Annotated in this window: 52 protein-coding genes and 1 rRNA gene; 3 read left to right on the top strand and 50 right to left on the bottom strand. The window is 35.9% G+C overall.

What is annotated here, in order from left to right; translation table 11 throughout:
• A partial coding sequence (locus JOD29_RS16785; RefSeq protein ID WP_205101719.1) for a hypothetical protein occupies positions 1-348 on the top strand: 348 nt, incomplete at its 5' end.
• 275 nt (positions 349-623) lie between these two features.
• Here the strand turns inward: JOD29_RS16785 and lysS are convergent.
• On the bottom strand, positions 624-2,123 hold the full coding sequence (lysS, locus tag JOD29_RS16780; RefSeq protein ID WP_192894260.1) for a lysine--tRNA ligase: 1,500 nt from the start codon (positions 2,121-2,123) through the stop codon (positions 624-626).
• 472 nt (positions 2,124-2,595) lie between these two features.
• Between lysS and JOD29_RS16775 the strand changes: the two genes are divergently transcribed.
• A complete protein-coding gene (locus JOD29_RS16775; RefSeq protein WP_124766624.1) occupies positions 2,596-3,075 on the top strand; it encodes a DinB family protein in 480 nt (159 codons plus the stop codon).
• Positions 3,076-3,116: 41 nt separating this feature from the next.
• Here the strand turns inward: JOD29_RS16775 and dusB are convergent, their stop codons facing one another.
• The 38 genes from dusB to metG form a co-directional block, all read right to left on the bottom strand.
• A complete protein-coding gene (gene dusB / locus JOD29_RS16770; protein WP_192894261.1) occupies positions 3,117-4,127 on the bottom strand; it encodes a tRNA dihydrouridine synthase DusB in 1,011 nt (336 codons plus the stop codon).
• A 147-nt stretch (positions 4,128-4,274) separates the two neighbouring features.
• Complete coding sequence (gene folK / locus JOD29_RS16765) at positions 4,275-4,793, bottom strand: 2-amino-4-hydroxy-6-hydroxymethyldihydropteridine diphosphokinase (RefSeq protein WP_124766626.1); 519 nt, start codon at positions 4,791-4,793, stop codon at positions 4,275-4,277.
• On the bottom strand, positions 4,786-5,157 hold the full coding sequence (gene folB / locus JOD29_RS16760) for a dihydroneopterin aldolase (RefSeq protein ID WP_124766627.1): 372 nt from the start codon (positions 5,155-5,157) through the stop codon (positions 4,786-4,788). Before folB ends, folK begins: the two co-directional genes overlap by 8 nt.
• Positions 5,158-5,182: 25 nt before the next feature.
• Entirely contained in the window at positions 5,183-6,046 is an 864-nt protein-coding gene (gene folP, locus JOD29_RS16755) for a dihydropteroate synthase (protein WP_124766628.1), read from the bottom strand.
• The gene (locus JOD29_RS16750) at positions 6,047-6,901 is read right to left on the bottom strand and encodes an aminotransferase class IV (RefSeq protein WP_124766629.1); all 855 of its coding nucleotides are present in this window, start codon (positions 6,899-6,901) and stop codon (positions 6,047-6,049) included. It abuts the gene before it with no gap.
• A 158-nt stretch (positions 6,902-7,059) separates the two neighbouring features.
• Positions 7,060-7,989: a cysteine synthase A gene (gene cysK, locus JOD29_RS16745; protein ID WP_124766630.1), complete on the bottom strand. Its 930-nt coding sequence runs from the start codon at positions 7,987-7,989 to the stop codon at positions 7,060-7,062.
• Between the two features lie 178 nt (positions 7,990-8,167).
• The gene (locus JOD29_RS16740; protein WP_124766631.1) at positions 8,168-9,130 is read right to left on the bottom strand and encodes a peptidyl-prolyl cis-trans isomerase; all 963 of its coding nucleotides are present in this window, start codon (positions 9,128-9,130) and stop codon (positions 8,168-8,170) included.
• The gene (gene hslO, locus JOD29_RS16735; RefSeq protein ID WP_124766632.1) at positions 9,102-9,995 is read right to left on the bottom strand and encodes an Hsp33 family molecular chaperone HslO; all 894 of its coding nucleotides are present in this window, start codon (positions 9,993-9,995) and stop codon (positions 9,102-9,104) included. The genes JOD29_RS16740 and hslO overlap by 29 nt, the downstream gene beginning before the upstream one ends.
• Before the next feature lie 18 nt (positions 9,996-10,013).
• Entirely contained in the window at positions 10,014-10,784 is a 771-nt protein-coding gene (locus JOD29_RS16730) for a type III pantothenate kinase (RefSeq protein WP_124766633.1), read from the bottom strand.
• Between the two features lie 187 nt (positions 10,785-10,971).
• Positions 10,972-13,011 carry an ATP-dependent zinc metalloprotease FtsH gene (ftsH, locus tag JOD29_RS16725; RefSeq protein ID WP_124766634.1) on the bottom strand — a complete coding sequence of 680 codons (2,040 nt, stop codon included), beginning with the start codon at positions 13,009-13,011 and terminating at the stop codon, positions 10,972-10,974.
• 130 nt (positions 13,012-13,141) lie between these two features.
• Positions 13,142-13,684, bottom strand: a complete 543-nt coding sequence (gene hpt, locus JOD29_RS16720; RefSeq protein ID WP_124766635.1) for a hypoxanthine phosphoribosyltransferase — start codon at positions 13,682-13,684, stop codon at positions 13,142-13,144.
• A gap of 180 nt (positions 13,685-13,864) precedes the next feature.
• Positions 13,865-15,262, bottom strand: a complete 1,398-nt coding sequence (gene tilS, locus JOD29_RS16715) for a tRNA lysidine(34) synthetase TilS (protein WP_124766636.1) — start codon at positions 15,260-15,262, stop codon at positions 13,865-13,867.
• Between the two features lie 113 nt (positions 15,263-15,375).
• Positions 15,376-17,775 carry a SpoIIE family protein phosphatase gene (locus JOD29_RS16710; protein WP_124766637.1) on the bottom strand — a complete coding sequence of 800 codons (2,400 nt, stop codon included), beginning with the start codon at positions 17,773-17,775 and terminating at the stop codon, positions 15,376-15,378.
• 745 nt (positions 17,776-18,520) lie between these two features.
• Positions 18,521-18,958 carry a S1 domain-containing RNA-binding protein gene (locus tag JOD29_RS16705; protein ID WP_124766638.1) on the bottom strand — a complete coding sequence of 146 codons (438 nt, stop codon included), beginning with the start codon at positions 18,956-18,958 and terminating at the stop codon, positions 18,521-18,523.
• 291 nt (positions 18,959-19,249) lie between these two features.
• Positions 19,250-19,675: an FtsB family cell division protein gene (locus JOD29_RS16700; RefSeq protein ID WP_124766639.1), complete on the bottom strand. Its 426-nt coding sequence runs from the start codon at positions 19,673-19,675 to the stop codon at positions 19,250-19,252.
• Between the two features lie 45 nt (positions 19,676-19,720).
• The gene (gene yabQ / locus JOD29_RS16695; protein ID WP_124766640.1) at positions 19,721-20,206 is read right to left on the bottom strand and encodes a spore cortex biosynthesis protein YabQ; all 486 of its coding nucleotides are present in this window, start codon (positions 20,204-20,206) and stop codon (positions 19,721-19,723) included.
• On the bottom strand, positions 20,203-20,502 hold the full coding sequence (yabP, locus tag JOD29_RS16690; RefSeq protein ID WP_124766641.1) for a sporulation protein YabP: 300 nt from the start codon (positions 20,500-20,502) through the stop codon (positions 20,203-20,205). The genes yabQ and yabP overlap by 4 nt, the downstream gene beginning before the upstream one ends.
• Positions 20,503-20,641: 139 nt before the next feature.
• Positions 20,642-20,932 carry an RNA-binding S4 domain-containing protein gene (locus JOD29_RS16685; RefSeq protein ID WP_124766642.1) on the bottom strand — a complete coding sequence of 97 codons (291 nt, stop codon included), beginning with the start codon at positions 20,930-20,932 and terminating at the stop codon, positions 20,642-20,644.
• Between the two features lie 4 nt (positions 20,933-20,936).
• Positions 20,937-22,400: a bifunctional methyltransferase/pyrophosphohydrolase YabN gene (gene yabN, locus JOD29_RS16680; protein ID WP_124766643.1), complete on the bottom strand. Its 1,464-nt coding sequence runs from the start codon at positions 22,398-22,400 to the stop codon at positions 20,937-20,939.
• A gap of 8 nt (positions 22,401-22,408) precedes the next feature.
• Entirely contained in the window at positions 22,409-24,022 is a 1,614-nt protein-coding gene (locus tag JOD29_RS16675) for a putative polysaccharide biosynthesis protein (protein ID WP_124766644.1), read from the bottom strand.
• Between the two features lie 399 nt (positions 24,023-24,421).
• Positions 24,422-24,958 (bottom strand): stage V sporulation protein T, encoded by a 537-nt coding sequence (gene spoVT, locus JOD29_RS16670; protein ID WP_124766645.1) that lies wholly within the window; start codon positions 24,956-24,958, stop codon positions 24,422-24,424.
• Positions 24,959-25,197: 239 nt separating this feature from the next.
• Positions 25,198-28,728, bottom strand: a complete 3,531-nt coding sequence (mfd, locus tag JOD29_RS16665) for a transcription-repair coupling factor (RefSeq protein ID WP_124766646.1) — start codon at positions 28,726-28,728, stop codon at positions 25,198-25,200.
• Positions 28,729-28,943: 215 nt separating this feature from the next.
• Positions 28,944-29,171 carry an anti-sigma-F factor Fin gene (locus JOD29_RS16660; RefSeq protein WP_124766647.1) on the bottom strand — a complete coding sequence of 76 codons (228 nt, stop codon included), beginning with the start codon at positions 29,169-29,171 and terminating at the stop codon, positions 28,944-28,946.
• Positions 29,172-29,368: 197 nt separating this feature from the next.
• The gene (pth, locus tag JOD29_RS16655; RefSeq protein ID WP_124766648.1) at positions 29,369-29,935 is read right to left on the bottom strand and encodes an aminoacyl-tRNA hydrolase; all 567 of its coding nucleotides are present in this window, start codon (positions 29,933-29,935) and stop codon (positions 29,369-29,371) included.
• A gap of 460 nt (positions 29,936-30,395) precedes the next feature.
• Positions 30,396-31,025, bottom strand: coding sequence for a 50S ribosomal protein L25/general stress protein Ctc (locus JOD29_RS16650; protein WP_124766649.1), 630 nt, complete (start codon positions 31,023-31,025; stop codon positions 30,396-30,398).
• Positions 31,026-31,270: 245 nt separating this feature from the next.
• Positions 31,271-32,230, bottom strand: coding sequence for a ribose-phosphate diphosphokinase (locus JOD29_RS16645; protein ID WP_124766650.1), 960 nt, complete (start codon positions 32,228-32,230; stop codon positions 31,271-31,273).
• A 28-nt stretch (positions 32,231-32,258) separates the two neighbouring features.
• A complete protein-coding gene (gene glmU / locus JOD29_RS16640; RefSeq protein ID WP_124766651.1) occupies positions 32,259-33,629 on the bottom strand; it encodes a bifunctional UDP-N-acetylglucosamine diphosphorylase/glucosamine-1-phosphate N-acetyltransferase GlmU in 1,371 nt (456 codons plus the stop codon).
• 377 nt (positions 33,630-34,006) lie between these two features.
• Positions 34,007-34,297, bottom strand: coding sequence for a septation regulator SpoVG (spoVG, locus tag JOD29_RS16635; RefSeq protein WP_124766652.1), 291 nt, complete (start codon positions 34,295-34,297; stop codon positions 34,007-34,009).
• A gap of 181 nt (positions 34,298-34,478) precedes the next feature.
• Positions 34,479-34,853 carry a RidA family protein gene (locus JOD29_RS16630; protein ID WP_124766653.1) on the bottom strand — a complete coding sequence of 125 codons (375 nt, stop codon included), beginning with the start codon at positions 34,851-34,853 and terminating at the stop codon, positions 34,479-34,481.
• Positions 34,854-35,681, bottom strand: a complete 828-nt coding sequence (gene purR, locus JOD29_RS16625) for a pur operon repressor (RefSeq protein ID WP_124766654.1) — start codon at positions 35,679-35,681, stop codon at positions 34,854-34,856. It abuts the gene before it with no gap.
• 365 nt (positions 35,682-36,046) lie between these two features.
• Positions 36,047-36,913, bottom strand: coding sequence for a 4-(cytidine 5'-diphospho)-2-C-methyl-D-erythritol kinase (gene ispE / locus JOD29_RS16620; RefSeq protein ID WP_124766655.1), 867 nt, complete (start codon positions 36,911-36,913; stop codon positions 36,047-36,049).
• 228 nt (positions 36,914-37,141) lie between these two features.
• Positions 37,142-37,342 (bottom strand): small, acid-soluble spore protein, alpha/beta type, encoded by a 201-nt coding sequence (locus JOD29_RS16615; protein ID WP_124766656.1) that lies wholly within the window; start codon positions 37,340-37,342, stop codon positions 37,142-37,144.
• Positions 37,343-37,453: 111 nt separating this feature from the next.
• Entirely contained in the window at positions 37,454-37,714 is a 261-nt protein-coding gene (gene veg, locus JOD29_RS16610; protein ID WP_124766657.1) for a biofilm formation stimulator Veg, read from the bottom strand.
• A 151-nt stretch (positions 37,715-37,865) separates the two neighbouring features.
• Complete coding sequence (gene rsmA, locus JOD29_RS16605; protein ID WP_124766658.1) at positions 37,866-38,753, bottom strand: 16S rRNA (adenine(1518)-N(6)/adenine(1519)-N(6))-dimethyltransferase RsmA; 888 nt, start codon at positions 38,751-38,753, stop codon at positions 37,866-37,868.
• Complete coding sequence (gene rnmV / locus JOD29_RS16600; RefSeq protein WP_124766659.1) at positions 38,746-39,312, bottom strand: ribonuclease M5; 567 nt, start codon at positions 39,310-39,312, stop codon at positions 38,746-38,748. The genes rsmA and rnmV overlap by 8 nt, the downstream gene beginning before the upstream one ends.
• A 230-nt stretch (positions 39,313-39,542) precedes the next feature.
• Complete coding sequence (locus JOD29_RS16595) at positions 39,543-40,745, bottom strand: G5 and 3D domain-containing protein (RefSeq protein ID WP_124766660.1); 1,203 nt, start codon at positions 40,743-40,745, stop codon at positions 39,543-39,545.
• Positions 40,746-40,878: 133 nt separating this feature from the next.
• Positions 40,879-41,649 (bottom strand): TatD family hydrolase, encoded by a 771-nt coding sequence (locus tag JOD29_RS16590; protein ID WP_124766661.1) that lies wholly within the window; start codon positions 41,647-41,649, stop codon positions 40,879-40,881.
• A 233-nt stretch (positions 41,650-41,882) separates the two neighbouring features.
• The gene (gene metG / locus JOD29_RS16585) at positions 41,883-43,847 is read right to left on the bottom strand and encodes a methionine--tRNA ligase (protein ID WP_124766662.1); all 1,965 of its coding nucleotides are present in this window, start codon (positions 43,845-43,847) and stop codon (positions 41,883-41,885) included.
• A 348-nt stretch (positions 43,848-44,195) separates the two neighbouring features.
• Between metG and JOD29_RS16580 the strand changes: the two genes are divergently transcribed.
• Positions 44,196-44,474 carry an AbrB/MazE/SpoVT family DNA-binding domain-containing protein gene (locus tag JOD29_RS16580; protein WP_124766663.1) on the top strand — a complete coding sequence of 93 codons (279 nt, stop codon included), beginning with the start codon at positions 44,196-44,198 and terminating at the stop codon, positions 44,472-44,474.
• Positions 44,475-44,546: 72 nt separating this feature from the next.
• On the opposite strand, the gene rsmI is transcribed toward JOD29_RS16580, so the two are convergent.
• The 11 genes from rsmI to rrf all read right to left on the bottom strand — a co-directional run.
• Positions 44,547-45,416: a 16S rRNA (cytidine(1402)-2'-O)-methyltransferase gene (rsmI, locus tag JOD29_RS16575; protein WP_124766664.1), complete on the bottom strand. Its 870-nt coding sequence runs from the start codon at positions 45,414-45,416 to the stop codon at positions 44,547-44,549.
• On the bottom strand, positions 45,413-45,676 hold the full coding sequence (locus JOD29_RS16570) for a GIY-YIG nuclease family protein (protein WP_124766665.1): 264 nt from the start codon (positions 45,674-45,676) through the stop codon (positions 45,413-45,415). Before JOD29_RS16570 ends, rsmI begins: the two co-directional genes overlap by 4 nt.
• Entirely contained in the window at positions 45,660-46,409 is a 750-nt protein-coding gene (locus JOD29_RS16565; protein ID WP_124766666.1) for a tRNA1(Val) (adenine(37)-N6)-methyltransferase, read from the bottom strand. Before JOD29_RS16565 ends, JOD29_RS16570 begins: the two co-directional genes overlap by 17 nt.
• A gap of 335 nt (positions 46,410-46,744) precedes the next feature.
• Positions 46,745-47,104, bottom strand: coding sequence for a DNA replication initiation control protein YabA (yabA, locus tag JOD29_RS16560; RefSeq protein ID WP_124766667.1), 360 nt, complete (start codon positions 47,102-47,104; stop codon positions 46,745-46,747).
• A gap of 23 nt (positions 47,105-47,127) precedes the next feature.
• Entirely contained in the window at positions 47,128-47,943 is an 816-nt protein-coding gene (locus JOD29_RS16555) for a PSP1 domain-containing protein (protein WP_124766668.1), read from the bottom strand.
• Positions 47,936-48,940, bottom strand: a complete 1,005-nt coding sequence (holB, locus tag JOD29_RS16550; protein WP_124766669.1) for a DNA polymerase III subunit delta' — start codon at positions 48,938-48,940, stop codon at positions 47,936-47,938. Before holB ends, JOD29_RS16555 begins: the two co-directional genes overlap by 8 nt.
• A gap of 100 nt (positions 48,941-49,040) precedes the next feature.
• Positions 49,041-49,481 carry a YaaR family protein gene (locus tag JOD29_RS16545; protein ID WP_124766670.1) on the bottom strand — a complete coding sequence of 147 codons (441 nt, stop codon included), beginning with the start codon at positions 49,479-49,481 and terminating at the stop codon, positions 49,041-49,043.
• Positions 49,482-49,605: 124 nt separating this feature from the next.
• Positions 49,606-49,935 carry a cyclic-di-AMP receptor gene (locus JOD29_RS16540; protein WP_124766671.1) on the bottom strand — a complete coding sequence of 110 codons (330 nt, stop codon included), beginning with the start codon at positions 49,933-49,935 and terminating at the stop codon, positions 49,606-49,608.
• Between the two features lie 187 nt (positions 49,936-50,122).
• On the bottom strand, positions 50,123-50,761 hold the full coding sequence (gene tmk / locus JOD29_RS16535; protein WP_124766672.1) for a dTMP kinase: 639 nt from the start codon (positions 50,759-50,761) through the stop codon (positions 50,123-50,125).
• A gap of 20 nt (positions 50,762-50,781) precedes the next feature.
• Entirely contained in the window at positions 50,782-52,203 is a 1,422-nt protein-coding gene (locus JOD29_RS16530) for an aminotransferase class I/II-fold pyridoxal phosphate-dependent enzyme (protein WP_124766673.1), read from the bottom strand.
• A gap of 338 nt (positions 52,204-52,541) precedes the next feature.
• Positions 52,542-52,634 (bottom strand): 5S ribosomal RNA (rrf, locus tag JOD29_RS16525); the annotation flags it as partial.

The following is a 52,634-nucleotide window of genomic DNA, read 5'->3' as shown; positions in this document are numbered from 1 at the left end:
GTCCTGAGCCAGGATCAAACTCTCCATAAAAGAAAATTTGATAAAGCTCAAATTTTAGCTGGCATCAATTTTGATGTCCAAAATTTTGTTTCTTATATTATAAGAAACTTTTATTTCATTAACGTTTTGTTGTTCAGTTTTCAAGGTTCATTTCATTACTTCTCTCAAGAAGCAACTTTATTATTATATCCATTGTCATTCTTACTGTCAACAACTTTTCCCAAAATTATTAACCGTTCAACCGACAACTTTTATATTTTATCAACATATCTTTCAAAAGTCAACACTTTTTCATTTCGATTGTTGATTTTATTTGTCGTTGTGACGACGTTTATTAATTTATCATAACAAAAATGATATTGCAAGTAATTTATTGCGAAATATTATTTAGTATGACCTTTAACACTTCAACGATAGAATTCAAAGTCTTTACTCTATATTTAACAAGATAGACTATCCTCTACAGATTCTATACACCAGTAATAATTTAATGAATGATAACTATTTCTTTGATATCATTCCTACTCTCTATCTGTAAATTCCCTAGCCTAGTGTACAGACTCTATTAGCGAAAAAACACGAAGAAGGTGTTTAAACCCTCTCCGTGTTTCACTTCTCTTATATTAATCACGATGACGCATAGTTGGGAATAGCAATACATCACGGATCGATTGAGCGTTTGTTAATAACATAATTAAACGGTCAATTCCAATACCTAAACCACCAGTTGGGGCCATACCATATTCTAACGCTTCAATAAAATCATTATCCATATCATGAGCTTCATCGTTACCAGCTTCTTTTTCAGCTAGTTGCGCTTCAAAACGTTCTCTTTGGTCAATTGGATCATTTAACTCTGTAAATGCGTTTGCATGCTCACGACGTACGATAAATAACTCAAAGCGGTCAGTAAAGCGCTCATCATCTGGGTTTTTCTTAGCAAGTGGTGAGATTTCTACTGGGTGACCATAAATGAATGTAGGCTGTACTAATGTTTCTTCTACTTTTTGTTCAAAGAATTCATTAATAATGTGACCTACTTCATGTACATCTTTAATTTCTACATTGTGTTCCTTTGCAAGAGCTTGTGCTTCTTCCTTCGACATTTGCTTCCAGAAGTCTACACCCGTTGCTTCTTTTACTGCATCTACCATGTGTAGTCGTTTCCAACCTGGCGCAAGGTTAATAACATCATCGCCATATTGAACTTGAGTAGAACCTAATACTTCTTGTGCAACATGAGAAATAAGGTTTTCAGTAAGTTCCATAATATCTTTATAATCTGCATATGCTTCATAAAGTTCTAATAATGTAAACTCAGGGTTATGGCGAGTAGATACTCCTTCATTACGGAATACACGGCCAATTTCATATACTTTTTCAAGTCCACCCACGATTAAACGTTTTAAATGTAATTCAATCGCAATACGTAAATATAAATCCATATCTAACGCATTATGATGTGTAATAAACGGACGGGCTGCAGCTCCACCAGCAATCGTGTGTAATAATGGTGTTTCTACTTCAAGGAACCCTTGTCCATCTAAAAACGTACGGATGGCACGAATGATTTTTGAACGAGTAATGAACGTTTCTTTACTTTCATTATTCGTCATTAGATCTAAGTAGCGCTGACGGTAACGTTGTTCAACATCCTGTAAGCCATGGAATTTCTCTGGCATTGGTCGTAACGATTTCGTTAAGAATGTGAACTCTTCTGCTTTTACAGATAACTCACCTACTTGAGTACGAAATACATTACCGCGGATACCAACGATGTCACCTAAGTCTGCTTGGTTAAATAAATCGTATTGTTCATCACCAACATGATCTTTACGAACATAAATTTGAATTTGTCCACCTAAGTCTTGAATGTGGGCAAATCCCGCTTTCCCTTTTCCGCGCTTTGTCATAATTCGTCCAGCGATTACAACTTCTTTAGGAGACTCTTCTAATTCTTCTTTAGTAAAATCATTAAATTGTTCACTAACTTCTGAAGATAAGTGAGTGCGTTCAAAGCGGTTACCAAATGGATCTAAACCACTTTCTCGAATATTCGTCATCTTTTGGCGTCTCACCAAAAGTTGGTCGTTTAATTCTTCAATGTTTGACACGTGTTTCACTCCTTGTTTTTGCTTTACGTTCACGGTTACAATTACGCCGAGGCGTAATTACGTCCGGATTTTGAATTATGCTTAGGCCAACAAAATCCTTTTTGCGACGAGTTATCGCAGGAGCAGGTAGTTGGTCGTTAGCCGTGTCGTACAAAATGCATTCTAGGGCTAACATATTAAAAACTCCTCACAAAATCACATGACCCACCGGTGGCTTTATCTTCATTCATCTAAAAAGGCGAAAGTCATACATCCACCACTTCCCTTTTAACGAAAAAGTTAATAAATGAAGATAAAATAAAGCCCATAATGAACCTATTGTACACAATTTTGGACATGTAATCATCTCTTTCGAATGAAAATGAAGTAGTTTTATAAATGTTTTACTTTTCAGATATTTAATTTCCATATCTATTTATTACCTATAATTGCAAATTTAATGCTACTATTTTGTTGATAAACTTGAAAGGTAGGGAAAATAATGTATCGCAAATTAGAGGATTTTATTCTAGAATGGGAAAAAAATTGTGCAGGCACTTTTTCTATTATCGAATCAATTACAGAGGAGAAGAAAAATGTTTCGATTGTTGAGGGACATAGCTCACTCGAATGGCTTAGTTGGCACTTAACAACTGCTCCTGCATATTTCTGTGGTTTAGCCGGACTAAACTTAGAATTGAATTTAAACCCAGCAAATACTCCAGCAACAATTGACGAAATTAAAGAAGCTTATAAAGCTGTGAGTCAAAAGGTTGTAGAAGTTGCCAAAAATAATCTATCAGATGAAAAACTTCTTACAAATGTGGATATGCATGGACATGCTACTCCAATTGGTGCCATTCTACGGTTATTTGTTGATCATCAAACGCATCACCGCGCTCAAATGCAAGTACTACTTCGCCAAGCCGGCTTAAATGTACCGGGTGTAATGGGTCCTACAAAAGAAATGAGAAGTAAATAGAAAATCAAAAGGCATCCTTACAGAGGATGCCCTTTTCTATATTAAATCGCTTCTATTTCCAATTCTTGGCCTTCATACTGTGATGCAACACTCTTTAGTACTGCGCGTAATTCTTCCGCCGTTTCCATTTGATTAATTGCAGTACGGATTTTACCGTTACCACGTATACCTTTTAAGTACCAAGATGCATGTTTGCGCATCTCACGAACTGCAACCTTTTCCCCTTTTAATTGCATTAATCGTTCAAAGTGAAGTAAACATACATCCATTTTTTCACGTACTGATGGTTCAGGTTTTAATTCACCAGTTTCTAAATATTGAACAGTGCGATAAATCATCCAAGGGTCCCCAAGTGCCGCGCGTCCAATCATAACTGCATCAACACCAGTTTCATCTAACATACGTTTAGCATCTTGCGGGGTTTCTACATCACCATTTCCGATGAATGGGATCGTAATATGTTTCTTAACCTCTTTTAAAACATCCCAATTTGCTTTACCTTCATACATTTGCACACGTGTACGACCGTGCATAGCAATCGCAGCTGCTCCTGCACGTTCAGCAGCTTGTGCATTTTCTACTGCAAAAATATGTTCATCGTCCCAACCAATACGCATCTTTACACTTACCGGTTTATCTACAGCATCTACTACTGCAGAAACCATCTCGTAGATTTTGTTTGGGTCTAATAACCATTTTGCTCCTGCTTCACATTTGATTATTTTATTTACAGGGCATCCCATATTGATATCTATAATATCTGCATTAGTATTTTTATCAACATACTGTGCAGCTTCTACTAATGTTTCTTTATCTCCACCGAAGATTTGTAGAGAAAGTGGATTTTCACGTTCATCAATATAAAGCATATCTAACGTTTTTTGATTACGTTGAACTAACCCTTTATCACTGATCATTTCCGCATATACTAAACCAGCCCCGAATTCTTTTACTGTAAGACGGAAAGCTGAGTTACAAACACCTGCCATTGGTGCTAATACAACACGGTTATCCATAACTATATTGCCAATTTGGAATGGCCTATTTTGCATATCCAAAATCTCGCTCCTTCCTTAGGAAAGTAGTTCTTCCCACAAAAGTATATATTCACTTATCTTAATAGATTTAATGTTGGAATAGGATTCATTCTATCACTTAGATCTACCTAAAAAAAAAATAATAAAGATTATTAGATTGTCTTATTCTTTTATGAATTCGCCCACACTGTAAGTAGTTTTCCAATTAGTAATGCCTTCTTTTATAAGATCCATATTGTCTAAGGTTGCTTTAGCTAGTAAAAGCTGTTCATTCAAAGGCTCTTTAGCAATTTCTAATAATGGAACTAATACAAATGCACGTTCAAACATTCTAGGGTGAGGAACAATTAAATTCTCAACTTCAATATTGTCGTTATTAAACAATAAAATGTCAAGGTCTATAATTCTAGGGCCCCATCTGATTTCTCTTACACGGCCTAATTCATTTTCGATTCCTTGGGAAATATTTAACATTTCAAGTGCAGATAAAGGTGTTTGAATATGAACTGCAATATTTAAAAATGAAGGTTGATCTACGTATCCTACAGGAGCTGTTTCGTAAATTGATGAAACAGACAATACCTCTACATTTTGAGTGTCTTGAAGCATCTTTACAGCCAATCTTAGGTTATTTTCGCGTTCACCGATATTTGTGCCAAGAGATAAATATACATTATTCATAAAAACGACCTCTTACTATTTCTACCGCTACTTCTTTATAATGTCCCGGTATCGGGGGATCTGGTTTAATAATTTCCACTTTACACCCGAATACTTGTCCTTCATAAGAAGATAAAATGTTAGAAGCAATTGTTTCAGCCACTGCTTCAATAAGCTTATAAGGTTTACCTTCAATCACTTCTTTACATATATCGTAAATCCCAACGTAACTAACGGTGTTACTCAATTCATCCGTTTGACCAGCTTTTTGTATATCTACTGCAATTGATACTGTTGCTCGAAATCGTTGGCCAAGTACATTTTCTTCCGGTAATACACCATGATAGCCGAAAAATTGCATATCTCGTAAATGTATGTAATCCATAGTTTTCTCCTTTATAGTGGGCTTCTTAATGTCTAGAAGGTAGCTCTTCATTTACTTTATATTTGCCTAAAAGGGCATCAATCATTTTTACTGTACGAGCCACTTCTTTTACATCATGTACTCGGACAATATGACATCCTTTTTGAACGCCAAATGCACATGTCGCAGCCGTTCCTTCTACCCGTTCCTCTACTGGCAGATTTAAAATCGTACCAATCATTCGTTTTCGAGATGTTGCCAACAGGACTGGGTAACCTAGTGCAACTAGTTCATCCAAGCGTTGCATCGTTTCAATACTTTGCTGTAAATTTTTTACGAATCCAATACCTGGATCCAAAATAATATGTTGGTCTTGTACGCCTGCATTCTTTGCGATATTTATGCTTTCATTCAAATCCTCCATATACTCCTCAAAGTAATTTGAATATGTCTGTTCTTCTCTATTATGCATTAGAATAATAGGAACATTAAACTCAGCAGCAACCTTTGCAATTTCCGGATCTGCCTTTGCTCCCCAAATATCGTTAATCATATGTGCTCCAGCCTCAATTGCCGCGCGTGCTACAGCTGATTTATACGTATCAACCGAAATAATCACTGGTACTTCTTCTTTCAACCTTTTAATGACTGGTACGATACGCTCAATTTCTTCCTCATCTGAAATACGAGTATATCCAGGACGTGTAGATTCACCACCGATATCAATTATTTTGGCCCCATCAGCAACCATCTTCTTTGCTTGTTCAATAGCTGCATTGGTAGAATTAAATTTCCCCCCATCAGAAAATGAGTCAGGTGTTATATTTAGAATGCCCATGATAAATGTCTCTTTTGTATAATCTAGTTCAATGTTATTTAAAATTAATGGCTTTGAATATTTGGATAACATCTAGAAGGTTCTCCTTTTAATTGTTTTTATGATTTCTTCTATATATGCTTGTTGTAATAACTGAAAAAGAGGTCCATCCTTACCTAAAAAGTTATGATTACCTATTGCAGCAATGGGAACAATCCCCTCAATAGAATTTGTTACAAAACATTCATATGCTTCTTCCAGTTCACTTTTAATAAACATATCTTCTACAACAATAATTCCTCGCTCTTTTGCGGTCATTATTAACCAATCTCTAGTTACTCCGGGAATGATTCCTGTAGCTAAGGACGGTGTATAAAGTATATCATCTTTTACCCAAAAGATATTTGATTGGATACCTTCCGCCACAATCCCTCTTCGTGTAACAAAAAACCCTTCACATTCTTCTAAATTATTAATTTCAAATCTTGCTAAGGCTATATTCCCAAAATGATGGGATTTATATCGCACTTCTTGTTCCGGTAGGTTTCTTGGAGTTTGAAGCCAGCTTGCCACTTTTTCCAATCCCCGTTTTCTTTGGTTTAACGGCCTCCTAAAGATGATGACATTAGGATTGTTGTAGCCTGTTTGGAGTTCTAATCCATAGTTCCCTGCAGAAACATTGATTCTAAAAACACCATCTTCACCTCCAGATCGATTTGTTAATTCACTTATTACCTCTTGTATTTCACTAATGGTATATGGCACTTTAATACGATACCGAGCAAGTGCCATACATAAGCGATTATAATGCTCTTGAAACAAAACAACTTTTCCTTGATATGTACGAAGGGTTTCAAAAAATCCTAAACCATATAAAAATCCATGATCGAATGGGGAAATCGTTAATTGTTGTTCTTCTATGTAATTTCCATTCATCCAACAGAGCATCTGTATTTCTCCTCCTCATAGAATCTCTCATTATATATTTTGAAGATAGCATACAAATTTTTCAAAAAACAAGGTTTCACCCCTTTACTTTCAGATATAAAAAATCGACATACCCAATTGAATGGATATGTCGATTCAGAGTCGTATATATATTTTAATTAGTCTTCAAAGTCATATAAAGGAGTAGATAAGTAACGTTCACCATTAGAAGGTACAATTGCTAATACATTCGAACCTTTACCAAGGCGTTTAGCTGTCTCAATCGCCGCATGGATTGCCGCACCTGAAGAAATACCGCATAAGATACCCTCTTCACGCCCCACTTTACGAGCAACTTCAAAAGCTGTTTCATTTTCTACTGGGAAGATTGAAGTGTATACTTCAGTATTTAGTACTCCTGGAACAAATCCTGCACCAATACCTTGGATTTTATGTGAACCTGGATTACCTCCAGAAAGCACTGGTGAATCTTTTGGCTCAACAGCAATGATTTCAATATTTGGATACTTTTCTTTTAAAACCTCTCCAGCACCAGTAATTGTTCCGCCAGTACCAACACCTGCTACAAATGCATCTAAATTAAGTCCATCAAATGCTTCTACAATTTCAGGACCTGTTGTTAAACGGTGAATCTCTGAATTTGCAGCATTCTCAAATTGTTGTGGTAAGAAGTAGCCATTTTCTTTAGCTAAACTTTCAGCTTTAGCAATAGCACCCTTCATTCCTTCTGGACCAGGAGTTAGAACAAGTTCAGCGCCATAAGCACGTAGTAATTTACGACGTTCAATACTCATTGTTTCAGGCATTACTAAAATAGAACGATATCCTTTTGCAGAAGCAATCATCGCTAACCCAATCCCTGTGTTACCAGAAGTAGGCTCAATAATTGTACCACCTGGTTTTAAAGTTCCCTCTTTTTCAGCAGCCTCAATCATTGCTAATGCAATTCGGTCTTTTACAGAACTGCCTGGGTTAAAGTATTCTAATTTTACATAGACATTACCTTCGTTTTCCGAAGTAGCATGGTTTAGCTTTACAATCGGTGTATGGCCTACTAATTCAGTAACTGAATTCACTAATTTACTCATATTTCTCCCCCTCAACTAATCCCTACTATGTTTATAGGTTTTACTTACTTAGTATCTTATCAAGATTTACTATATCTTGTCAACGAAATTGATGTACATATTTGGATATTTAATCATGTTCACGCTTAACTATTGGAATCCCTTGTTTTGTTGAGTAGAATTTAAAATACTTAGAGATCTAAAGATCTCCGTAAAACCAAGTAACATTAAATTCATTCCAGAATGCTTCTGGAGAAACCGAAGTTGGTAGTTGTTCAATCGCTAACTCTCTTTTTATATGCCCTTTTACGTCGTCAAATGTAAAAGACCCACCTTCTTTAATTTCTTCAAGGTAGACAATTCCATAACGACCATCACTCATTACAAATGGATCACTAATTTCTTTCTCATCTAATGATTTAACAGCATCCGCAATAGTTGAATCAATGTTGGTTTGATCGGCATTTACATAACCAATATCTCCACCTAAACTGGCCGATGAACTATCTAGTGAACGTTCACGAGCAAGTACAGAAAAGTTAGAGCCATCCTTTAGCTCCTTTCGTACACTTTCAGCATCCTCTTTTGATTGGACTACAATAATACTTGTACGATATGTAGTTGGAATATTATACAAAGATCGATTTTCTTCGTAATATTTTTCTATATCTTTTTCTTTTAAGACGACATCCTTTGTTAAGACTTTTTCTAATATTAATTGCGCCCGTACTTTTTGTCTTAATTGTTCCTCATCTAATTGCTGAAAGCTTGTATCTGTACTATCCTGTGCGGTACGCATAAGCGCAATGTCCAAATTAATTTCTTCTTCAGTAACTTCAATATCATACTCTTCTGCTGCCTTTTCCATGACAGCTTTATTCACTAATGTTTGCAATGTTTCTTTACCATAAAGACTTTCCATTGCTGCCAACCACTGTTGGCGGGTAATTTCCTCACCATCGACGGTAGCGACTAGTTCATCGCCACCATCACTTTTTGGAGTTCTTTCACCATCTGGAATTAGCCAGAGAATGAACCAAAAGAGATTACCTAAAAATAAAACGATTAATAAAGTTAAGGTTGGTTTAGTTTTTAAACGTCGTTTTGTAAGAGGCGTTTTTTCACTCATTTGATTAATTGCCTTTTTGGGATTCGATCTCATTAATGTATCCTTCAAGCTCAGCTTGATTATAATGGTACTTTGCTAAACAGAAATGGCATTCCGCTTCTGCCCCACCATCTTCATCAATCATTTCCTTAAGCTCCTGAACACCTAAACTCATAATCGCAGACCCAAAACGCTCTTTTGAACATTGACATTTAAATTCAATTGGAAGAGTATCAAGTATTTGTACGTTGCCTTTACCTAATACGGCTTCTAATATTTGCTCTGGTGTTAGCCCTTTTTCAATCATTTTAGAAACAGGTTCAATTGTTTTTAAGTGAGCTTCAATTTCAGAAATAGTTTCTTCATCACACCCAGGTAGTAACTGAATAATAAATCCTCCAGAAGCTAATACCGTATTATCTGGGTTAACTAATACACCTAGTCCAACAGAAGATGGTACTTGCTCTGATACAGCAAAGTAATAAGTAAAATCTTCAGCAATTTCCCCAGACACAATAGGAGTCTGCCCTGTGAACATATCACGTAATCCTAAATCTTTTACAATTGAGATAAAACCATCCGTTCCAACTGCACGTCGGACATCCAATTTACCAACATTATTTAATTCAAAATGTACCTGTGGATTTGTTACAAAACCACGAACTTCACCACTTGCATTTGCGTCCACGACAATTGAGCCGATTGGTCCCTTACCTTCAATTTTTACCGTTAATTTATTATCACCTTTTAACATAGCGCCCATCATTGCCCCTGCAGTCATAGAACGCCCAAGTGCTGCAGTTGCAGTAGGCCAAGTATTATGTCTTCTTTGTGCTTCACCTACAGTATCTGTTGTTCGTGTTGCAAATGCACGTACATTTCCATTAAATCCAAGTGCCCTTACTAAGTAGTCTCCCATTTGTATTTTCCTCATTTCTTATTGATTTCTTTTATAAATAATATTTAATCCCTTTAGCGTTAAAAATGAATCAACAACATCGATCATCTGTGTTTCATTACCAAAGAAATTAGCAAGACCACCTGTTGCAATAACAAGCGGTTCTTCTATGGATTGTGCTTTCATTCGATTAACAATGCCTTCAACTTGTCCTAAAAAGCCATAAAAAATACCTGACTGCATCGCAGCAATTGTATTTTTCCCAACAACACTTGATGGTTTTGATATTTCAATACGAGGCAATTTCGAAGCTCTTATATTTAACGCTTCAGTCGAAATATTTGTCCCCGGTGCTATAGCCCCACCTAAATAATGTCCTTTTTCATTAATGTAACAATAAGTAATTGCCGTACCAAAATTCACAATAATTAGAGGTTGTTCACCACCATATTCCTCAATCGCTGCAACGGCATTTACAATTCGATCTGTCCCAACTTCACGTGGATTTTCACATTTTATATTTAAACCCGTTTTAACACCAGGGCCAACAATAAGGGGATTTATATGAAAATATCTTCGGCACATCTCTTCCAAAGCATACATAATTGGTGGAACCACAGAAGAAATAATAATACCGGTTACATGTTCAAATGAGATTCCAACATGACTAAAAAAGGCCTTTATTTGTATAGCATACTCATCCTCAGTTTTATGAAGATTCGTTTCCATTCTCCAATAGAACTTTAAATGATCATGTTTATAAATCCCTAATACAATATTAGAATTCCCAGCATCTAAAACCAGAATCATTTACTACCACATCCATAATTTCCGTTTACAAAATCATACCATAAGAAGTGTCCAAATTACATTTCGGACACTTCACATACGACGAAGCCAAAAACAACAGTTTTCCACCAAACAAATATCATTGCTTTATATTTTACACAACAAAAAACTGACTGCCACGCATTATGCATTGGCAGTCAGTTCATAATTATAAGTCTTTATTATTGCCTTCTTGGATACCTTTAGGATCCTCAGGGTTTAAACGGTTGTCTTTCGGTAAGTCTTCTACCGTTGGACTTTTTTGTTGACCAATAACTTCTTGATTTACGGATGCAGAACCAGATGTTTCAATGCTTACATCGTTTGATTCATTTCCTAATCTTTGCTTTTCTTCAACTTTAGGTTTTTCATTTGTTTCTTCGGGAAGTTTACCATAATCACGTAAATGTTCGATTTGCTCTGCATTTAATGTTTCATGAACCATTAAAGTGTTCGCAATTAAGTCTAACAAGTCACGTTTTTCTGTAAGAATTCTCTTTGTGCGCTCATATTGTGCATCCACAATATTTTTCATTTCCTTATCAATTTCATAAGCGATTGCTTCTGAATAGTTTTGCTCGGAATTGAAGTCACGTCCTAAGAACACGTTCCCACCTGATGACGAACCAAATTGTAATTGACCAAGCTTACTCATACCGAATTCAGTTACCATTCTACGTGCAATACCTGTTACCTTTTGGAAGTCATTATGGGCTCCCGTTGATACTTCACCTAAAACAATTTCTTCAGAGGCACGGCCACCAAGTAGACCGGCAATGCGATCTAATAAATCATCTGTTGTAGAGAAGAATCGTTCCTCTTTCGGAAGCATGATCGCATATCCACCAGCTTGACCACGGGGTACAATTGTTACTTTGTGTACTTTTTCAGCAGAGTCTAGTGCTAAGCCAATCACTACGTGACCTGCTTCATGGTATGCTACAAGACGTTTTTCTTTATCTGTATATTTGCGGGATGTTTTCGCAGGACCTGCAATTACGCGGTCACTTGCTTCATCAATATCAACCATCTCAATGGTCTTCTTACCTTTACGTGCTGCTACAAGTGCTGCTTCGTTTAGTAAGTTTTCTAAATCTGCACCAGAGAAACCTGGTGTACGTTGTGCAACTGCTTCTAAATCTACTTCACTTGATAAAGGCTTGTTACGACCATGCACTTTTAAAATTTGAGTACGACCCTTTACATCTGGATGGCCAACCGTAATTTGACGGTCAAAACGACCAGGACGTAATAACGCTTTATCTAGAATATCTGGACGGTTTGTTGCGGCAATAATAATGATTCCTTCATTAACACCGAATCCATCCATCTCAACTAATAATTGGTTTAATGTTTGTTCGCGTTCATCATGACCACCGCCGAGACCTGCACCACGTTGACGACCAACTGCATCAATTTCATCGATAAAGATAATACAAGGTGCATTTTTCTTTGCGTTTTCAAATAAGTCACGAACTCGGCTTGCACCGACACCGACAAACATTTCAACGAAGTCAGAACCTGAAATCGAGAAGAACGGTACTCCTGCTTCACCAGCAACTGCTCTTGCTAATAATGTTTTACCTGTACCAGGAGGCCCAACTAGTAAAATACCTTTCGGAATACGAGCTCCCATTTCAGTAAATTTACGATGATCTTTTAAGAACTCTACTACTTCGACTAGCTCTGCTTTTTCTTCATCAGCACCAGCTACATCTGTAAAACGAACTTTTTTCTTTTCTTGGTCATAAAGCTTAGCTTTACTTTTCCCGAAGTTCATCATTTTATTTCCGCCACCTTGAGATTGACTCAATAGGAAGAAGAATAGAATGATAATAATAATAAACGGAATAATCCCCGTAAAGAATTGAACCCATCCACTTGTTTCAGGTGCTTTAACAAAGTTTATATCAGGGTCATTCTCTATTGCTTGAGTTAACTTTGCCATTAGCGCCTGGTTGTCTTGAGGAAGATTTACTGTAAACGTTTTGCCTTCTTCATAATTTGTTAAGGCACCTTCTACTACAAGCACACCAGCGTCTGGTTGAATGTTTGCATATTCAACTTTACCAGTGTCCAACGCATCTAAGAACTCGTGATAGCTTAATTCTTCAGATGGTGTATTTCCACCATTGAATGTCCCAAAAATGCCTATAATAACGAGAAAAATTAATAAATAAAATATGGTATATCGAAATATTCGATTCATCCCCAGCCTCCTCACAACATGACAGAAAAACTATAAGTAAAATGTTAACATACCATTATTTCCATATACAACGAAAAGCATCAGTAATTTCAAATTGTTACATATTTAGTCAAATTTAATTTGAAATTTACTAAAATGAATATACTTCACGTTTTAAAATCCCAATGTAAGGTAAGTTTCTATACTTTTCTGCGTAATCTAAACCGTATCCAACTACAAAGCCATCTGGTACTTCAAACCCTACGATATCAGCATCTAATTTTACTTTTCTTCCAGATGGTTTATCTAAAAGCGTTACGATTTTAATCGATTTCGCTTTGCGATATTTGAAGAGATCTACTAAATAACTTAAAGTTAAACCACTATCAATAATATCCTCGATAATAATGACATCTCGACCTTCAACACTTGTGTTTAAGTCTTTTAAAATCTTAACTTCCCCCGAAGAAACTGTTGCGTTTCCATAACTAGAAACGTCCATAAAATCGATTTCAATATATGAATCAAAACGTTTCATTAAGTCTGTCATAAATGGAATTGCACCTTTTAAGACCCCAATTGCTAGTGGAAATTTATCTTTGTATTCTTCTGTTAATTGTTCACCTAGTTCTACAATTCTTTCTTGAATTTGTTCTTCTGTTAATAATACTTTTTCAATATCTTTTTGAATCATATAAATCCTCCTCGACTTGTTCAACGAACTTCAGTAAATATTCCTCAGGAAATTATACCGTTTAAAATTGTATTTCACTACAAATGTGTGCTTACATATAAAACTTTAATCTCGCTCTGAATGATTATGTACTTCATTTTTACTCAATATTCCATACTTTTAGAAGTTTAGGTAAAAATGTTAATTGTTTCTCCCAATTAGTACTATCATATCATCATTAGGACGCAATTTCTTAGAAAATTTATTGTTAAAGCGAATACCTAGTACTGCAATTACCTCGTCATTTGAATTGACTAAAAGAGGCCACCGATCGCGTTGGTCTAAAGGTACTTTTTCATCTATAAATAGACGGGACAGGCGTTTTTCCTCTGTCATTCCTTTTAGTGCTATACGATCTCCTTCTTTGCGAGTTCTAACAAAAAACGGGGGTCTAACTGTAGTTGAATCGAAGTAATACGCATCAACATTTTTGAAATGTGTGTTCACTACATAAGAGGCATTACCTATGTATAAATGAATGCCAGATTGCAGTTCATTCCACTTATTTAGATTTATTGATAAAGTGGAAATTTTGCTTTTTACATTTCTTTCTTTAAAAAGAGTCACTTTACTATAGTGTCTCTTAGCCACAATCTGTTCTGGTAAATGAATCATCGCACTTCCTTCTTGTGTGTTGCACAGTTGCAAAATTGCATTACCCATCGTGTGACTTTGGGAAATATTAGTATTGCTGTATAGATAGTTTAATAGTATTAAAATGATTCTTCTTTGTAAAGCAACAGGTTCTTTTTGAAGGCTGTTAATTGAAAATGAAAAACTGAATTCTCCATCTTTCTTTACTATTTGCGAAAATCTCTCCTTTGCAAGCTGAAATAAAAACTCATCATCTTGTTGTGTATTTTCCACTAATTGTACTGCATTCAGTGCTATATTATTATTTTCTTCCTTAAGTAAGGGTACAATATGGTGTCTAAATCGATTACGCGTATAGTCATCTTTTGCATTACTTGCATCTTCTCTATATGTGCCTTTTACCCCTTCTAAATATTCCCAAACCTCCGACTTTGTAACCCCGAAAAATGGCCTAATTATTGTTCCAAAAGAAAATTCCCGTTTAGCTTTCATTCCTTTGATGGACCCAGCTCGTGTTATAGACATAAGTACTGATTCCAATTGATCATCTGCATGATGTGCTGTAACCAGTTTATTGATTTGTTTATTTTCCATCACTTCTGCAAAAAAGCGATACCTTTCTCTTCGGCAAATTGCTTGTGAGTTCCCCCCCTCTTCCTCCAATATTTTAGGAATAGGAATTGCTGTACTAAATACAGGAATATTATGCTTCTTACAAAACTCCTCCACAAAAACACGATCTTGTGCAGAAGTTTCTCCTCTTAGCATATGGTCAACATGGGAAACAAATATCTCAATTTTATATCGTTGTTGAAATTTTAGAAAAAAATGTAGTAACCCCATCGAATCAATCCCACCAGAACATGCAATAAGAAGACGGTCCCCGCGTTCAATTAATTGATGTTCTGTTATATAGTTCTCTACTTTCCTTTCAAATGATACCATCTGATTTCGCCACCCTTACCTACTGTCTATCTCGGTGTATATAATATTAGGTTGAATAGGCATAGAAAACTTTTTCCCACCTATTCAACCAACTAAATGATGTAAAGAACCGATCATGAAGTACTTTTACTTTTCGGTTTAACTACTGCCCACTTCGGAACAACATGCGACACTGTAAAAGCAATTACTGTACAATCATCTTCTACTTCATAACGACTTTGGAATGTATCCATTACGTCATATAACATAACTTCAATTGGAATGCCATTTTTAATGCCTGATTTCATTAATTGAACAAAATACTGTTCCTGTTCATCCCATTCATAGGCACTGGAGAATAATCCATCTGAAACCATGAGAATATAATCATCAGCTAATAGATTCACTCGTTCTGTTTCGATTGAAAATACTGGCATAAATCCAACTGGAGCAGAAGCACCATCAACTTTTAAAAGTTTTTCTCCTCGTAAAATATAAGTAGACATACTTCCTGCCTTCCACGACCATAACTCACCTTTTTGTAAGTCCACTAATGCAAAGTCAATTGTTGCATACATATCAACTTCACGATTTAAAGACATGACGTAGTGTAACGTGTGCATTGCCGTTTCAGGATTCATATTATAACTTAAGCATTCTCTCATTAAGCGAACTAAGCGCCTACTTTCACGTTGTGCTTCTTTACTAGATCCCATTCCATCAGAGAGCATTACAGCAACAAGGCCAGGATGAATATGAAAAATTGCATGTGAATCACCTGAGACCCATGCGGAATTCTTGGCTCTGCTATATATATCATACTCTAATTGGTATCGAACTGCAGAACGGAAACGAATTTGAATATGGGCAAATGGCTTTTTTTGCTCCGTAATTTTTTCAACTTCAAATGGTTCAGAAAATACATCAAATAGGATAGGTAATATAATTCGTTCACATAGTAAATTCTGTTCCTCCACCGTGTTTTGCCTTTTAGCAATAGAACAAATTACCTCACGTTCCCCCATTGTATTGCTCAGTACATCAATTTGAAAACATTGTACTTGTGCAATCCGAAATTGCTCATATAATTCTTCCTCGATTGTTTTAAATGATAATGTTTCCTCCTTCATATCTTTCATTAACTTGTTTAAATGATTACTCAAATCTCTTAGCTGCAATGCGATCATTTTTTTCCCGTGATAGAATTGCCCGTTCATTTTATCGTTATATAATTGATAATCAAGCTCTTCTAAAAGCTTTGTCGTTTTTACACATTTTAAACGAATTCGATCTTCTGCTATATTCTGTTCAGTTTTACTAAAGCCATTTTTAGCAACAAACCAATCTTCAATTAGTACTTCCATACCGTTGTTGGCATCTTCTCCCCAGCATCGATCATAACGGAAGCAACTCATACATGTTGCGCACGGTTCAACTTTTCGCACTTCATCTACGGCTTCTGTCGAAGTAAAACGATCGAAGACTAATTCTTTCATGAATAAGACAAAGTGCTGAAACGTCTCCAGCTTTTCCGTCGTGTGTTCTGTTACCCATTGTTGACGCTGTATAAGTACTTCATCGCGTTTCGGATGAATGGCATTGTTTAAAAAGGTAAAGATGGTTTGAGGTAATGCCAAAAACACAATCCCTGAAACGGCAATGGAAACGAAGTAAACTGTATCAAGGGGAAGTGTTGCATCATAGAAGAAGAAAAACACGCTTGGTACTAAACTTCCTAGAGCAACCCCTATTCGACCTAAGCCATTAAATAAACCTGCCACAACACCTGTCAGTGCATAAACAGCAATAAATCCTGTGAATGAAAGCTCGGAGACTCCAACCAAACAACCAACTATTGTGGCAACCATGGCCGCAATTGGAACTCCACCTGCCCTTGCAGCTATACAAATAGCTAAATGGAGAACAAAGGGAAATAATGCGAAGTATGAAACTGTAATTGATTGCATCCCTGTTAAAGCCATTGCAAGAATAACAAGACCTGCTCCTACCCGTTCATAACTCCACCCTTCCGCCCAAAAACGATGTGGTTGAACGAAGAATAATTGAACAAAGATCGTCATGAAGAATGCTAAGATGACCTCATAATAAACGTATAATTGGACAATTACCGGAGGCATACCACTACTCGCGATTGTTTGCCAAGCAAATTGACCAATAAAAGCAGCTAGTGCAACTGATACACTGACCGGCAGTTTCCAATAACGAAAACGGACAATTAATTCATAGAGCATTAGTTGTAAGCAGAGTATTAACGCTTGTCCTACACCTAAGGTTATTGCTCCTATGAACCCTCCAATAAATACTGCCCATTTCTCATTTTCATAACGTTGGCAAACAATTGCCCATAGTGGTAATAGAAACGGAACGGCAGCATCAAACATAACTGCCTGTGATAGAAATATAGCTAGAGATAAAAAGAAGAGGTGAATTAAGAAATTAGTCTTTTTTATAGTAAACCGAGCGACTATTCCTTGCCACGTCGACTTCTCCTTTAACGTTTCTATATTAGCCATTTTTTTCATTCCCTTCGAATCTATTTTCCGCTAATTATATAAGAGAATGATTGTAAAATTTGTCTAGTAGTGAAGCATTTAAAGAAAATTGTTCGACTTATTTTTTGGTAAGTTTACATTTTACAAATAAATCCTGACTTATAGGAATTGCATAAGATTTAGTAATATGTTTGCTTATTTACCACCTTTTAAAATCCATGAAGATCTTTCGAAGTCTTTGCCCTCATTCGCTTGAGGTTTCGAATACTACTGAAAGGAGCTTATTTTTCCTACTAAATTGGTGTAAATCTTCTGTACTTTTAACTCCGTTAACAAGACTGTATAAGACTTAGTGAATGAAGATAAATAGAGTTTACTGTCGGATTATCGAACAAAATGATAGGTGCTTTTAAACTTTTTTTAAACCAAGTAAACTTAAGCTAGTTTATTCAGTATATGGAGGCGTGGCTACTATGTTTAAAAGTTTATGGTCCTTTGCACTTATGTGTTCAATTGGTTCTATTTTGATTGTTTTAGGTACAATGTTAAATCTATCTCCCTTGTTACAGGTCTTTTTATTACTAGTTGGACTAATCATTAGCTTAGCAACTCTAGGTGGGCTAATAAAATTACTGCTTAGTAAAAATAATATATGACTCCGCTTTTGCTCATTTCATTTAAAATAAAAAAACTGATTATGAAATATTCATAATCAGTTCCAAAGAATCTATATTACACTTTTTCTACGATTAAAACAGACAGCAAACTATCCTCTTCTAGCTCCACGGCCGCCGCGTTTAGACTCAGTAGCGCGTTTTAATGACGCAAGGCGTTCATCACTATCTTTCAAGAAGCGTGCCATCTTTTGTTCAAAATTCTCTTTTGGTTGACCTCCATTTCGGTCGTTTGATCGCTGATTATCACGACGTGGACGGTGAGGACGTTCAGGTCTCTCCGGTCTTTCTGGTTGAGGTTTTGCTTTACGGATTGATAAACCAATCTTACCATCTGCCTCAACATTCATCACTTTCACTTCGACCATATCGCCAACTTTAAGATGGTCATTAATGTCCTTCACATAGTTATCTGCTACTTCACTAATGTGAACAAGACCCGTTTTGCCGTCTGGCAGCTCAACGAATGCTCCGAAATTAGTGATTCCTGTTACTTTACCTTGTACTTTGCTGCCTACTTCAATTGACATAAAAAAAATGTTCCTCCTTAAAAATTAAGCGGCTTTATATAGCCATATATTCAAATTAAAAACGTGTAAAATTTAATTCGTTTCTCTTTTATTATAGCCAACAAAAAAAGAGTGTCAACAAGACAACTCTTTTTCGTGTTGTCCGCTAACACTTTTATATATTGCACATTTCTAGCTTGTCTACTCTGAAAATAAAGATTTTGCTCACATTTTTATAAAAATCACACCAAATCCATCCAATTGATGGCGGCTAAATTTTTTAAAAATTTAAAATCTTTTTATAATGTAAGGCTATTCCTTATCTTTTTGCTTTTTTTGTTCTTTGTTCCCCTCTTCTGGAATCGTGAAAATGATTTCACCATCGTCAGAAAGGAAATACTCTTTTCTTGCTAATTTTGCAAGGTATTCATCGTCTTCAAGCTTCGTAATCTGTAAATTAAGCTTGTCTTGCTGCTCTTTTACTTCTTCAAGCTGAGCTATGACTTCTTCTTTTTGTTTTTGCTTATCTACTAGTCTGTCATTTTGTTTCACAATAGTACTTATTAAAAAGACTAAAATGGCTGAAGCAAAAATAGTGAATACAAGCATCCGTCTTCGAAATAGTACCTTTTGTTTTTGCAACATTTTTGACTGACTATCAGTAGTACGAACATAGTCATTTTGAAGCGTTTTAACAGTATTATGTTTTGTCTCGACCTGTTCACGACGCTTAGCCATATCCGTCACCTCCGTATAGCCACATATAGTTATTATACTGATGATTTATCGTTTTTTAAAGATGCTTGTCCTAAATTTCCTATGAATTTTTGGTAAAAACCTCTTATATAGTTTAATAAAGGGTGTTAGTAGAATTAAAATAATACGAATTAATAATTTAAAAGTAGTTTTAATAATCGTTAGTATTAAATTAATTATAAAAACAATCGGATTAATAATTAGAATGACAAATAAACGTCCTAGGAAACGGAAGAAACGCTGGAAAACCGCTTCATATAAAAAGATTCCAGAGATTTGCGCTAATGGGTCAACTAACCGCCATTCTCCACCCTTAACCGTAAATAAAATGTAAAATGTTATCGCACCTAATAAAGCCCAAACTGAAAGCTCTATTCCGTACGTAATTTTTCGTAAAAGTGATTTCGGTGACATAAGGAGCAGCATAGATCTTATACAATCAATCACTGCACCTACAACTATGCCACTAGCAATCATAATTATGATACTAACTAATTGCTCACTAACGGTCATCCAAACAATTTATGGAGTAAGCCTTTTGATGACCCATTTTCTTCATCGTCGTATTGTAACATTTTTACGTTTCCTTCTAATGTTAACAATCCTTTGTCGACGTCTAAGTGTACAATACGCAACTCGTCTCCGCGAATTAATAAATGACCTTGAGCAGTTCTCACATAAAATTCCTCTTGGTCAAAACGTTCAATCTCTTTAACAGAAGTCATGTCCATTCTTTTTCTATTTCTTACTGTGACAAGATGATCTCCAGACGTAATTGTATAACGATTACTTTCTTGGTGTAGTGTCATATTATTTCCCCCTTATTTTAGTGATTTGTTCTGTTCAATTTATGCTCAAAACGAAAGAAGCATGACAACAAATTTGTTATCATGCTTTAAGAATTTAATATTCTTATCTAAAATATATTTTTCATTTAGTTGAAAAACTCTATTCTTCATCATCAACGAACTCAGGTTCAACCTTATCAAGCTTTTCTTCTTTTAGAATCGTAAACATTTTTGATGCTTCTTCTTTGCGTACATTTTCTCTTAAATCTTCTACCCGTGCCGTAACAATCTTTTGGCCAAAGCGAATGGATAATTCATCTCCAACTTTTACAGTACTACTCGCTTTTGCGACTTTTCCATTAATATTAATTCGCCCTTGAACTGCCACTTCCTTTGCTAACGTACGTCGTTTAATTAATCGAGAAACTTTTAAAAATTTATCTAAACGCAATGGTCTATTCCCCTTTTTCTATAGTTTTTGCTTCATTCCAAAAAGCATCTAATTCCTCAAGTGTGAATTCTTTAAATTGTTTTCCACTCTCTTTTACTTTCATTTCAACGTGATGGAAGCGACGAGCAAATTTTTCATTTGCATGAATCATTGCTTCTTCAGGCGAAATTTTATAGAAGCGTGCTATATTAACAAGAGTAAATAATACATCACCAAATTCATCTAAACGAGATTTTGATGACCCATTTGTTACTTCTTCTCTGAACTCTTTCCACTCCTCTTCGAATTTACCCCAAGCTCCATCAGCATCAGGCCAATCAAAACCAACAGAAGCAGCTTTTTTCTGGTAGTTAAAGGATGTTTGAAGAGTTGAACTCGCTCTATATTCGCCTTTCAATAGATCCTCTACTTCTTTGCCTTTTTCTATTTGTTTAATGGCATTCCAATTTGTAACAACTTCTTCAGCATCTTCTACATTTACGTCTCCAAAAACATGCGGATGACGACGAATCATTTTTTCACTAATCGAAGCCAATACTTCTTCTAAGTTAAAATATCCTTCATCTTCTCCGATTTGAGCGTGTAAAAACACTTGTAAAAGAACATCTCCTAATTCTTCCACAATTCCAAAATCATCTTCTTCATCAATAGCTGCTAAAAGTTCATGGGCTTCCTCAAGTAAATACTTTTTTAAACTTTCATGGGTTTGTTTTTGATCCCAAGGACAACCATTTGGGCCCCTTAAAGTTGCTATTATTTTACGGAAGGTTGTCCAATCCTTCAGTGCATCTTCATCGTGTTCAACAGGTGGTACATAGACTGTTGTTAAATTATTTATTTCTACTGATTGATCGAGTTCATACAATGGTACTGTTTTTAATGATTCTTGTGATGAACCAGCAGCTATCACAATTGTAACAGGGTAATCATCACGATATTTTTCCATTAAGGTAAGCTTTACTTCAGAGGCACTAAATGCATCATATACTTGAGCAATTAATATATGTTGACGCATATTTACATCATGAATAGAAAAGCTTGTTCCATCTAATAATTGAAATCCATCGATTGGGTCAATTTTTAATGCACTGAAAATTGGGTCTAGAAAGCTTTGTCCACCTTCTATTTTTAAATTCACTTTTCCCTCTCGTTCAGCTGAAATTAATAATTGTATCGTCTGTTCAGCTACTAGTGGATGTCCTGGAACGGCATACATAACATTTTCAACTTTGGCAAGTTCAATTAGTCGATTTGTAATTTCTTCATAAACCGGTTGAAATGTATCATGCTTTTCGTACACCTCATCAAAACTTTCAAAACGTATTCCTTCTTGCTTTAATTCACTAATTACCGGATGGTCAACTGTTCTCACGTAGATTTTCTCTACTGATTTTAGTTTTTTATAAACACCCATTTGTAACTGATCAAGTTCTGCAGCACCTAAGCCAATCACTGTTAATTGCTTCATTTTACCACCTACTTCTTTTTATTCAACCACAACTGATATCCTGCCATTTTTCGTCCAAACGGCAATAAAAACCATTCTTTTTCTACTAACAATCTGAATTTAGCGACAAATGTCAAAAATACAAAGGCTCCTATTCCTACTAAACATAATGTAAAAAAGACTGCTTTCAATCTTCCAGAAAATAAACCTTCACAAGTAAAAATCAGTATTCGTTCACTTACAAAGACGGAAATAATCATTGAAAGGCTTGCAAGTAAAAGTTTTATGTAAAAATTACTTGATGCGTAGTGAACTTTTGTGACTCTTTTTAAATAAATCATTAAAATAAAAGCACATAAAAATAAAGCAATATTACTTGTTAACGCAACTCCTAGTAAACTTAACTTTGGAATTAAAGTAAAATTCCCAACGACCTTCAGTAGAAGAACACCTAATAAAATAAAGGCAGGTATTTTTAATTTACCATATCCCTGTAAAATGGCTGTAAAGGTCAAAATAATTGATAAAGGAATAATTTGCAGAACATAAATTTTCAAGATTACCGATAATGAATTGGTTTCAAATAACATTTCATTAACGTATGGCATGACAATTACAAGTCCTAATGCTGCAGCGAACCCAAAGATAATCGTACTTCTATACGTTAATTGAATAAAAGGAATAGCTCCTCGACCACTTTGTTTTTTTGAATAATGTGCCACTAAAGGTACAATAGCAAGAGATAATGACGAGGCAATAATAATTCCTAATTGAACAAGTGGTTGACCTCGATCATAAATTCCCTTTGTGATCTTTGCAGTCTGCTCATTCATCCCCGTCTCTAACAGCAAAGAGTATACCGTAAAAGAATCAATTAGTTGAAAGCCTAGTAATAGGAGACTACTCATACTAACGCTTAAACTCAAAGCGGTAACTTCCTTAATAATTGGCCATTTCTTTAGACGATGGTTCTTTTTCAACCTTGGGATAGAAGTTAGTTTTTTGGTGTAATAAATTAATAGTAAAACTCCTGCTATCTCGCCTATAACAGTACCTAATATAGCCATATTTCCAGCTAAGTATAGTGATTTAGAGGTTGTCATAACAAAAATAGCACCAATTAAAATAATGCTAACACGAATCGCTTGTTCGAACACTTGTGCATAGGCAACAGGGGTCATTTCTCCTCTAGACTGAAAAATCCCTTTCATTAGGCTTAAAATTGGCATAAACAAAGTCACAAAGGAACCTGTCCGTAAAAGCAGAGCCAATTCTTGATCTCCCATAAGAGTCGCTAACCACTCTGCACCAAAAAACAAAATAGCAAAAAATATCAGTGATAAAACCGTTAGATATTGAAATATTGTTCGAGAAATAAACCCCTTTTGATGGTGAGTACCTTCTTTTCCATTATCCGCATCCGCTAACATCTTAGAAATGGCAACAGCAAATCCACCTGAAGTCCAAACAACAAACAATGATATGAACGGATAAACTTGTTGATAAACATAGAAACCTTGATCACCAACTAAATTTTGAAAGGGTACTCGGTACACTGCACTTAACGCTTTTACAATTAACGCAGACAACGTTAACAATAGTGCTCCCTTCATGTATCCCTTCATTCCAAAACTCTTCGACATAAAAATCCTCTTCCTAATATATACAATAGCAACAGTATAACAAAGAATAGCGGAAGTGGCTCGTTCAGGCTCGAAACTCACTGGAGACTCTGACCAGGAGGCGTTTTTTGCTCTGACAGAAGAGTCGAAGTGACGTGAGAGCCTAGCCACTGTAGCCAGACATAAGAAAAGTGGAGAACGCCCGTTAGCATCACAACAGCAAAAGCGTGAGGATTTGCCTTTCGCAACTAGACATCAAGAAAAGCGAAAGTGGTTCGTTCAGGCTCGAAACCTACTAGCATATTTATCATACTTTTTTGGGAATCCCCTTCTTGTGGTTATGTTGCACAAATACCACACCCATCATTTCCTAATTCCATTAAAAAACGCCTCCTTTCCAGAGGCGTAGGGTTTTCATATTTAGTTTTCCATTTGTTTTGCAAAGAAATTTGCAGCAGTCTCTGCAGCTTTTTGTTCCACTTCACTTAAGAAATGGACTTTAGAAATTAAGTAAATTGCTCCAATTGTATCGCCATTTGTAACAATTGGCGCTACACAGTAAGACTTTACTTGCTCAAACTGACCAGGTACAAACTCAATTGTTGTCTCATTTTTGTCTAAAACAACCGAACGTTGTTTCATAAAATCTTCTGCGAATACCGAAAGTCGTCTGTTGACGTATTCCTTTTTTGATAAACCCGCTACCGCAATCATTTCATCACGGTCACTAATAAGTGCAGGAGTTCCAATTGTTTCATATAAAGAATCAGCATACTCTTTTGCAAATTCGCTTAGATCATTAATTGGTGAGTATTTTTTAAGAATTACCTCACCTTCACGGTCTGTATAAATTTCTAGCGGATCACCTTCACGAATACGCATTGTTCTGCGGATTTCTTTTGGAATAACAACGCGACCTAAATCATCAATACGACGTACGATTCCTGTTGCTTTCATCTTGTTGCCTCTCTTTCAGTATTAGTTTTCACATAAATAGTATGGTTACTAATTGGTCGATGTATGCAAAAAGTGTATTAAGAGGATAATCTTCAAAAGTTATGAACTAAATATGAATTTTATTATCCTATTGATAATATTTTCTTATTTGTTCAAAATTATTCATAAAACTAATAAGGCTGATGGGTTAATTAAATAAATTTCCCATCAGCCTATTTTTGAATAGCTAAGAATTCTGGTTACACCTTTGAAGGGATTTCCTCTTTCCTTGCTTTCGCAATAATCTCAACCATTTGTTCTAATACTTCAAACGGTGGATGTTTAGCACATTTCTTCTCATCAATTGTCACAATTAATTTAGAGCCGTCCATTCCAAATCCAACTGCACGTTCAAATTTCATGGAATCTGCAACGATTTTACTTCCATCAACATTCGCTGTACCTTCTTCAGAAAGATAGATTGAAACCACTTTTTGTTTTTCTTTAATTGCCGTAATTTTAGCTTCTATTGCAAAAACTTTCATACGCGCAATACGTAATAACTTTTCTGTTTCTATTGGCATATCCCCGAAACGGTCGATTAATTCATCGAAGATTTCATTATAATCCTCCATACGCTCCATTGATTTAATTCGTTTATACATTTGTATTTTCTGATAACCATCTGGAATATATTCGTCTGGGATATATGCATCGGTATGAAGAATGATTTCTACTTCTTGTTTTTCCTCTTGCTTCACACCATAACGACGTTCTGCAATAGCCTCTTCTAACAATTGTGAATATAAATCGAAACCAACTGAATCAATGAATCCATGTTGTTGAGCGCCTAGTAAATTTCCAGCACCTCGAATCGATAAATCTCGCATGGCAATTTTAAATCCAGAACCTAATTCCGTAAACTCTTTAATAGCTTGGAGACGCTGTTCTGCTACATCTGTTAGTACCTTATCACGTTGATACATAAAGTATGCGTAGGCAATACGATTAGAACGTCCAACACGTCCGCGTAATTGATAAAGCTGTGATAAACCCATACGATCCGCATCATGGACAATGAGCGTGTTTACATTTGGCATGTCTACACCCGTTTCAATGATAGTCGTTGTGACTAGTACATCATACTCGCCATCTAAAAAGCTAAGAATAATGGATTCAAGTTGAGACTCTGTCATCTTTCCATGAGCATATCCAACCCGAGCTTCTGGTACAAGCATTTGAATTTCTTCAACCTTACGGGCCATATCCTCAACACGATTATATAAATAGAATGTTTGCCCTCCCCGTGCCATTTCTCTTTCAATTGCTTCACGGATAAGTGCACCATTATATTCCATTACATATGTTTGAACTGGGAATCGATTTTGTGGCGGTGTTTCAATAACAGAAAGGTCACGCACACCGACCATTGACATATGAAGAGTACGTGGAATCGGTGTAGCTGTAAGCGTTAAAACATCGACATTTGTTTTCAATTGCTTAATCTTTTCTTTATGTGTTACACCGAAACGCTGCTCCTCATCCACAATTAGTAATCCCAAATCACGGAACACAACATCCTTAGATAAAACTCGGTGCGTCCCAATTACAATATCAACTGTTCCATCATTTAAGCCTTTAATTGTTTCTGTCTGTTGTTTCTTCGAACGGAATCGACTTAAAAGGCCAACATTAATAGCATAATCTTCAAAACGCTCCTGTATCGATTCATAATGTTGCTGCGCTAAAATGGTCGTAGGAACTAAAAACGCAACCTGTTTACCATCCATAATAGCCTTAAACGCTGCACGAATGGCAACCTCTGTTTTTCCATAACCAACGTCTCCACAAACTAAGCGGTCCATTGGTCTCTCTCGTTCCATATCTCGTTTTACTTCAATAATTGTACGTAATTGATCTTCTGTTTCCTCATACGGGAACGAATCTTCAAATGCTCTTTGGTCATCAGAATCAGGGGTAAATGCATAGCCCTTTTCTGCTTCACGTTTTGCATAAAGTTTAATTAAATCGTCTGCAATATCTTGTACTGCTGAAGTAACTTTGGCTTTTGCCTTTTTCCACTCTGCTCCACCTAGTTTATGAAGCTTCGGTTCCTTTCCTTCAGATGCAACATATTTTTGAATTAAGTCTATTTGATCTACCGGTACATATAATTTGTCGTCTGCTCGATAACGAATATGAAGGTAATCTTTATGTGTTCCGTTTACTTCAAGCGTTTCAATCCCAATATATCGACCAATCCCATGATGAATATGTACAACATAATCACCTGGTTTAATTTCCGTATAACTTTTAATACGTTCTGCATTTGACATTTTTTGAGAACGGGATTTTTTCTTTTTCGCTTGATGTTTAAATAATTCGTCATCAGTTACAACTGCAATTCTTTGTAAGGGTAATTCAAACCCCGTCGACAACACTCCATCGACTAAATATATACCTGGTTCATTTGGTGTACCAAAAAGACTATGAATATTGTAATCTTCCAATGTACTTTGTATTTTCTTTAAACGGTCTGTCCCATCTGCAACAATTAATACAGTAAATTTCTCTACAGTCCATCGTTCCACTTCGTTTTGCAGAAGAGCAATTTGTCCATGAAATTGCTGCATCGGTTTACATGAAAAACTAGTTGTTTTCTTAAAACTAATTCCTGAGAAGGAACGAGCAAATAGCGCAAAATATAATTTTGGCTGTTTTAGCATCCCGAGGATCTCTTTGAATGTAAAAGAAGGTTTTACATCATGAACTAGCTTTCCTTCTTCTATTAGTGAAAGAAACCACTCTTCCTCTTCTCTCTCCCACGCATCCATAACCTCTTGAATACGACCTAGTTCATCGAATAAAACAATTCCATCTTTAGAAAAATAATCACCTAGAAAGGCAAGCTCATCATATAAAAGTGAGCCATATTTAGGAATATGATTTGGAATGTTTCCCTCTCTAAGCATTTCGATATCATATTGGATGTTTTGATATAGTAATTCCTGAATTTCCTTCTTTTTAATTTTCTTCAAACTTTTAGCAAGTGCTGTTTCTAAACGTTCAGCTAATGCTAAACGCTGATCTGAATTTAATAAAATTTCAGCCGCTGGTAAAATTCGAGCTGAATCTAGTTTTTTAATTGAACGTTGGTCATCCGCAGAAAACTCACGAATTGAATCAATTTCTGTATCAAAAAGTTCAATTCGAATAGGTGAGTCTGCATAAGGTGGGTAAATATCCAAGATGCCCCCACGTAAAGCAAACTCACCTGGTGTCGTTACCATCGAACTACGCGTATAACCCATCGTTACTAATTGTAATAACCAATTGTCTATTTCTATATCTTTTCCGACAATTGCCTCTAAGTAATTAGCATTCCACTGTTCAGTAGGCGTCATTATTTTTCTCATCCCTGCAATCGGAATGATATAAATTGCTACATCATTTTTCGCTAGATGATCTAACGTTGCAATACGACTAGCACGTAATTCAGGAGAAGCAATTGATAAATCTGCTGCTAAAAACTCCTCTGCAGGGTAATAATGTACAAGCTCATCACCTACAAGCGAGGACAGATCATCTACTAACTTTTGCGCTTGTAAAAGGTTTGGAGATAAGATATATAGTGGTTTTTTTGTTTCTTTAAATATCGAGTAAATCATACCCGGGCGTGCACTACCCGTTAGCCCCGTAATTAGTTGTGAATCTATAGTTGATTCTTTTATTTGGTTGATAAATGTATTTATATGTTTATCTTGAGAGAATAATTGATGAAGCACTTCCATTTTTAAACCTCCTCCCACCTTCTATGTATTCTATTTCTTTTGTAAACTCTTATTAATTATATATGAATAGAAAGTGATTCCATTTATTTAAGTCCGCATTAATAATTGCTGTTGTCAAAAATCCTCTGCTTTAAAAATTCTCTGTATAAGTGAAAAAGACTAAAGCGGAAAAAGCTTTGGACTCGGGTTAACCACGAGTACCAAAGCACTTTCCATTATTGTAGCCACTTTTTAAGTGCATAATAATCGGGAAATTGACGTAACGAATCCTCACAATGCTCGCAAATACAATGCACTGTTGTATCGCCATGCTCATTTTTTTCAATGTAATCATCTACTTCCCCTACTTCAAATAGATGAAGTTTACGAATTGTTTCATCTGCATCAAATGGTAGTGAACCTATTTCCGTTTCACAGTGTCGACAACGATATCGAACAGGCATGAAGATGTCCTCCTTTAAGTACTGTAAGCAAAACTAGCTTCTGTACTCAAAGTATAGACTTAACTTCTATTATTTATGCATCTAATCAAAATCATATGCCAATGATTAGTCCAAAAACTAGTCTTACAACGAGTATTATTGGTTCCAACCTAAGTCATAATATTTGTCAAAGTAGACCAGAGAGGTAATTTTCTTATCTACTGAGAGACATTAAAGGAGGACATCACATCTAAAAACTTTTTAGAAAGTGACTCTTCAACAGCAGCAACAGTTTTTCCGATTGCTTCTTGTATGAAAGGTGCATCCTCTTTTGAAAACTTCGCTAAAACGTAATCTGCTACTTTCATACCAGCAGGTGGGCGATTAATGCCCACGCGGATTCGATTAAATTCTTGCGTGCCTAAATGTTGAATTAATGACTTAATTCCATTATGACCACCAGCACTACCTTTTTGTCGTAAACGTAACTTTCCGGTTTCTAAATCCAAATCATCATAAATGACAATAATATCTTCTAGATCTATATCAAAATAATCCATTATTGGGCGTACACATTCACCTGATAAATTCATGTATGTTAGCGGCTTTAATAGCATCACTTTTCCTTCTGGTCGATGAACTGTTGCATACATACCATTAAATTTAGCTTGGCTTAAAGGCGCGTTCCACTTTTCGGCTAATGCATCAATACATTCGAAGCCAATATTATGTCTTGTATATTCATATTGCTTGCCTGGGTTTCCAAGACCTATAATTAATTTCATTTTTTCCCTCATCCTTTTTAAGAAAAGCGTAAGGCGCCCGCTTATCCGTGACAAGCATAAGGCAAGCGCTGAGAGAAGGCGCTTCTTTGCCTTCTAAAGCGATTGACTTATGACCTCGAGCTGATGGCGCCTGTAGCTAGACACTGATCAAATTTCAAAATGCACACTTTCTTATCTTTTAAACTAATCATAGATTATTTTACCATATACAACTTTCCAATCGCATTCGAAACCATTTAAATTAATAAGATTTACTAATATGTAAAATTTGTAATAAACTTTTTTGCTGTTAATTACACAGATTTATAAAGGTTATGCTTAAAGTAACTCAACTCATAGGTGATCATTTAGTCAATATCCACCACTTTATTAGGCGAAGTACTCATCGTAAAAAGTATGCCTAAACGTAGAAAAAAATTGCACGGGAAATTAACCCCATGCAATTAAGAAACGTTCGTTTTTAAGCTTCTGATTCAGGAGCCTCTGTTGCTTTAATATCCTGGTTCCCATCATCACCTTGTCCAGCTGTATCGTCACTAGCCGTTGCAGGAGGAGTCACTGTGACTAATGTATCCTCATCTGGGTTTAACACTTCAAAATTCACTTTGCTACGAAAATCAGCTACTGACAACGAACCATTAATTTCAATGTCTGATACATCAATTTCAATAGATTCTGGAATGTTTGACGGTTTTACTTTAATAGTCAATTCACGAATTGGCTGTGTTAGAACGCCGCCTTCTTTTACTCCAATAGACTCCCCAACAATTGTAATTGGCACTTCTACAGTAATTTCCTCGGCCATATTAATGGATAAAAAATCAATATGCTTCACATGACCTTTTAAAGCACAACGTTGTACCTCGTTTATAATGGCATTTACTTGATTACCTTCAATATTAATTTTAAACACACTTGTACGGCCAAGCTTTTGAACTGCTTTTGCAGTTTCTTTATAGTCCATTACAATTGGTGTTGATTGTATATTATACCCATAGATTACTCCAGGTAATTTTTCTTGTTTTCTAAGTTGATTAATTGTTGGTCCTTTACCTTTTGCCCTTGTTGCAGCTTGTAAAACTATATCCATTTCTTATCAAATCCTTCCAGAAAATAATATCAATTTAAGTATGTCTCGATTTTTGGAAGATTAAACATAAGAAAAGCGAAGAACGCCCGTTTAGCTCCGACAACAACAGGAAGGACTGACTAAAGGTCACTTTTTGCGCTGTCGTTACACTTTCCGCATTGAAACTGTTAACACTTCGAAAGTTTATACAATCAATAAAAAGCCTAGTAGCTGTCAATTGACAGCTACCAGGCTTGAAGGTCATATTAATCAAATAATGTACTTACGGATTTGTTTTCGTATACGCGAGAAATAGCTTCTGCCATTAATGGTGCAACAGATAATTGTTTAATTTTTGGAGATCTTTTCTCTTCACTTAATTGAATTGTATTAGTAACTATTAATTCTTTAATAGCAGAGTTTTCAATACGTTCAATTGCAGGTCCAGATAATACTGGGTGTGAACAGCAAGCGTAAACTTCTTTAGCACCTGACTCCATTAAAGCGTTAGCTCCAATTGTAATTGTTCCAGCAGTATCAATGATATCATCTATTAAGATACATACTTTGCCTTCAACATTACCCACGATGTTCATTACTTCGGCAACATTGGGCTTTGGACGGCGCTTATCGATAATAGCAATCGGTGCTTTAAGACGCTCTGCCATTTTACGAGCACGTGTCACACCACCATGGTCAGGTGATACAATACAAATATCTTCAGGATTAATATCTTTTGTTTTAAAGTAATCAGAAAGAATTGGAACAGCCACAAGGTGGTCAATTAATATATCAAAGAAACCTTGAATTTGTGGAGCATGTAAATCTAATACGATAACACGATTTGCTCCAGCAGTTTCTAAAAGGTTTGCAACTAATTTAGCAGTAATTGGTTCACGAGCTTTTGCTTTACGATCTTGTCGGGCATAACCATAATAAGGAATAACAACGTTAATTGTACGCGCTGATGCACGTTTTAAAGCGTCAACCATTATTAATAGTTCCATTAAATGTTCATTAACTGGAGCTGAAGTTGATTGCACTACGAACACATCACACCCACGGATACTTTCTTCAATGCTAATTTGAACTTCCCCATCACTGAAGTGTTTAACAGACGATTTACCAAGTTCTACGCCCATTAATTCTGCGATTTCATGTGCTAATGGATAGTTTGAATTAAGTGAAAAGATTTTTAATTTTGAATCTGCATATTGATACGGCATGATGGCCTCCTAAAAATTTTAAAAAAATTTATTTTGAATTTAATTTCTTTACGTATTCTAGTTTATTCTCTTGTCGTGCACGGGCAATGGCTAACGCACTTTCTGGTACCTCTTTAGTAATCGTAGAACCAGCAGCGATAAATGAGCCTTCACCTAGTGTCACAGGTGCAACTAGGTTAGAATTGCAACCTACAAAAACATTATCTTCAATTACTGTTTTATATTTATTTTTACCATCATAGTTAACTGTGATGGAACCACAGCCAACATTAACATTATTTCCTACTTCAGCATCTCCAATATAGCTTAAATGAGATACCTTTGTTTCATTACCTAAAGTACTTTTCTTCACTTCAACAAAGTTACCAATTTTCACATGGTTTCCAAGCTGTGAATCAGGGCGCAAGTGTGCAAACGGACCAACTGCCGTATCTTCACCAACAATACTATTCGTAACAACAGAGTTAAGAATAGACGTACGGTCTCCAATTTGGCTATTAGTAATTTGACTATTAGGACCAATGATACAATCTTCACCGATCATTGTTTTCCCCTCAATTATAACACCGGGTTTAATAATTGTGTCAGGTCCAATATTTACCTCAGCACCAATATGTGTTGTTTCAGGGTTGATAATCGTTACACCGTTTCGCATATGTTTTTCATTAATACGTGCACGCATAATTTGTTCGGCTTGTGATAAAGCTACTCGATCATTAACACCTAATGTTTCATCAAAACTTTCACAAGCAAAGGCAGAAACAATTTCGCCTTGTTTTTGTAAGATTTCAATTACATCTGGTAAGTAGTATTCACCTTGTGCATTTTCATTATTTACGAGCTTTAACGCATCAAATAATGCTTTATTATCAAAGCAATAAGTTCCCGTATTAATTTCTTTAACTAATTGTTGTTCAGGTGAAGCATCTTTTTGCTCAACAATTTGTGCCACTTGACCTTCCGCATTACGAATTATGCGACCGTAACCAGTTGGATTTTCCGCAACAGCTGTTAAGATTGTAGCCTTTGCTTTTTGGGCAACATGATGCTCAAGAAGCGCTTTCATTGTTTCGGGACGAATTAATGGTGTATCGCCACAAACAACTAATGTTGTACCTTCAAGTGAAGATAAATTAGATTCTGCTTGCATAACAGCATGGGCAGTTCCTAATTGTTCTGCTTGTAATACGTATTCACTCTTATCACCAAGTTGTTCTTTTACTTTTTCTGCTCCATGGCCAACAATTGTAACAATCCTCTCCACATCTAATGATTGGATGTGATCGACTACATGTTCTACCATTGGCTTTCCACAAACAGGATGAAGCACTTTATATAATTTGGACTTCATGCGAGTTCCTTGACCTGCTGCAAGTATTACCGCAAAAACGTTAGTCATTGTAAGTCCTCCAATTTTGGTCATTTTCTCTTAAGACTATATAGTAAATTCACTCAAATTTCAAGGTGACTTAGCTTGACAATCGAGTGACAATATCTAATTTATCAATTACGTGTTAGCTTCATTGCTTCCGGATTTTGAATTCTGCTAGTTCCAACACGAAGGTCGAGACGACAATATAAATTTTACGACTTGTCGGAGAATTTAAGCCGTGCATATCGATGGTCAATCTAACCTTGGATCCCCACTGATAATGTGTGAGGCCATTTGTACTCATCTCTACCCTTTATAGCTTTTTATTTAATGAAGTTAATAATTTATGATAATAACAACAAAAAAGAGCCTTCTCATATAGGAGTGGCTCTCATTCGTTGAAATTATGCATTTGCTTCTTCTAATTGTGGTACTTCTTCATCACTTGTTGCGTGATAAGCAGCTAAAACTACTTCTTGAATTTTGTTACGTGTTCCAGAATTAATTGGATGTGCGATATCGCGGAATTCTCCATCTGGTGTTCGTTTACTTGGCATTGCTACGAATAAACCAGTATTTCCATCTATCACGCGAATATCATGTACAACAAACTCATCGTCAAGCGTGATTGAAGCAATCGCACGCATGCGACCATCAGTTTGCACACGACGTAATCTTACGTCAGTAACCTCCATTCTACTCACTCCTCTCCTCTATGATGCCTTTGAAATATTAAGATTCTACAAAAATTTTAAATTTCCTTCTAGTTTTATAAAAATTTTCAAAATAATTATATTTTTTTAAAAACTTAATAGTTTAGTATAAAAAAATCTGATGAACTCTATCAAAGTTCATCAGATTCCTGTAAATATTATTCTATTCAAAGACGGCTATAACTTCTATTTCTACTTTAACGTCTTTTGGTAATCTAGCAACCTCTACTGCAGAGCGGGATGGTTTATGATCGCCAAAATTTGTTGCATAAGCTTCATTCATAGCTGCAAAATCATTCATGTCCTTTAAAAATACTGTTGTTTTGATTACATTGTTTAATGATAATCCAGCTTCCGCTAATACAGCTTTAATATTTTCGAATACCTGGTTAGTCTGGGCTACGATATCACCTTCAACTAATTCACCTTCTGCTGTTAATGGAATTTGCCCAGAACTAATTAAGAAACCATTCGCCACGATTGCTTGTGCATATGGCCCGATTGCAGCTGGTGCTTTTGTTGTTGAAATTGTTTTCATTTAATTTCTCCCCTTTGAAAAATAATTTCCTTCACTTAAAGCTATTGTTCGATCCTTTTCATTAACTGCATGAAGCTTTACTAAAGAATAGTAATCATCAACAAGTGTATCATCTGCATGTTCTGCCTCTACGAGAACAGCGATTCCTGCTAGTTCACAATCAAACTCTTCAAGTAAGTTTTTCATCCCATTCATTGTACCACCGACTTTCATGAAATCGTCGGTAATCAGAACGCGTTGACCGCTTTTCATGCTACGCTTTGATAATACCATTGTCTGGATACGTCGAGAAGACCCAGAAACATAATTAATGCTTACTGTTGACCCTTCTGTCACTTTACTATCCCGGCGAACTACAACTACTGGTACGTTTAAATGTCTAGCGATGGAATGGGCAATGGAAATCCCCTTCGTTGCTACAGTCATAATGACATCAATATGTTGGTCGGCATATACACTTGCAAAAACTTTTCCGACTCGGTTTATTAATTCCGGGTTTCCAAGTAAATCCGTCATAAACAAATAACCACCAGGTAATAATCGATCCGATTGACTTAATTCTGAAATTAGCGTCTGAATAATCTCTCGTACTTCCTCATCAGACATTTTCGGAATATATTTAACTCCTCCAGCAGCCCCTGGAACTGTCACCAATAGCCCAATCCCTTTTTCTTCAAATGTGTCCTTTACAATTGTCAAATCCTCACTAATTGAAGACTTGGCGGAATTGTATAAGTCTGAAAAATAAGTAAGTGGAATCAGTTGATGTGGATGCTCAAGTAAGTAATAAGTCATATCGACAAGGCGTTCACTTCGCTTCCATTTCATGCGACACTCTCCTAATCAATATATATAATAATCAATTATGCCTCGGCGAACCTGAGTCCGTAATTTAACTTTGTGCTTAGGTCAACAAGATTGTTTTTCAACGAGCTCGCTAAGCTATGTAGGAGCAAGATGTTGTTAATAGCCATTGCAGGAATGCGACGTTCTTTGGCTAACATCATAAGACTCCGCCGATAACTTGTGACATCCGCCGGGGCTTATCTTCATTCAGTCGACACTGAATTCTTCCCCACCTAAAGAGGGAATCTTCAAACCCGTCGCCAGCTTTCGGTACAAAAAAATTAAGGATTTGCTGAATAAAGATAAACACGAATATTTTATAGAAAAAGTAACATAAATGTACGTATTTAATCAAGTGAATTTCTTTCCCCTAACATACGTATCGCAAAAACTTCTTCACAAAATCCTCTTAAACCATTATAAATTCTGCTAAGTCGAGACTCACTATCTACTAATCCAAACACAGTTGGCCCACTACCACTCATTAACACAGCATCTGCTCCAAAGCGTTTCATTTGTTCTTTAATCATCACTACTTCAGGATGTAAGTTAAAAGTTACAGTCTCTAACACATTCCCTACTGAATCACACATTAAATCATAATTTTCCGTTTCAATTGCTTCGATCATTTGTTTTGTATTTGGATGTTTTACCTCGTCGAGTCGGAGTGCTCCGTAAACTTGTGCGGTAGAGACACCAATTTTAGGTTTCGCTAAAACTACCCAGCAAGTAGGCGGTGCAGGAAGTTCCTGAATTTTTTCACCTCGTCCTGTTGCTAAAGCAGTACCCCCATATACACAAAATGAAACGTCAGATCCAATTTTTGCACCAAGTTCAGCTAATGTATCCAATGATAAATTTAAATTCCAAAGTTTATTTAACCCTCGTAATGTGGCAGCTGCATCACTGCTACCTCCTGCTAAGCCTGCAGCAATCGGAATCTGTTTATCGATGGTAATTAAAACACCTTCCTGTATGCCATATGTATCTTTTAATAATTGAGCTGCTTGGTAGGCAAGATTACGACTGTCGTTAGGTATAAAGCCGCTTGAAGAACTAATTAAGATTTGTCCATCTTTTCTCGAATCAAGTCCTATTCGATCCGCTAAATCAACTGTTGTCATAATCATTTCAACTTCGTGGTATTGGTCTGGTCGTTTATATAGCACATCTAATGTTAAATTTATTTTTGCAGGTGCTTTTACATAAAGCATTTCGTATCCTCCTAAAAACGGTCATCATCCAAATATGGAAAAAGGACTTTCTAACTGTTCATTAATTTTACCATAATGTAAAAAGAAAAGTGGAGCCAATAGCATTTCCTCGCCCGAGTATCATTGCTTTAATCTAACATTCTATTAATCTGACCTCAACTAGACAAAATTGAATAAAAAGCCAATAGCACCCCTTTTAGTGAGTACTATTGGCTTAACTTGTCAACTTTACTTATTTTGATTGTTTTGGTTTGCTTGCTGTTGTGCTAGACCTTCTTGGGCCATTTCAATCGCTCGCTTTACCAGGTTCCCTGCATCACGTGACTTTATTCCACCCCAGCCTTCACGTTCGACTACATCATAAAATCCGAGTTCCTTGGCAATCTCTTCTTTTAGACGATTCGACATGATACCTCTTCTTCTGGCCATGCAGTTTTCCTCCTTTAAAACAAGTAGGTTGACAAACGTAGTATGTACAAGAAATAAAAAAACACTCATAAAAATGAGTGTTTTTCAAAATATAAAAATGAGTACTAGATCTTATTTAGCGATGGCAATTTGTGCATCATCTAAAAATGTAATCTCTACAGCTTCAGTTAAAATATCTGTGTAACTATACGACACACGTTTACAGGCGTTATCTTCTTGATCAAGCTCTACAACAAAGACTGCGTGATAAGTTTCACTAAGTACACCAGCACACTCGACAGTTTTCTTGCGACCTCCGTTTGCTTTTAATAACAAACGTTTACCTAAGTGACCATCTAACGATTTTTTGATGTCAGCTAACGTTTTTGGCATTTTTGCATACACCTCACTATAAACCAGTATAGCCTAGGCGTTTTAATTTGTCAAACAAAATAAATATTTTATCAGCAGACAATTAAACTTGTCAACTCAAATTGCATAGAATTATACCCATTTTTTTATTTAATTAAAAGTTTTTTTAAAATTATTGACGTTTAGAAAAAAACGAGTATAATGAGTCTGCTAATTTTCCAAACTCCTGAATTGACAATGTTTCACCACGTCTCGTCGGTTCTATACCATTTTCTTCCAATGCCTGAATTATTAAATGTTTATTTTCTTTCCCTGATGGAAGACCAGATTGTAAGTTATTTAAAATAGTTTTACGACGCTGAGCAAAGGAAGCACGCGTTACCTCAAATAAAAAGTCCTCATCAATTACCTTAACTGGTGGCTCTTCATGCTTTATTAAGCGGATAACAGCCGAATCAACATTGGGTTGAGGCATAAATACAGTCTTCGGAACAACCATAGCAACTTCTGCACTTACATAATATTGAATAGCGATAGATAGCGACCCATATTCTTTTGTTCCAGGTTTTGCAGTAATCCGATCTGCAACTTCTTTTTGCATCATCACAACAAAACCACGAATTGGTAATCGGTCGTTTAATAATTTCATTAAGATTGGCGTTGTAACATAATACGGTAGATTAGCAACGACCATAATATCTTCAATTCCCTGCATTTCTTCAGCAATGACAGCTGGAACATCTGCTTTTAATATATCTGAATGAACGACTTTCACATTGTTGTATGGGCTTAACGTGTCTTCAAGTACCGGTAATAATCGTTGGTCAATTTCAAATGCAACAACTTTTTTTGCCTCCCGGGCTAGATGTTCTGTTAGCGCACCAATACCAGGTCCAATTTCTATAGCACCACTGTTTTTAGTTAAATTTGCATGACTTACGATATTTCTTAATATATTAGGGTCAATTAAAAAGTTTTGACCTAAGCTCTTTTTAAAAGAAAAGCCATACTTATTTAGAATTTCTTTTGTACGTAATGGTGTCGCGATATCTTTATACATTTTGGTCCTCCTGATCTAATTGCGCTATTGCCTGTCCAAATTGTTCGACTGTAATTTGGAACATCACTAGCCGTTTATGCAATTGTTTACCGTTTGTCATTCCGATATTTAACAATTCACCCAATCGAGAACGGCGTTGTTTTGACTGTGGATGTCCGATTAGTTTAGCCTGCATGAGGTCATCCAGTGTAATAAGTTCTTCGAAGTTATTATTTATGTTAGGCGTATAAACATTTTTTAATGCCTCTCTAATGTCTTCATCACTCGCATGTTCGATTCCAAGACCTTTTCCATTTTTAGCAATGGTTTTTTCTTTTGAGAGAAATGCATGTTTTACACTAGGAATACGTTCTTCAATGATCGCACGAATGCGTCTTCCGGGATAGTCGGGATCAGTAAAAACGATAACTCCTCTCTTTTCTTGAGCATGTGCAATGCGCTTCAATGTTTCTTCCGAAATAGCTGAGCCATTTGTTTCAATTGTGTCTGCACCTATAGCTCTTTTAATCGCTGTTGTATCGTCCTTACCTTCCACAACGATAATTTCTTTTATTTTCAACAATAGTACCTCTCTTCTAAAACTATCTTTGACCATTTTAACTAACCTTAAAACAAAAGAAAAGCAGAAGTGGCTCGTTCGCACTCACGCCTTCGAAAATGCAACACGCGTGAGTATCACAGATCTCACTCAGCACGCAAACAAGTCAATAGGCATTTCCCTTCTAAAGAACAAAAAAAGTGGGGCTTATTAAAGGCCCCACTTAAACATTTTGGAATTCAATATTTTTTTTAATCTAAAATTCGAATACGGACTTTTTTTCGTCCCCAATTTTTCGCCTGACTTTTCGATTGTACTAATACGTCAATTTTATTTCCCTTAATAGCACCGCCAGTGTCACCGGCAATAGCATTACCGTAGCCTTCAACCCATACTTTTGTTCCTAATGGAATTAGGTTAGGGTCAACAGCGATTACTTTTAAGTTAGAACTTCCACGTAAGTCAATACCTGATGCAGACGTTCCACTACACCCTTCACAATATGGTGTATAGGCTGTCGCAGTAACATAAAACTCTTTTCCTTCTGAAGTCGATTGACTACCACGGGAAACTGCAGCTGTTACAACCTTTGAGCCTACTGCTACAACTTTTGTTTTTGGTTCTTTAACTACTTCTTCAGACTTTAAAACTTTATCTACGACTTTACCATTTTTCTTAATGATTTCATACGTACGAGACACTGTACCTTTCTCCCCTTCTGAAACCACTTTTTCTTTCCCTTTTAGTAACGATGAGTCTGATCTCGTTTCTACAGCGAAATCAACCGGCTCTTCCACTACATCGGTAACTTTTTCTACGCGAACGACTTTAATTTGATCGTTTGGCTTTATAAGTGTATCACTTTTATTTTCAACACGATCAAACTCATTCAATTGAATCCCCTGTTGTTTTAAAAAGTTAGCGACCGTAGTCGAAGTGGACCATACTTGTTTCTTTGCATTACCATCGACAAGTGTTAACTGAAATGCCTTCTGAACTTCAATTTTATCCGTGCTTTTAACTTCTGCATCTAAAGCGTGCGATACTTGATCGTGCTCTGTTACATCGATTTTAGCTTCTTCCAAAATGTCCTTTACTTTGCTCTCAGTTGTCCAAATATTTGACTCTTTACCGTCAACTAAAATGGTTATATCTTTTGCCTGTTCCCAGTCGATCGTCAATCCATCGACGATTTCTGTGTTCAGTGAGGGTGTAACTTTATCATACTTTGTAACGATAATCCCCTTATCTTCAAGGAGATCACCAACAGTTTTTGCGTGTGTTGATATTTGTTGCTCTTTTCCGTCTGCATTAACAACAACGGATGTTTTCGTTCCCTGGTAGAAAACAAATGCAAAAATTGAAACAAACAAGACTACAGAAATAATTTTTACAGCTGTTTGCCTGCTCCTCAATGATCCTGAGAACAAGTTTTTCATGGTTATTTTTGACATGAAAAAACGCCTCCTTAATACTCGTTGGATTATACGGGTTCATTTTCTAGCTGTCAACCTTAATAGATTTTCTCGAAAATGATTCATCATGCTAACCCTGCCCAAAACGCGGTACTAGAGGCGCTTAGACATTTTATACATCCAATTTAAAAAACTTGGTTGCATTAAGGGTTGTTGCATGTGCCACTTCCTCTGTTGTTAGCCCTTTTTGACGTGCAATTTCTTCTGCAACTAAAGGTACATAAGATGGCTCATTTCTCTTACCACGAAACGGATGTGGTGCTAAGTAAGGAGCATCGGTTTCAATCATTAAGTACTCGAGTGAAATCTCCTTTGCCACTTCCTTAGGCATTCTTGCATTCTTAAACGTAACAGGACCACCTAAACTGATCATAAAGTTCATGTTTATACATTCCTTAGCGGTTTCTACACTTCCACTAAAGCAATGCATTACTCCACCAACGGAAGCTGCATTCTCTTCACGAAGGATTTGTACAACATCTCCTGTTGCATCACGATTATGAATGACAATTGGTAAGTTCAATTTTTGTGCTAAGTGAATCTGTTTTCTGAACAAAGCTTGTTGCACATCTTTCGGTGACTTATCCCAGTAATAATCTAAACCTGTTTCTCCGATTGCTACTACTTTTGGGTGACTTGCAAGTTCCTCAATCCATTGTAAATCCTCATCCTTACAATCGATTGCATCTACAGGGTGCCAACCAATAACTGCATATATAAATTCGTATTCATCTGCTAACTTCATAGCTCTTTCAATGGTCTTTCGGTCAAAGCCTACAACAACCATCTTTTCAACTTTTGCTTCTAATGCTCGATCAATAACTTGTTGTAAGTCTTCATCATACTGATCAGCATTAAGGTGAACATGTGTATCAATAAACATTAATCATTCGCCTACTTTCATTCTATTGGATAAAATCATTACTATTTTCACATTCATATTACAAAAAGATTACAGAAATCATCTTGTTGTTTCAACTTTTGCATGCAACATCTGTACATTAGGTAAATAATACCTAATAAAATGGGTATTTATTCTATACCAAAATAATTTCAAATTAAACATTTAAAAGCCTGCTGAACTTTAAAAGTCCAACAGGCTAAACGCTAATAAAATTATTTTACTTTTGCCCCATTTTCCAACTTTGGATCAACTGTTGCAAGTGTTAAAATACCATCATTTGATCCTGCTAAAATCATTCCTTGTGATAATTCACCACGAAGTTTTACTGGTTTTAAGTTTGCAACTACAATCACCTTTTGGCCAACGAGTTCCTCTGGTTTATAATGCTGTGCAATTCCAGAAACCACTTGGCGTTGCTCATAACCTAAGTCTACTTGTAATTTCAATAATTTATCTGCTTTTGGTACTGGTTCACATGCTGTTACAGTACCTACTCGTAAGTCTATTTTAGTAAAGTCATCAATTGAAATTTCTGGTGCTTGTGGCTTTTCAACTGCTTTTGTTTCTTCTTCTGTTGTTGAAGTTTTTACGGAACTTCTCATTTGTTCACGGATGTAATCAACCTCAATTTCAGTATCTAAACGAGGGAAAATTGGTATCCCTTTTTCTACCACTTTTGTATTTTCCGGAATAATATTACCAAATGTTTCAATTGTTACCCATTCTAAATATTTTACATCTAAACCCAATTGTTCAATTATTTGATTAGGAGTTGAGGTCATAAACGGCTGTAATAGTACTGCAATATGGCGGAGACTTTCTGCCAAATTTGCCATCACAGAGCTTAATTTAGATTTATTTTCCTCATTCTTTGCAAGTACCCAAGGTTGTGTTTCGTCAATATATTTATTAGTTCGTGAAACTAATGACCAAATATCTGAAAGTACGACACTAAACTGCATTTTTTCCATACTTTCTTCATATTTAATACGCGTTTGTTTTGCATGTTCTTTTAGGGCATTGTCAAATTCCGTTTCCTGTAAGTTCCCTGTTGGAATAACGCCGTTGAAATATTTATTCATCATAGAAACAGTTCTATTTAATAAGTTACCTAAATCATTAGCTAAGTCGAAATTTGTACGTTCAACAAACGACTCCGGTGAAAATACACCGTCAGAACCAAATGGTAACTCACGAAGTAAGAAGTAACGAGTAGCGTCCAATCCATAACGTTCAATTAACATTTCTGGATAGACAACATTTCCTTTTGATTTCGACATTTTCCCATCTTTCATCATGATAAAGCCATGTGCAAAGACCTTTTTCGGAAGAGGTAAATCTAGTGCCATTAAAAAGATTGGCCAATAAATTGTATGGAAACGAACAATATCTTTCCCTACAACATGTACATCAGCTGGCCAGTATTTATTGAATAATTCCCCATTTTCTGACCCATACCCTAAAGCCGTGATATAGTTAGTCAATGCATCCACCCATACGTAGATAACATGTCTTGGATCACCTGGGACTTTAATTCCCCAGTCAAATGAAGTTCTTGAAACTGACAGGTCTTCCAATCCTGGTTTAATAAAGTTATTAATCATTTCGTTTTTACGTGATTCAGGTTCAATGAATTCTATATTCTCTTCGTAATATGCTAATAAGCGATCTGCATATTTCTTCATATTAAAGAAGTAAGATTCTTCTTTTACTTTATGAACTGGGCGACCGCAGTCTGGGCAGTTACCGTTGTCTAATTGTGTCTCTGTATAGAAGGATTCACAAGGTGTACAATACCATCCTTCATATTCACCTTTATAAATATCACCATTATCAAGAAACTTTTGGAATATTTTCTCTACACTTTTTGTATGACGCTCTTGGGTAGTTTGAATAAAGTCATCGTAAGAGATGTCCATTAAAGCCCAAAGCTTTTTAGCAGCTTCTGCAATTTCATTTACATAATCTTGTGGATGTTTGTCGACTTCCGCTGCTTTCTCTTGGATCTTTTGACCATGTTCGTCCATTCCTGTAAGGAACCGAACATCATATCCGCGTAGTCTTTTATAGCGCGCCATCGTATCTGATGCAACTGTTGTATAAGCGGTCCCAATGTGAAATTTCCCACTTGGATAATAGATAGGTGTTGTAATATAAAATGTCTTCTTTTCGTTCACAGAAACTGCCTCCAATTTATTACTTATTATACTTATTCTATCGGAGTAATAAAATCCTTTCAACGATAGAATATTATGAAAGATATTTGTCGAAAATTGTTATTAGGAAAAAGTGTAAATTTGTTGAAACTTTTTACACAATTTTTATGTTTTATAATAAGAATCTTTATTTCCATAGGAAATATGGTAACTTTTCACCCTATAGATATGCGATTATACAAATAATATTAATGCTAAATTATTGACGTTTATGGCATTAGTTGGTATTATCTTAATCAGACAAGCAATAAATGTCGAATTTTGGCGAATTTAAAAATATAAATACACAATATACAGGAGGAAACATTCATGAAATCAACAGGTATCGTTCGTAAAGTCGATGAATTGGGACGAGTTGTTATTCCTATTGAACTTCGTCGTACTTTAGGTATTGCCGAAAAAGATGCATTAGAGATTTACGTTGATGATGACCGAATCATTCTTAAAAAATATATGCCAAACATGACTTGTGCTGTAACTGGCGAAGTATCAGATCAAAACTTTAAATTAGCTGGTGGGAAATTAATATTAAGCCCAGAAGGTGCAGACATGTTAGTGAAAGAAATCCAACAACACCTAAAAAGATAGGGAATGAGAAAAAGCGACGCTATGTAAATTGCCCTTTTTATAGCATCGCTTTTTTATTTGATTTTTAGACAATTATTGATGATATTCTTGATAAACATCACGTTTTTTTAATCCACGCTCTTTTGCAACCTGCTTGATCGCATCTTTAGAATTGAGATCTTTTTCTTCTATTAAATGGTTTATATGTTCTACTACTGAAAAATCCACCCAATAGGAAGGTTCTTCTTCTATATCACCTTCTAGATTTCCTTCTAAAACAATACAGAATTCCCCTCGAATCTCGTTTTCACTAGACCAATTAATGGCTTCCTGTATAGTACCGCGTAAAAACTCCTCAAACTTTTTCGTTAGTTCTCTAGCTAATACGATATTTCGATTCCCCAATATAAGTTCTAAGTCCTTTAGTGTTTCCTTTAGGCGATGGGGTGCTTCGTAAAAGATTATTGTTTCTTCTCTTCTGGATAGTTTTTCAAGTTGTTCTCTGCGTTCCTTTTTATGTCGGTTTAAGAAACCAAAGAAATAAAATGGTTGAGGTGTAATACCGGATGCAATTAATGCTGTTAATGCTGCATTAGCACCTGGTACAGGTACAACAGCGAAATCTTCTTCTAAAGCTTTGACCACAATATCAGCACCGGGATCTGAAATACATGGTAGTCCTGCATCACTCACTAAAGCTACTGACTTTCCCTCACGTAAATATTGTAATAATTTCTCTCCACCTTGCTCTAAATTGTGCTCATGGTAACTAACTAATGGCGTTTCGATTTCAAAATAATTACAAAGCCTTTTTGTATTACGCGTATCTTCCGCCGCAATAACATCTACCTCTTTTAAAATGCGTAGTGCACGAACAGTCATATCCTCTAAATTGCCAATTGGCGTTGCTACTAGATAAAGACAACTTCCCTGCTCGTGTAGGCTGCTCTTTTGTGACTTCATGTAATTTCGCCCCTAATATAAATCAATTTTTCTTTGCGTTTCAATTGCTTAAATGCATACTCAGCTCTCATTGCTTCTTGTTTTGTATCGAACATTTCATAATAAACACATTCTACTGGTCTGTGAGCTCTTGTATATTTTGCACCCTTTCCGGCATTATGTGCTTCGACCCGTTTTTCCAAGTTATTTGTATAACCTGCATATAAAGAGGAATCTGCACATTCTAGAACATAAAAAATATGCTTATCCTTCTTTTCCATATAGTATTTCACTCACTTCATCTGTATATTGATTATCTTCACCATAAACATATAAAGGAGGCAATACTTTTAAATCTGGCTTCCCATCTTTAATTGCTTCTATTAAAAGAGTATTTGCATCTTTCCCAAATTTAGGGTACACGAACTGAATCCGTTTTGGTTCAAGACGATTTGCTCTCATTAAAGTTATGATATCAAGCAATCTCCCAGGCCGATGAACGAATGCGGCTTTTCCACCTTGTTTTAATAATCTACTTGTAGAATATATTGCTTCTTCTAATGTTAAACGAATTTCATGTCTCGCAATAGCATAATGCTCACTTAAATTTTTATCACTCATCTCATGAGCTAAAAAGTAAGGGGGGTTACAGGTTACAACGTCAAATTTTTCAATTCCAAGGTGAATAGGTGCATCCTTTACGTCACCGTGAACCATACCAATTTGGTGTTCAAGTTCATTATAGCGAATACTTCTTTCTGCCATATCAAAAAGGCGTTCCTGAATCTCAACACCTATAATTTCTGCTTTTGTACGTGCACTTAAGAATAAAGGAATGACTCCATTCCCGGAACATAAATCAACAATTTTTCCTCTATGAATTGGTACGCTCACAAATTTAGATAATAAAACAGCATCTAAAGAAAAAGAAAAAACAGATGGACTTTGGATAATTCTCAAATTTTCTGCTAATAAGTAATCAAGGCGCTCATCTTCTTTTAACCATTGATTCAACGAATATCACTCCTATCGCGCGAAGGTGCGGTGCACGCTTCTCAAGCCTCAACAAATTACTTTATTTTCAACCCATTCCTTTTCATAAAAGGACCAAACAAGTTCTACCTGAGTAAATTACACTCACAGACAGTTTTACAAAATAAAAGACTGAAAACCACAACACTGTGGTATCAGCCTTTAAAGTTAAATTCACATCGGTGGATTTTTAATACATATTTGAGAAAACATACTCGGTCCTTTAATGATGCCATACTAGCATTTCCCAAAATTAAACTGAACCGGAGTATGCCTGGTTTAGTGACTGAATTAAGTTTCCACCCTAATAAACAAAGCTATACATTTTGCTTATTTAAGAATGATAGACAAAATAAACAATCTTCACCTTTACGTAATGATCCAAAATGTACATGACATACATGGAAACCTTCTTGATAAAGGCGAGCTAAGTTGTCATAGCCTTCTCCTATATCTAATGAACCTTTTTTACTGTTTTTGTTTTCTTTTGAAGTTGAATCATCATTAGATAAAAGCTCTTCTAAACGTCTACGTAGGTGAAGGTTTTCCGTCTGAAGTGTTTGATGTTCTTCCACCATATGTGCAACAAATTTTTTTAAGTCGCTAAATTGTTGCTGTAGCGATTCGAGCTGTTGTTCGAATTCCATAACTGTTTCTAAAAAATTACGGTCCTTCACACAAGCCACCTCATTAGTTTTATCTATATTAAATTCTTTTCACACTCTAGTATATCATCAAGTGTATACTCAACGGTTCTTTCTTGCTCCTCAAGAAATACCTGAATTAAACGTTCTAGAACGTTAATACCGACTACTTTTCCAACTCCGTCGGGTGTCATTGTCGTTTCGCCTATATCTGGCATGCCTTCTTTGGCTATCTCATAATCATCGTTTTCAAACTTTAGGCAGCACATTAGTCTACCACAAAGCCCTGAAATTTTTGTTGGGTTTAACGATAAGTTTTGATCCTTCGCCATTTTAATTGACACCGGATCAAAGTCTCCTAAAAATGTAGAACAACACAACATTCTTCCACAGGGTCCAATACCACCAAGAAGTTTTGCCTCATCTCGAACACCAATTTGACGCAGCTCAATTCGCGTACGGAAAATAGATGCTAGATCTTTAACTAACTCGCGAAAATCAACTCGTCCTTCAGCAGTGAAGTAAAAGATAATTTTATTTCGATCAAATGTATATTCTACATCTACAAGTTTCATTTCTAATTTATGTTCACTAATTTTAACATTCGCTAAATCAAATGCTCTTTGGGACTCGTTAATATTTTCCTCAACTTGAATACGGTCTCGTTCATCCGCTGGGCGAAGTACTTGCTTTAAAGGTAAAACAACATCCTTTTCGCCTACTTGCTTTATTGGAACAACGACTTTCCCATATTCCACCCCACGTGCTGTTTCTACTATTACATATTGATCTATTTCTAATAGAAAGCTGCCGGGGTCAAAATAATATATTTTACCTGCTTTTTTAAAGCGGATTCCAACCACATTATACAAAAGTGTATCCCTCCTGCAGTTTCAGCATAAGCTGCTCCATCATAAGCGTACGATTCATATTCCGTTGTAAATTTTGCCTTGCTTGTAAAATAGCTTGTAATTGATTAGACAAACTTTCATAAGATGTATGTAACGCCGCTTCTCTCCAACTTTGAATCATATCTGGATAAGTATACGTGCTTTGTGAATTTGCCTTAACAGCTACAATATCACGATAAGCAAAGAGCAATAAATCTAATGCCTGCTCGATTTCACTCTTTTCTTTAAATGAAGGGAGCCAGTCCTCATATACTACTAATAACGCTTCGTGTATATTTTTTCTGACTGTCTCTACTAATTTTAACACTGTCTTTCTTGCTTGTGCAAACTGCTCGTCATTTGCCAATTGTATTGCAGTTTCGAGGCTATTCGTTACCATACTAACTGTTGAAGCCATTGATAAAGAAACTCCCTGATGTTGTAATTGCTGTAACAAAATAGCTCTAGGTATATTTGAAAACTTTATATGTTGGCAACGTGAACGAATCGTCGGTATTATAGATTGAAATTGTTCTGTTAGTAGAATAGCTGTAACCTCTCCATCAGGCTCTTCTAAAAACTTTAGCAATGTATTCGCCGCAGAATTATTAAGTCGATCCGCATGGTGAAGAATATATATCTTTCGACCTTCTTCGATACTTGTTTTTGTCATAGCTGAAATTAGATCACGTACTTGATCAATTTTAATAAATTGACCATCCGGTAAAATCTCCTTTATATTAGGATGATTACCTGATTCGACACGTTTGCAATTCCTACATGTTTCACATGGAACATTTTTCGACGGATTTTCACATAAAAGGAGTTTTACGAAGAATTTTGCAACTTCTTGTTTTCCTGTTCCCTTATCACCGTCAAATATGTAAGCATGACCAGTTCTATTTTTATCAAATATCGTCTGTAGTTGCTTCATTACTATAGGTTGAAGTGCCTTTAACTCATCTACTTTTCCTTCCACTCTATTCACCTTTTTCGAAAATTGTAGTGCAAAAAATCTGTTGTTGTCTATTTGAAAAAATCCCGTGTCTAACACACGCCTGCAGACACGGGTTTACGTTTTACGTATATAAATTCACTAACAATCCTTTAATTTCACCTATCTTATCAAGTAAATCGATTGTTGCCTTTTCTTCATTTAAAAGGTCTTCCGCAAGTTCAACTAACCGCTCATCAATTGTTTCAACAATTTTCAAACGGCGACATTCGCCAAACCGATTCCACGTATGGGATTGTTTCATTTCGAGGCCATAATTGACAGCTTCTTGTAAGAATCGCTTTACGAGCATTTTAAACCTCGCAAGTTCTCTTAAATTACGAGATCTCGCAACTCGGTCTCCAGCTGAAGAAATATCACCTAAAAGCCTTGTCAATTGTTCGGTTTGCATTTTGGAACCTTGTTTAACAACCATTTCTCCAAAACGGTTACCCAATTGATTTACTTGCTTTATTTCATTATGGTTTGTTTTCAAACCTACACGTAAATCCTGATTTATTTTCAACTAGCTGTCGCCTCCAAACAAATACGCTTTTACGTATTTGGCCCAGATTGTGAATAGAGATTACAGAATAACTTTTCTGCAAATTCCCATATCTGTATGGGGCCTCCCCTTAATAAGCATAGGGTTAGAAATGGTGGAACTGTTCAATTGGTAATACAAATACTGTAGCTCCTCCTACTTCAACTTCTATGGGATACGGAATGTAAGAATCTGCGTTGCCACCCAATGGTGAAACGGGGGATACTAATTGTTCACGTGAACGACAATTATCCCTAATTAAGTCTAACAATTGTGGTACTGATTTGTCCTCGACCCCAATTAAGAACGTTGTATTTCCTGAACGTAAGAAACCACCTGTACTCGCTAACTTTGTTGCACGAAAGTTATTTTTCGTTAATGCACTGGCTAAACGGTTACTATCCTGATCTTGAACAACTGCTACAACTAACTTCATTCGCAATCACTCCCCTTATTCAGTTCCGTCTCTAACGGTTATCACGATTTTTAAAGCATATTTATATGTGAACTTATAATAAAAATTAAATATAAGTTAGAGATCCCCTTTAATCTACTAGTGAATTTTCCTAATAGAGTAAAAGTTGAAGTGGTGTATCTATTATATCATATTACAGTAGTACACTTCATTTACTTTTAGTTACTACCTCTTTTAATATCTTCCATACTTCATCAATAACTTGCTCAATTGATTGGTCTGCATTTACAACAACTATACGATTTGGGTACCTTTTTACAACTTCACGATAACCTTGTCTAACTTTTTTGTGGAAAGCAAGACTTTCAACATCTAGTCTATTCACTTCTCGATCACTGTGTGCATGAATGCGGGCAAGTCCCACTTCAGGTTCTAAATCAAACAAGATTGTTAAGTCCGGCATTTGTTTACCAATGGCAAATTCATTAATTGATAAAACTTCCTCAATACCAAGTCCACGGGCATGTCCTTGGTATGCAAGGGATGAATCGATAAAACGGTCGCATAAAACCAATTTCCCCTGTTTTAATGCTGGTTCAACCTTTTCAAAGTAGTGTTGGCTTCTAGCAGCAGCATATAGTAAAGCTTCTGTATGCTCATCCATAGCAGTGTGATTTGGATTTAAGATCACTTCACGAATTTTTTCCGAAATCTCAATTCCACCAGGTTCTCTCGTAGCCATCACTTCTATATTTTCTTCAATTAGAAGTTCTACAATCCTAGCAAGCACTGTTGATTTACCAGCTCCTTCTGGGCCTTCAAATGTAATAAATAAATTCCTTTTCATTTTGTATATTCCTCCACGTACTATTTTATGACGTAGATGAGCTTTTCAGATAATCGATGCTGTCCTTGAAATGCTGCGCCGATTGCGATTAACTCTTCTAATTGACTTAACTTTGCAACTGTTATCTTTTCACCTGGTATAAATAGTGGGATGCCTGGAGGATAAGGAATAATCATACTTGCAGAAATCCGCCCAATCGCTCTCATATACGGTACCCATTCTTTATCTAACTGTCCAACTTCATCATAAGAGTGTTCAAAAGTTACTACTTCAGGACCTTCCAAAGTTGGATTGGCAATTGCAACTACTTGTTTTGGCTCTTTTTTTAACAACTTAATTGCCTCTTTAATTAAAATACGTGTCTCAGCAAAAGGATACGTTTGCCCCTGTTTTAATAATGGAAGTATAAGTAATACCTGGTAAGTATCGGCTAACTCGACATAAAGATGGCTCTGCTCTAACACTTCTTTCAACTGAAAACCAGTGTAACCTTGCACTCGTAATAATACCTTTAGTGGGTCATTTACTTCTATAACCTCTAATGACTGAATAGACTTTAAGGCATCAATCCATTGATTTCTTTTTCCCCAAAAATAGGCTGCATCATATTCAAAATAGGTTTGAACATAATTTCTAGCATCATCTAAAGAAGCAAGTAGCAAGTAGGATGGGCTACTTGATTGCAACATTCGCAAATAATGGTTTACTTTATCTGGTTGAATTAACTTTGATTTCACGTGTAAAAACGAAGCCATTGTCATTGCATTTAGTGTTTTATGTGCAGACTGAACACAAATATCTGCCCCTAGTTGAATAGCGGAAGGGGGAAAAGTTGAGCTTGCAATGAAATGCGCTCCATGTGCTTCATCAACTAAAACAGGTATTTGATAATCATGACATAGATCAATCTGTTCCTTTAATTGACTTGACGCAACGCCATAATAAGTTGGGTAGGTTAATACGACTGCCTTTGCATCTTCATGTTGGTCTAATGCCTTTTTTAATGTATTTATAGTTACAGCACCAGCTGTATATGTATTTTCATCCCATTCTGGTGAAACAAAAATTGGTTTTGCACCAACTAGTTCAAGTGCGTGAAAAATAGATTTATGGGCATTTCTTTGTACAATAATCTTTTCATTTCTTTTACATGTCGCATAAATCATAGCCAAATTCCCAACTGTTGAACCATTTACTAAAAAGAAACTTTTATCTGATTGATAGGTTATTGATAATAAATTTTCTGCTTCTAAAATTGCCTCTTCAGGATGATGATAGTCATCTAACCCTTTTAGCTCTGTTAAATCATACTTAAGAGCCTCAATTATTTCTACGGGTAATGTAGAGTACATGCCATTTTTATGGCCAGGTACATGCAATGATTGAGGATTATTTACTACGAATGACTGTAATGCTGTAATAAGCGGCCTTTCTATTTTCATGATTTCACTCCGATTCATTTCTCTACTTCTATTATAGTCTTTGTGGTTAAAATAGAAAAAGCTAAAGCCTTAAATATGAATGTTGTTTTTATTGTATTTAAAAAGGAAAACGTTAAAATCAGTTAAAAAAGGAAGTGCTAAAGTTCCCTTGAAATTGCACTTTTAAAACAATATGTATGATTATATCCTCTTATATCTGCTACTGTTTCTGCTTTTAACACTTCACTACTTACATTAGCCAAAAATTTCTCCTCTCTGAATTCGCATAACTTCATGAAAGTCTACAATTGACATAAATAAAAAGCCTAAGCATAAGCTTAGACTTTTTTATTTTAGTTGCGTAGCGACGTCCTACTCTCACAGGGGGAAGCCCCCAACTACCATCGGCGCTAAAGAGCTTAACTTCCGTGTTCGGTATGGGAACGGGTGTG

It is taken from the genome of Lysinibacillus composti (assembly GCF_016908465.1).
Lineage (GTDB): Bacteria > Bacillota > Bacilli > Bacillales_A > Planococcaceae > Ureibacillus > Ureibacillus composti_A.
Note: the sequence above shows the minus strand (reverse complement) of the source record. Positions and strands in the feature narration are given on the sequence as shown.

Coding starts and splice junctions, on each gene's coding strand:
- JOD29_RS16580 (WP_124766663.1), top strand. CDS start 44,196: ATGAAATCAACAGGTATCGTTCGTAAAGTCGATGAATTGGGACGAGTT.
- rsmA (WP_124766658.1), bottom strand. CDS start 38,753: ATGTATAAAGATATCGCGACACCATTACGTACAAAAGAAATTCTAAAT.
- pth (WP_124766648.1), bottom strand. CDS start 29,935: ATGAAATTAATTATAGGTCTTGGAAACCCAGGCAAGCAATATGAATAT.
- folB (WP_124766627.1), bottom strand. CDS start 5,157: ATGGATTACATACATTTACGAGATATGCAATTTTTCGGCTATCATGGT.
- yabN (WP_124766643.1), bottom strand. CDS start 22,400: ATGAAGCAATTAACAGTGATTGGCTTAGGTGCTGCAGAACTTGATCAG.
- ftsH (WP_124766634.1), bottom strand. CDS start 13,011: ATGAATCGAATATTTCGATATACCATATTTTATTTATTAATTTTTCTC.
- JOD29_RS16570 (WP_124766665.1), bottom strand. CDS start 45,676: ATGGAAAAGAAGGATAAGCATATTTTTTATGTTCTAGAATGTGCAGAT.
- JOD29_RS16615 (WP_124766656.1), bottom strand. CDS start 37,342: ATGGCCAGAAGAAGAGGTATCATGTCGAATCGTCTAAAAGAAGAGATT.
- ispE (WP_124766655.1), bottom strand. CDS start 36,913: ATGCTTTATGTAAAAGCACCTGCAAAAATAAATTTAACATTAGATGTG.
- JOD29_RS16650 (WP_124766649.1), bottom strand. CDS start 31,025: ATGGATATAGTTTTACAAGCTGCAACAAGGGCAAAAGGTAAAGGACCA.
- JOD29_RS16750 (WP_124766629.1), bottom strand. CDS start 6,901: ATGCTCTGTTGGATGAATGGAAATTACATAGAAGAACAACAATTAACG.
- spoVT (WP_124766645.1), bottom strand. CDS start 24,958: ATGAAAGCAACAGGAATCGTACGTCGTATTGATGATTTAGGTCGCGTT.
- spoVG (WP_124766652.1), bottom strand. CDS start 34,297: ATGGAGGTTACTGACGTAAGATTACGTCGTGTGCAAACTGATGGTCGC.
- folP (WP_124766628.1), bottom strand. CDS start 6,046: ATGTTATCCAAATATTCAAAGCCATTAATTTTAAATAACATTGAACTA.
- cysK (WP_124766630.1), bottom strand. CDS start 7,989: ATGAGTAAATTAGTGAATTCAGTTACTGAATTAGTAGGCCATACACCG.
- JOD29_RS16740 (WP_124766631.1), bottom strand. CDS start 9,130: ATGAGATCGAATCCCAAAAAGGCAATTAATCAAATGAGTGAAAAAACG.
- folK (WP_124766626.1), bottom strand. CDS start 4,793: ATGAATAATGTATATTTATCTCTTGGCACAAATATCGGTGAACGCGAA.
- JOD29_RS16660 (WP_124766647.1), bottom strand. CDS start 29,171: ATGCCTGTTCGATATCGTTGTCGACACTGTGAAACGGAAATAGGTTCA.
- JOD29_RS16645 (WP_124766650.1), bottom strand. CDS start 32,230: ATGCCGTATCAATATGCAGATTCAAAATTAAAAATCTTTTCACTTAAT.
- JOD29_RS16705 (WP_124766638.1), bottom strand. CDS start 18,958: ATGTCAATTGAAGTAGGCAGCAAAGTACAAGGTAAAGTAACAGGAATC.
- JOD29_RS16710 (WP_124766637.1), bottom strand. CDS start 17,775: ATGGCTAATATAGAAACGTTAAAGGAGAAGTCGACGTGGCAAGGAATA.
- rsmI (WP_124766664.1), bottom strand. CDS start 45,416: ATGAAGTCACAAAAGAGCAGCCTACACGAGCAGGGAAGTTGTCTTTAT.
- yabQ (WP_124766640.1), bottom strand. CDS start 20,206: ATGACCGTTAGTGAGCAATTAGTTAGTATCATAATTATGATTGCTAGT.
- purR (WP_124766654.1), bottom strand. CDS start 35,681: ATGAAATGGAAGCGAAGTGAACGCCTTGTCGATATGACTTATTACTTA.
- yabP (WP_124766641.1), bottom strand. CDS start 20,502: ATGACACTACACCAAGAAAGTAATCGTTATACAATTACGTCTGGAGAT.
- tmk (WP_124766672.1), bottom strand. CDS start 50,761: ATGAAAAGGAATTTATTTATTACATTTGAAGGCCCAGAAGGAGCTGGT.
- JOD29_RS16530 (WP_124766673.1), bottom strand. CDS start 52,203: ATGAAAATAGAAAGGCCGCTTATTACAGCATTACAGTCATTCGTAGTA.
- hpt (WP_124766635.1), bottom strand. CDS start 13,684: ATGATTCAAAAAGATATTGAAAAAGTATTATTAACAGAAGAACAAATT.
- mfd (WP_124766646.1), bottom strand. CDS start 28,728: ATGGAAGTGCTTCATCAATTATTCTCTCAAGATAAACATATAAATACA.
- tilS (WP_124766636.1), bottom strand. CDS start 15,262: ATGGTATCATTTGAAAGGAAAGTAGAGAACTATATAACAGAACATCAA.
- JOD29_RS16630 (WP_124766653.1), bottom strand. CDS start 34,853: ATGAAAACAATTTCAACAACAAAAGCACCAGCTGCAATCGGGCCATAT.
- JOD29_RS16540 (WP_124766671.1), bottom strand. CDS start 49,935: ATGAAGTTAGTTGTAGCAGTTGTTCAAGATCAGGATAGTAACCGTTTA.
- dusB (WP_192894261.1), bottom strand. CDS start 4,127: ATGCAAAATAGGCCATTCCAAATTGGCAATATAGTTATGGATAACCGT.
- glmU (WP_124766651.1), bottom strand. CDS start 33,629: ATGACTAACGTTTTTGCGGTAATACTTGCAGCAGGTCAAGGAACTCGC.
- JOD29_RS16590 (WP_124766661.1), bottom strand. CDS start 41,649: ATGTTTATTGATACACATGTTCACCTTAATGCTGATCAGTATGATGAA.
- JOD29_RS16675 (WP_124766644.1), bottom strand. CDS start 24,022: ATGTCGAAGAGTTTTGGAATGAAGGGATACATGAAGGGAGCACTATTG.
- JOD29_RS16595 (WP_124766660.1), bottom strand. CDS start 40,745: ATGTCAAAAATAACCATGAAAAACTTGTTCTCAGGATCATTGAGGAGC.
- JOD29_RS16775 (WP_124766624.1), top strand. CDS start 2,596: ATGTATCGCAAATTAGAGGATTTTATTCTAGAATGGGAAAAAAATTGT.
- JOD29_RS16730 (WP_124766633.1), bottom strand. CDS start 10,784: ATGATTCTGGTTTTAGATGCTGGGAATTCTAATATTGTATTAGGGATT.
- hslO (WP_124766632.1), bottom strand. CDS start 9,995: ATGGGAGACTACTTAGTAAGGGCACTTGGATTTAATGGAAATGTACGT.
- veg (WP_124766657.1), bottom strand. CDS start 37,714: ATGCCAAAAACGTTAGCTGACATCAAAAAATCGTTAGATGGTCACTTA.
- JOD29_RS16700 (WP_124766639.1), bottom strand. CDS start 19,675: ATGGCTAAGCGTCGTGAACAGGTCGAGACAAAACATAATACTGTTAAA.